The 57,671-nt window shown below is 53.1% G+C and carries 47 protein-coding genes (1 of these 47 running past the window's edge); 30 read left to right on the forward strand and 17 right to left on the reverse strand.

Annotated features, from left to right (window positions below):
* From ACXJJX_RS07435 to ACXJJX_RS07445, 3 genes are all read left to right on the forward strand, one after another.
* A partial coding sequence (locus ACXJJX_RS07435) for an NHL repeat-containing protein (RefSeq protein WP_456433713.1) occupies window positions 1–648 on the forward strand: 648 nt, incomplete at its 5' end.
* 5 nt (window positions 649–653) lie between these two features.
* Entirely contained in the window at window positions 654–1,604 is a 951-nt protein-coding gene (locus ACXJJX_RS07440) for a UbiA prenyltransferase family protein (protein ID WP_456433715.1), read from the forward strand.
* Between the two features lie 9 nt (window positions 1,605–1,613).
* The gene (locus tag ACXJJX_RS07445; RefSeq protein ID WP_456433717.1) at window positions 1,614–3,419 is read left to right on the forward strand and encodes an asparagine synthetase B family protein; all 1,806 of its coding nucleotides are present in this window, start codon (window positions 1,614–1,616) and stop codon (window positions 3,417–3,419) included.
* On the opposite strand, the gene ACXJJX_RS07450 is transcribed toward ACXJJX_RS07445, so the two are convergent.
* Window positions 3,416–5,965 (reverse strand): RIFT barrel domain-containing protein, encoded by a 2,550-nt coding sequence (locus ACXJJX_RS07450; protein ID WP_456433719.1) that lies wholly within the window; start codon window positions 5,963–5,965, stop codon window positions 3,416–3,418. The two genes, ACXJJX_RS07445 and ACXJJX_RS07450, sit on opposite strands and share 4 nt — an antisense overlap.
* Before the next feature lie 127 nt (window positions 5,966–6,092).
* Here ACXJJX_RS07450 and ACXJJX_RS07455 point away from each other — a divergent pair, with 127 nt between their 5' ends.
* The 4 genes from ACXJJX_RS07455 (at window position 6,093) to ACXJJX_RS07470 (ending at window position 10,744) form a co-directional block, all read left to right on the forward strand.
* Complete coding sequence (locus ACXJJX_RS07455; RefSeq protein ID WP_456433721.1) at window positions 6,093–6,659, forward strand: acyltransferase; 567 nt, start codon at window positions 6,093–6,095, stop codon at window positions 6,657–6,659.
* Window positions 6,660–6,776: 117 nt separating this feature from the next.
* Entirely contained in the window at window positions 6,777–7,553 is a 777-nt protein-coding gene (locus tag ACXJJX_RS07460) for a hypothetical protein (protein WP_456433723.1), read from the forward strand.
* Entirely contained in the window at window positions 7,554–9,569 is a 2,016-nt protein-coding gene (locus ACXJJX_RS07465; RefSeq protein WP_456433725.1) for a tetratricopeptide repeat protein, read from the forward strand.
* Window positions 9,570–9,823: 254 nt separating this feature from the next.
* Entirely contained in the window at window positions 9,824–10,744 is a 921-nt protein-coding gene (locus tag ACXJJX_RS07470) for a PEP-CTERM sorting domain-containing protein (RefSeq protein ID WP_456433727.1), read from the forward strand.
* 43 nt (window positions 10,745–10,787) lie between these two features.
* Here the strand turns inward: ACXJJX_RS07470 and ACXJJX_RS07475 are convergent, their stop codons facing one another.
* The 4 genes from ACXJJX_RS07475 to ACXJJX_RS07490 all read right to left on the reverse strand — a co-directional run bounded on the left by ACXJJX_RS07475 (window position 10,788) and on the right by ACXJJX_RS07490 (window position 16,428).
* On the reverse strand, window positions 10,788–13,082 hold the full coding sequence (locus ACXJJX_RS07475) for an efflux RND transporter permease subunit (protein WP_456433729.1): 2,295 nt from the start codon (window positions 13,080–13,082) through the stop codon (window positions 10,788–10,790).
* Entirely contained in the window at window positions 13,055–14,002 is a 948-nt protein-coding gene (locus tag ACXJJX_RS07480; protein ID WP_456433731.1) for a ThiF family adenylyltransferase, read from the reverse strand. Before ACXJJX_RS07480 ends, ACXJJX_RS07475 begins: the two co-directional genes overlap by 28 nt.
* 144 nt (window positions 14,003–14,146) lie before the next feature.
* Window positions 14,147–15,520, reverse strand: a complete 1,374-nt coding sequence (locus ACXJJX_RS07485) for a DUF1302 family protein (RefSeq protein WP_456433733.1) — start codon at window positions 15,518–15,520, stop codon at window positions 14,147–14,149.
* Window positions 15,521–15,585: 65 nt separating this feature from the next.
* Window positions 15,586–16,428 carry an outer membrane lipoprotein-sorting protein gene (locus tag ACXJJX_RS07490; RefSeq protein ID WP_456433735.1) on the reverse strand — a complete coding sequence of 281 codons (843 nt, stop codon included), beginning with the start codon at window positions 16,426–16,428 and terminating at the stop codon, window positions 15,586–15,588.
* Window positions 16,429–16,584: 156 nt separating this feature from the next.
* Between ACXJJX_RS07490 and ACXJJX_RS07495 the strand changes: the two genes are divergently transcribed.
* Together ACXJJX_RS07495 and ACXJJX_RS07500 are read left to right on the forward strand one after the other, a co-directional pair.
* A complete protein-coding gene (locus ACXJJX_RS07495) occupies window positions 16,585–17,511 on the forward strand; it encodes an N-acyl amino acid synthase FeeM domain-containing protein (protein ID WP_456433737.1) in 927 nt (308 codons plus the stop codon).
* Window positions 17,512–17,527: 16 nt separating this feature from the next.
* Window positions 17,528–17,788 (forward strand): hypothetical protein, encoded by a 261-nt coding sequence (locus ACXJJX_RS07500; RefSeq protein WP_456433739.1) that lies wholly within the window; start codon window positions 17,528–17,530, stop codon window positions 17,786–17,788.
* Here ACXJJX_RS07500 and thiL read toward each other — a convergent pair.
* From thiL to carA, 9 genes are all read right to left on the reverse strand, one after another.
* Window positions 17,785–18,777: a thiamine-phosphate kinase gene (gene thiL, locus ACXJJX_RS07505; protein ID WP_456433741.1), complete on the reverse strand. Its 993-nt coding sequence runs from the start codon at window positions 18,775–18,777 to the stop codon at window positions 17,785–17,787. The two genes, ACXJJX_RS07500 and thiL, sit on opposite strands and share 4 nt — an antisense overlap.
* Before the next feature lie 202 nt (window positions 18,778–18,979).
* Window positions 18,980–19,723: a YkgJ family cysteine cluster protein gene (locus ACXJJX_RS07510; protein ID WP_456433787.1), complete on the reverse strand. Its 744-nt coding sequence runs from the start codon at window positions 19,721–19,723 to the stop codon at window positions 18,980–18,982.
* An 8-nt stretch (window positions 19,724–19,731) separates the two neighbouring features.
* A complete protein-coding gene (locus ACXJJX_RS07515; protein WP_456433789.1) occupies window positions 19,732–22,962 on the reverse strand; it encodes an efflux RND transporter permease subunit in 3,231 nt (1,076 codons plus the stop codon).
* A 2-nt stretch (window positions 22,963–22,964) separates the two neighbouring features.
* Window positions 22,965–24,146 carry an efflux RND transporter periplasmic adaptor subunit gene (locus tag ACXJJX_RS07520; protein ID WP_456433791.1) on the reverse strand — a complete coding sequence of 394 codons (1,182 nt, stop codon included), beginning with the start codon at window positions 24,144–24,146 and terminating at the stop codon, window positions 22,965–22,967.
* A 32-nt stretch (window positions 24,147–24,178) separates the two neighbouring features.
* The gene (locus ACXJJX_RS07525; RefSeq protein ID WP_456433793.1) at window positions 24,179–25,507 is read right to left on the reverse strand and encodes a TolC family protein; all 1,329 of its coding nucleotides are present in this window, start codon (window positions 25,505–25,507) and stop codon (window positions 24,179–24,181) included.
* A gap of 197 nt (window positions 25,508–25,704) precedes the next feature.
* Window positions 25,705–26,688 carry a KpsF/GutQ family sugar-phosphate isomerase gene (locus ACXJJX_RS07530; RefSeq protein WP_456433795.1) on the reverse strand — a complete coding sequence of 328 codons (984 nt, stop codon included), beginning with the start codon at window positions 26,686–26,688 and terminating at the stop codon, window positions 25,705–25,707.
* Complete coding sequence (gene purF, locus ACXJJX_RS07535) at window positions 26,689–28,062, reverse strand: amidophosphoribosyltransferase (RefSeq protein ID WP_456433796.1); 1,374 nt, start codon at window positions 28,060–28,062, stop codon at window positions 26,689–26,691.
* Between the two features lie 51 nt (window positions 28,063–28,113).
* A complete protein-coding gene (gene carB, locus ACXJJX_RS07540; protein ID WP_456433797.1) occupies window positions 28,114–31,371 on the reverse strand; it encodes a carbamoyl-phosphate synthase large subunit in 3,258 nt (1,085 codons plus the stop codon).
* A 36-nt stretch (window positions 31,372–31,407) separates the two neighbouring features.
* Window positions 31,408–32,517: a glutamine-hydrolyzing carbamoyl-phosphate synthase small subunit gene (gene carA, locus ACXJJX_RS07545; protein WP_456433798.1), complete on the reverse strand. Its 1,110-nt coding sequence runs from the start codon at window positions 32,515–32,517 to the stop codon at window positions 31,408–31,410.
* Between the two features lie 286 nt (window positions 32,518–32,803).
* Between carA and ACXJJX_RS07550 the strand changes: the two genes are divergently transcribed.
* From ACXJJX_RS07550 to ACXJJX_RS07590, 9 genes are all read left to right on the forward strand, one after another.
* The gene (locus tag ACXJJX_RS07550; protein ID WP_456433799.1) at window positions 32,804–33,187 is read left to right on the forward strand and encodes a MamS/MamX family magnetosome protein; all 384 of its coding nucleotides are present in this window, start codon (window positions 32,804–32,806) and stop codon (window positions 33,185–33,187) included.
* 7 nt (window positions 33,188–33,194) lie between these two features.
* On the forward strand, window positions 33,195–34,520 hold the full coding sequence (locus tag ACXJJX_RS07555) for a two-component system sensor histidine kinase NtrB (RefSeq protein WP_456433800.1): 1,326 nt from the start codon (window positions 33,195–33,197) through the stop codon (window positions 34,518–34,520).
* Between the two features lie 6 nt (window positions 34,521–34,526).
* Window positions 34,527–35,861: a sigma-54-dependent transcriptional regulator gene (locus ACXJJX_RS07560; RefSeq protein ID WP_456433801.1), complete on the forward strand. Its 1,335-nt coding sequence runs from the start codon at window positions 34,527–34,529 to the stop codon at window positions 35,859–35,861.
* Between the two features lie 55 nt (window positions 35,862–35,916).
* Entirely contained in the window at window positions 35,917–36,525 is a 609-nt protein-coding gene (locus ACXJJX_RS07565; RefSeq protein ID WP_456433802.1) for a CBS and ACT domain-containing protein, read from the forward strand.
* 188 nt (window positions 36,526–36,713) lie between these two features.
* The gene (locus ACXJJX_RS07570) at window positions 36,714–37,934 is read left to right on the forward strand and encodes a homocysteine biosynthesis protein (RefSeq protein WP_456433803.1); all 1,221 of its coding nucleotides are present in this window, start codon (window positions 36,714–36,716) and stop codon (window positions 37,932–37,934) included.
* Window positions 37,903–38,730 carry an ATP-dependent sacrificial sulfur transferase LarE gene (larE, locus tag ACXJJX_RS07575; RefSeq protein ID WP_456433804.1) on the forward strand — a complete coding sequence of 276 codons (828 nt, stop codon included), beginning with the start codon at window positions 37,903–37,905 and terminating at the stop codon, window positions 38,728–38,730. The genes ACXJJX_RS07570 and larE overlap by 32 nt, the downstream gene beginning before the upstream one ends.
* A 5-nt stretch (window positions 38,731–38,735) precedes the next feature.
* Window positions 38,736–39,983 (forward strand): MgtC/SapB family protein, encoded by a 1,248-nt coding sequence (locus tag ACXJJX_RS07580; RefSeq protein WP_456433805.1) that lies wholly within the window; start codon window positions 38,736–38,738, stop codon window positions 39,981–39,983.
* 12 nt (window positions 39,984–39,995) lie between these two features.
* On the forward strand, window positions 39,996–40,337 hold the full coding sequence (locus ACXJJX_RS07585) for an Mth938-like domain-containing protein (protein ID WP_456433806.1): 342 nt from the start codon (window positions 39,996–39,998) through the stop codon (window positions 40,335–40,337).
* A gap of 23 nt (window positions 40,338–40,360) precedes the next feature.
* Window positions 40,361–40,993 (forward strand): precorrin-2 dehydrogenase/sirohydrochlorin ferrochelatase family protein, encoded by a 633-nt coding sequence (locus tag ACXJJX_RS07590; RefSeq protein WP_456433936.1) that lies wholly within the window; start codon window positions 40,361–40,363, stop codon window positions 40,991–40,993.
* Here ACXJJX_RS07590 and ACXJJX_RS07595 read toward each other — a convergent pair.
* Complete coding sequence (locus ACXJJX_RS07595; protein WP_456433807.1) at window positions 40,965–41,993, reverse strand: thioredoxin domain-containing protein; 1,029 nt, start codon at window positions 41,991–41,993, stop codon at window positions 40,965–40,967. The two genes, ACXJJX_RS07590 and ACXJJX_RS07595, sit on opposite strands and share 29 nt — an antisense overlap.
* A 184-nt stretch (window positions 41,994–42,177) precedes the next feature.
* On the opposite strand from ACXJJX_RS07595, the gene ACXJJX_RS07600 reads away from it, so the two are divergent.
* Both ACXJJX_RS07600 and ACXJJX_RS07605 read left to right on the forward strand, forming a co-directional pair.
* On the forward strand, window positions 42,178–43,548 hold the full coding sequence (locus ACXJJX_RS07600) for a sigma-54-dependent transcriptional regulator (RefSeq protein WP_456433808.1): 1,371 nt from the start codon (window positions 42,178–42,180) through the stop codon (window positions 43,546–43,548).
* Window positions 43,549–43,557: 9 nt separating this feature from the next.
* Complete coding sequence (locus tag ACXJJX_RS07605) at window positions 43,558–45,099, forward strand: two-component system sensor histidine kinase NtrB (RefSeq protein ID WP_456433809.1); 1,542 nt, start codon at window positions 43,558–43,560, stop codon at window positions 45,097–45,099.
* Here the strand turns inward: ACXJJX_RS07605 and dnaJ are convergent.
* Window positions 45,077–46,156 carry a molecular chaperone DnaJ gene (gene dnaJ / locus ACXJJX_RS07610; protein WP_456433810.1) on the reverse strand — a complete coding sequence of 360 codons (1,080 nt, stop codon included), beginning with the start codon at window positions 46,154–46,156 and terminating at the stop codon, window positions 45,077–45,079. The two genes, ACXJJX_RS07605 and dnaJ, sit on opposite strands and share 23 nt — an antisense overlap.
* A gap of 85 nt (window positions 46,157–46,241) precedes the next feature.
* Here dnaJ and xseA point away from each other — a divergent pair, with 85 nt between their 5' ends.
* The 10 genes from xseA (at window position 46,242) to ACXJJX_RS07660 (ending at window position 56,366) form a co-directional block, all read left to right on the forward strand.
* Window positions 46,242–47,510, forward strand: coding sequence for an exodeoxyribonuclease VII large subunit (xseA, locus tag ACXJJX_RS07615; RefSeq protein ID WP_456433811.1), 1,269 nt, complete (start codon window positions 46,242–46,244; stop codon window positions 47,508–47,510).
* Entirely contained in the window at window positions 47,483–48,355 is an 873-nt protein-coding gene (locus ACXJJX_RS07620; RefSeq protein ID WP_456433812.1) for a M23 family metallopeptidase, read from the forward strand. The genes xseA and ACXJJX_RS07620 overlap by 28 nt, the downstream gene beginning before the upstream one ends.
* Entirely contained in the window at window positions 48,336–48,569 is a 234-nt protein-coding gene (gene xseB / locus ACXJJX_RS07625) for an exodeoxyribonuclease VII small subunit (protein WP_456433813.1), read from the forward strand. Before ACXJJX_RS07620 ends, xseB begins: the two co-directional genes overlap by 20 nt.
* Window positions 48,562–49,461 (forward strand): polyprenyl synthetase family protein, encoded by a 900-nt coding sequence (locus ACXJJX_RS07630; protein ID WP_456433814.1) that lies wholly within the window; start codon window positions 48,562–48,564, stop codon window positions 49,459–49,461. The genes xseB and ACXJJX_RS07630 overlap by 8 nt, the downstream gene beginning before the upstream one ends.
* A gap of 12 nt (window positions 49,462–49,473) precedes the next feature.
* Window positions 49,474–51,381, forward strand: coding sequence for a 1-deoxy-D-xylulose-5-phosphate synthase (dxs, locus tag ACXJJX_RS07635; RefSeq protein WP_456433815.1), 1,908 nt, complete (start codon window positions 49,474–49,476; stop codon window positions 51,379–51,381).
* Window positions 51,341–52,093 (forward strand): TlyA family RNA methyltransferase, encoded by a 753-nt coding sequence (locus tag ACXJJX_RS07640; RefSeq protein ID WP_456433816.1) that lies wholly within the window; start codon window positions 51,341–51,343, stop codon window positions 52,091–52,093. Before dxs ends, ACXJJX_RS07640 begins: the two co-directional genes overlap by 41 nt.
* Before the next feature lie 128 nt (window positions 52,094–52,221).
* Entirely contained in the window at window positions 52,222–53,553 is a 1,332-nt protein-coding gene (locus tag ACXJJX_RS07645) for a sigma-70 family RNA polymerase sigma factor (RefSeq protein ID WP_456433817.1), read from the forward strand.
* A 203-nt stretch (window positions 53,554–53,756) separates the two neighbouring features.
* Complete coding sequence (locus ACXJJX_RS07650) at window positions 53,757–54,851, forward strand: cytochrome-c peroxidase (protein WP_456433818.1); 1,095 nt, start codon at window positions 53,757–53,759, stop codon at window positions 54,849–54,851.
* Between the two features lie 23 nt (window positions 54,852–54,874).
* Window positions 54,875–55,954 carry a metallophosphoesterase gene (locus ACXJJX_RS07655; RefSeq protein ID WP_456433819.1) on the forward strand — a complete coding sequence of 360 codons (1,080 nt, stop codon included), beginning with the start codon at window positions 54,875–54,877 and terminating at the stop codon, window positions 55,952–55,954.
* 16 nt (window positions 55,955–55,970) lie between these two features.
* Window positions 55,971–56,366: a c-type cytochrome gene (locus tag ACXJJX_RS07660; protein WP_456433820.1), complete on the forward strand. Its 396-nt coding sequence runs from the start codon at window positions 55,971–55,973 to the stop codon at window positions 56,364–56,366.
* Between the two features lie 62 nt (window positions 56,367–56,428).
* On the opposite strand, the gene secD is transcribed toward ACXJJX_RS07660, so the two are convergent.
* On the reverse strand, window positions 56,429–57,671 hold the final stretch of the coding sequence (gene secD, locus ACXJJX_RS07665; RefSeq protein ID WP_456433821.1) for a protein translocase subunit SecD. 1,337 nt of this gene lie beyond the right edge of the window; only the last 1,243 of its 2,580 coding nucleotides appear in the window; the start codon falls outside the window, past its right edge; the stop codon is at window positions 56,429–56,431.

Raw genomic sequence — 57,671 nt, forward strand, 5'->3', positions numbered from 1 at the left:
GTCATCGGCCCAGATGGCTTACTCTATGTGGCCGATACCGGTAACAACCGAATCCAGGTTCTGGATAAGACGGGTCGGGCCCTTAAGGTGATTAAAAGATGGGGCCTCTGGGGAGGCTTTAAGAATCCCAGAGATCTGGCCTTTGACCCTTGGGGGCGTCTCTGGGTGGTTGACTGGGGTAACCATTGCCTACGGATCTTTTCAAAGCAGGGGCAACACCTTTTTGACCTTGGAGGCCGGGGAGGGCGGCCAGGACGTTTTTTAAACCCCCTGGCCGTGGCCATAGGGCCCAACGGTTGGGTCTATGTCTCAGATTTTAAAAACCACCGGATCCAGGTCTTTGACCTAAGGGGCCATTTTCTTTTCTTCTTCGGAGGAAAAGAGGGAGAAGGGGGGCTTAAACATCCTTCTGGGCTGGCTATAGATCAGAAAGGGCGCCTCTGGGTGGCAGACTGGGGGAGGCATCAGGTCAAGGTTTTTGGGCCTAAGGGGGATTTTTTGTTGGCCTTTGGAGGTGAAGGTCAAACCCCAGGGGCCTTTTTGAGACCTACGGATTTAGCCTTCGGGCCTCGGGGGCGAATATACGTGGTAGATTCTGGAAACCATCGGATCCAGGTCTTTGAGGTATCTGAATTGTCTGAGGAGTAGTGCTCATGGATTTTAAGGCCTATGTAGCCATTGCCCGTCCGGATCACTGGTTCAAAAACGGATTTATGCTTCTCGGCGTCCTTTTGGCCTTTTTTATAGAGCCGGGTCTGGCCCATGGGGCTTGGTATCTCAAGCTTTTTTTAGCGGTAGTAGCCACCTGTCTGGTGGCCTCAAGCAACTACGTGATCAACGAAATCCTTGACGCCCCCAAAGATGCCCTTCACCCCACCAAAAAGTACCGCCCCATCCCTTCGGGGCGGGTCTTGTTGCCGGTGGCCTACATCGAGTGGCTTACTCTGGCCATCATTGGTTTGGGAATTGCCTATTTGATAAACGTGCCCTTTTTTCTCTCTGCCTTGGGGCTTTGGATTTCCGGGCTGGCCTACAATATTCCCCCTATTCGAACCAAAGATATCCCTTATGTGGATGTCCTTACTGAGTCCATTAATAATCCTTTGCGTCTTTTCCTGGGCTGGTTTGCCCTTATTCCCCATAAGGTGCCCCCTCTATCTCTGATCATCTCCTACTGGATGGCCGGGGCCTTCTTTATGGCCACCAAGCGTTTTGCTGAATACCGGATGATAGACGACAGGGAGGTCGCCGGTAACTATCGGGCCTCCTTTAGATACTACACCGAGGAGCGTCTCCTGCTGAGCATCTTCTACTATGCGGTGGCCTGTGCCTTTTTCTTTGGGATATTTATCATCCGCTACCATCTAGAACTCATCCTTGTGGCTCCTTTGTTTGCCGGTTTCTTCGCCTATTATCTCAAGATAGGCTTCCGGCCCAACAGCCCTGCCCAGCGACCGGAACACCTCTACAAAGAAGTCGGCCTTATGGTCTATCTGGCTGTCTGTCTGGTCTCTTTTGTCTTTCTCCTCTTTACCCGGATACCTGTTCTTTATAAGATCTTCCGGGTCATTCCCTATTCGGTCAACCCCCTCTGGGAATTTTAGGAGAGTTCTATGCCAGGGATAGCGGGATTTTTGCTCAAGGGAGCTCTGAACACCGTTGACTTGATCAAAAACATGGCTCAGGCCATGAGCCAGAGGCCGGATCATCACCTAAGCCTCCATGTCGTCCAGGATAAAGGCCTAGCCCTGGCTCGGGTGGGCCATCCCTTTGCCAACTTGGGGCCAGGGGTAGGACTGGTTGAGGATGAGGAGGCCATCCTTATCTTTGATGGTGAGCTCTATGGGGAGACCACGGAGGGTGATCCCCTCTTGATCTTCCAGGGCCTCAAAGAAGAGGGGGAGGCCTTTCTCGGCCGCCTAAAAGGCCTCTTTAACTTGGCTTTCTTTGATAAAAAGGACTCTTGTCTCCTTCTGGCCAACGATAAGTTCGGTCTCAAGCCCATTTATTATACTTGGTCTCCGGAGGGAGTCCTCTTCGCCTCGGAGGTCAAGGCCCTGTTGGCTTGGCCCCGACTCTCAAAGGAGGTTGATTTCCGGGCCCTGGCCGACTTTTTTTATTACGGTCATCTTCTGGGGGATAAGACCCTTTTCCGCCATGTCCGCCTGCTTTCTCCGGGGAGCATCTTGCTTTTTAAGCCCTCTGGGTCCTGTGAGCTTCGAGCCTACTGGCGTCTGCGGGAGCTTTTTTCTCCGGAGGGCTATCAAGATTTGCCTACCTCTGAGATCGTTTATGCCTTTGGCCAAGCCGTTAAGAGGCGCCTTAAGTTCAGAGAACACCTGGGGATCTCTCTCTCCGGGGGACTTGATTCTCGGGCTATCCTGGCGGCCATGGGGGCCGAGGCCCAAGGGATCCCTTCCTACACCCTGGGGCTTAAAGGGTGCCAGGATGAACGCTTTGCCGCCCTGATGGCCCAGATAGCCGGGACCAGACACACCTTTGTGGAGATCACAGAAGAGCACCTCAAAGATTTTCAGACCTTGGCGGAGACTTTGATCTGGCTCAGCGATGGCATGTACCACCCCCACGAGTCTACTGAGAAAGCGGCCCTGGAATACTTCCAAAGGGCCCCCTTTAAGATCCTCCTGCGAGGCCATGGAGGTGAGATTGCCAAGGCCTCGCTGGCCTATCCGGTTCAGCCGACCGAGGAAGTCTTTGGCCTTGAGGGGAAAGAAGTTATTGACTTTATCTTTTCCCGGGCGAATCTGGTCTTAAGAGATGCCAACCCGGAGGGGCTTTTTGTCTCTAAGGAGCTCAAAGAGGAGCTGGCCATAGCCAGGAGCTCCCTGGAGGAGGTCTTGGCCCCGGTCTCATCTTTGCTTTCTCCGGTTGATCTCACCCTTTATTACTTCATCAAGGAATATATTCGCCGGCAGGCGGTGGCCTCCTTGGCCATCTTCAGAAGCCAAGTGGAGATCAGACTTCCCTTTATGGATGAAGATTTTCTGGACCTTCTTTTAAGGCTTCATCCGAAGAGACGCTGGGCCGGTGAGATCCATGTGGCTGTGGTCCGGCAGTATCAGCCGGCTCTGATAAAGGTCCCCAATTCAAATACCGGGGCCCCCCTTGATGCCGGGCGCTTGCGTCTGCTCCTGACCGACAAGTTTAACTCCCTCTTGAAACGCTTAAGCCTTCCGGGCTTTAGGCACTATACGGAATTTTCCAGGTGGCAGCGGAAATATTTCCGGGAAAGCACTCGCCAACTCCTTTTTGACAAAAGGACCCTTGAGAGGGGAATCTACGATCCTCAAGGCCTTAAAGAAATCTTTGAGGCCCATGTCTCTGGCCAGAAGAACTATGCCCATCTTTTAGGCACCATGGTGGGGATTGAGCTCTGGTTCCGCGACTTCGTTGATTAAAAAGCCAACCAAACCCCCAGGGCCGTGGCCATAACCAAGAAGAGACCAGCCATGATCTTGAGTTTCTTTTTGGCCCGGATCTTCTGGGGGACGAATCTCTTCCTGGCGCCGGGGTCAAAATCCTGATCGAGGGGGATAAGGGGGGCCTTCTTAAGGCTATTCTTGAACCAGCTCCGGCTAAAGCCACTACCCAACACAATGGCCAAGGGGCGGGTGTAGTGCCAGGTCTTAAACGAGAGAAGACCTTCTATACTCCTTGAGAAGAAATATTCGGCCCTTTCTTCAAAAAGATTCCGTTGCTCTTGGTCTTTAGCAAAATAGGCGGCCAAGTTAAAAACCTCGGCCTTTCTTATCTCCTGGGCGGCCCAGGTCTCGGTGGGATATTCGAGAAGCTCGGGTCTGTCCAGATAATAGTATTCGTTTGCCGCCATCCAGCCGGCATAATGGAGAAGGGCGGCCCGGCCGTAGTGGAACATCTCGTCTAGTTGTTGCCATTCGGCCTTTAAGAAGAGATACTTGCCCAGGACCTGGAGAAAGACCAGATAAGACCATCGTTCCTCCGGCCTCTTAAGCCCCAAGGCCTCCGGGACGTCCTGGGGGTGGATACAACGCCGGATGAGTTCTTCGGCCTTCTTTAGATACCCAGGTCTTCCGGTAAGGAGAAAGCCGTCCAAAAGGCAGTTTATGGAGTTCCCGGCTCCTCGGCCTGGCCCGTGATACCAAGGATCTCGAGTCTGGCTGGCTAGCCCGCTGGGGCTGCGATCAAGCCAGGAAAGGACCCTGTAGGGTTTGTCCATATCGATGACGTGATCGGCAAAACTTATAACTGCTTCTTTTGAGCGAGGGTCTCCGGTTAAGAGATAATGTAACAAGAGACCTGAGGAGTAAAGATGTTCATTAGATGGCCCACCTCCAGTAATTCCAGCGTCTTTTGAGTAACAACGGTGGGTGGACCGATGGGCATCTACGTAGTGGAAGGTGTGCCAGAAGAGGCCGTGATTATAAGCCGGCTTGTCTTCATCGGTGTGATAGATGTCTATGTCATAGACGTGGCGGGCTAGCTCGTCGGCCAGCTTAAACCAGCGAACGTCCCCTGAACGCAGAAAATGGACAAGGCCACTGTAAATTACGTCGTATTGGTTGTTGTAGTGGGAGATGAGGGGAGAGCCTGTCTGGTTAAAGGCGTTTTCATGGTCGGCATAAAGATCGCCGAAGTTGCGCCAGCCGTACTCGTCGATGATCTCCCGCTTGGCAAAAAAGGATTGGTCGGCCTCGATGGCCGTCTTGACAATGGCCAGATAGTCCCTTGAGACCTCCTGAGAGGCAGGGGTGAAGAAAAGAACTGCCCCGCTATTAGCCACCCAGGAGGGGTCAACTACCGGTACCAAAGGGGCAGATACCCAACCCAGATCAGGAGCCGGTTGCCCCTGATGGCCAAAAGAAAGCCAGAACGTGTGGGTCTTTCTCTCTCCGGCCTGAAGCTCATGAATATCCCCGTACTGGTGGGGGAAAAGCTCAAGAGTCAGGTCCTCAGTCGTGCTCACTATGGCCTTGGGAAAGTTCTCCCAGAAGTGGGACAATCCCAGGGCCACTTGGGCTCTAGGGCTGAGGAGCCGGATGATCGGCGTGGCCCGTAATCCGGAAAACTCTTCCTTAAGGCCCCGGAGACGATAGCCCCGGAACCTTAAAGGAATTTTACCCAAGCGATTGATGTGATTGCGACTTTGCCAGTTGTCCCCTCCGCTTGAATCCTGGTAGAGCTCAAGTTCCGGGGGGAGGAAGCGGAACTCCTTTTCCGAGGGCTCAGGCTTGATCAGGGCCTCTCTGGCCCCTGGGAGTCTTACGACCAGGGAGAACTCCTTAAAGAACATGGATCCTGGATCACCTAAGTCCCAATAGCCCCCCTTGTGTTGGGCCCGACGGGAATTGTGGAGTTCGGCTTCCATCTTTATGAGGCTGAGGCCGGCGAAGAAGGAGATCCGCCAAGTAAAGCCGAGGTCAAGATCTTGCCTCTGACAGGACAGACGCCCCTTGATGGTGACCGTGGCCCTCAGGGGCCCGGAGGATTCGACGCTGAGCGATTCTTTTTTCCAGTTGGCCGGCTGGCCTTCAGTTCCGAGGAGCCTCCAGAAGGAACAAACCCCGTCAAGATCCCCTTGGGCCACACTTATTCCCCCAAGCCAAAGCCTTTCTGGGGAGAGGCTACAGCGGATGATTCCGGTATCAACGGAGAGCCCCTCTCTGGTCTTTTCTAAGATAAGAGGAGCAAATTTTGGGGGAGTCCCAGGGCCTAGATAGTAAGTGGTTTCTTCATAGGGGCCAATATCGACCAGGAAATCAACTATCACCCACTTGACACTCCCATCAGGCCAAAAGAGGGCCGGCTTCCACTGGGTGGGAATCGCTTGGCTCTGACTGTCCTTGATGGTCAGCTCCCCATCTTTAAAAAGGCCCTGGGGCAGGGGCACCCCCAGGGTAATCGGCTCATCCTTGCGGGGCAGCCCCAGTGGTTCCTTGAACCTTATAGGTAAATAGTCCTTTTCCATTGGTCTCTTTTATCTTCCTCTACTATGTTTGGGGGCGCAAGACCAAGGCCGCCTGGAGTAGATCTATAGCGCCTTAAATTAAGCCTTGCCTGTTTTCTATGGGCTTGGCTAATATTCGGCGGCAGAGATGTCTTTTGTTAAGAGTTTTCTCAATTGGTTTTCGGTAGTCCTGGTTTTTTTACCCTGGCTTAGTTGGCGCCTTGAGCGTCTTTTTTTCTCTCAAAATCGACTCTATCTTTTCTGGGCCCAGGCCTTGGCCTTGATCCCGGGTCTTCCTGGGGCCTTTTTGCGTCGGGCCTACTACTGGCTGGTCTTTCCGGAGTGTAGCTGGGAGTGGGAGATCGGTTTTGGGGCCTTTTTCAGTCAGCCCTGGGCCGTAGTTAAAAAAGGGGTCTATATAGGGCCCTATTCCATCCTGGGAAAAACCATCCTTGAGGAAGGAGTTCTCGTTGCCTCTAGGGTAAGTATCCCTAGTGGCCGCAGACAGCACCGTCGTCTGCCCGATGGAAGCCTCAGCCCGGCAGAAGAAGATGTCTTTGAGACCATCCGCATCGGGAAGTACGCCTGGATCGGGGAATCAGCCGTGGTTATGGCCGAGGTCGGCCGGAGGGCTACGGTGGCCGCCGGGGCAGTAGTCACCAGACCTGTCCCCGACGACACGGTTGTTGCCGGCAACCCGGCCAGACCTCTATAATCCTTTGGCCCTGGGAAGGGGATTTCTGTTTGCTCCCTTAGCCTGAGACTGTATGCTTTAGAAAAAAAACGGTTTTTTAAAAAATCCATGACTTGGTCCTTTTGGATAAGGCCTTTTGTGGTCTTGATATTTATTAATTTATTCTTCTCCGGCTCCCTTAAAGCCTATTGGCGACAGTCTCCGGCCTCTCCGGATCTGGCTCAAAGGCTTCTGGAAGAGGAACTCCGCCAGAAGAAGGGCCTTTCCTGGCATCTTATTTGTGAAGATCTCTCTCTGGGCCGCTGTGTGCTCGTTTCTGAGACCGGAGGCTTTACTCCCCTGGCCACAGTCAATCTGCGCTATCCGGCAGTCCGTGGTCTTCGGCAATCATATCTTGAGAGCAATATCCGCTATTTTCTGGCCGACAAGTTTCAGATCCTCCTTGAGCTCAGGAAAGATCAGCGAAAGCTGGAAGAGGCCAGGCGGCGAACCCAGAAGATTTTAAAGAGTCTGGGAAAGAAAGGAAAACTGCTGGCCGATCGCCTTCCAGGTTATATTTCAGAGGCCCCCATGGGGCTACTTGGCCAAGAGAGGGTGGCCCTTAAGAAGACAGAGAAGAAAAAAAACTCCCAGAACGAGGGTTATACGGTAGCTTTGAGGCGGCCAGAGTCGGTCGTCATCGGGCCGACTCTGGGCCTTAAAGAGTCAAGGAGGTTGGGGCAAGCTGGCAAGGTCATCAACAGGGCCTCTCCTAAGGCCCATGAGGATTATGGCCCAGAGGGGGATTATGGCCTTTTGGGTCGGATCTTTAATTTTCTGGTACTTATCTGGGGTTGGGTCATGGAGAATCTGCTTCTGGTCTCGGTGCTCTTCCTGTTATTTGCTCTTTTACTCTCTATGGCCAGGAGGGTCTAAGTGCTGAGGGGCCTAGTCTTGCTCTGGTTGTTTATCTGTTTTGCCTTTGGTTGTCAGCAGAAGCCAGCCCCTGAGGTCCTTCTCAGCCAGGCCAGAGAGCTTGTTGCCAGCGGTAACTACGAGAAGGCCTACCGGATGCTTCTTCCTTTAAAGGAGCTCATCCCGGATGATCCAGAGCTCTGGTATCAGCTTGGTTTGGTAGAGATCTATCGGGGGAGGCCCTATGAGGCTATCCGGAGTTTGGAGACGGCCCTGGATCTTGACAGAAAAAACCCCAGGATCCTGGTCAAATTAGGCTATCTTTATCTCATAACCGGCTACTATCAACGGGCAGAGTCCCTGGCTCAGGAGCTTCAGAGGATCGATCCGGACAACATTTACGCCCTTTTAATCCTGGGCAATCTTAAAGCCCTCTCCGGTCAACTTGACCAGGCGGAGGCCCTTTTTAAGGAGGCCATGGAAAAGCGGCCTTCTGATTTCCGCTGCTATCTGGAGTTGGGAGATTTTTATCTCCTTAAAGGTGAGCTCAGACGGGCAGAGGTCGCCTATCTTAAGGCCCGGGAGATGGCTCCTGATCGCCCCGAGGTTTACATGGCCCTGGGGAATCTTTACCGCCACGAGGCTCGCCCCCGGAGGGCAGAGGAGGCCTATCAAAAGATGGTTGATCTTGCCCCTTCAGAGAAGGCCCGCTGGAGATACCTCGCCTATCTGGCGGATTTTTATCTGGTCGAAGGCTCTGCCCAGAAGGCCCTTTCTATCTACCAAAAGATATACGCCCAGGTCGGAGTGAATGACTACGATCTGGCGGTCCGTTTGGCCGAGGTGGCCCTTTATGTGGGGGATCTGGAACTTGCTGAAGGGGTCATCAAGGCCCTTTCCCGGGCCTATCCACAGAATTTTGCCGCTCCTTACCTTGAGGGGCACCTCTGCTTGATGAAAGGCGATTACGGAGGGGCTGTTTTTTCCTTCAATCAGGTGGTGGTCATCAATGAGGATGAAAGGGGTCTTTATTATCTTGGGCTTTCCCAGTGGTTGGCAGGCTATCACAAGCAGGCCAAGGCTACGTTGGCCCGGGCCCTGGAGATCAATCCCCTTTCTTACCGTTCTCGGTTCCTTATGGTTCTTCTGGAGATAGCTGATGGCAAGACACCTCCGGCCTCAGGCCTCCTCCCCCTCTTTAAGATCCCCGACCTCCTGCAGGAGGCCCATTATCTTTTGGTCGTAGATCTTATCCGGAAGAAGGACTGTCCTTTAGTCGAGGCCGAGGTCGGAGTAATAGAGGCCCTTTATCCAGAGGCCCCGGCAACCAGGCTCCTTAAGCTGGCTTATATGGTTTCCTGCGGCCGAAAAGACAGGGCTCGACAGGAGCTCAGAGCCTTAAATGACCGGATTCCGGTTGAGGCTCTGGCCCTCTGGGGAGATTTCCCTGAGGAGATTCTTGGTTTGAGTGCTCTTAGGCCCTCTTCTCAGACCATTTTGGCCTCCCACCTTCTTCGGTCTGGGCGTCTGGATGAGGCCGAGTTTCTGCTTAAGGCCGCCCCTGAGCGGCCCTCCCTGCTCTATCTGAAGGCCCTTGTCTCCATAAAGAAAGAGGCCTATCAAGAGGCCGAGGGCCTGCTTAAACAGATCCTCCTTGAGGTCCCTGACTTTGCCCCGGCAGCGGCTACCTTAGGAGACCTCTGCTGGAAGAGGGGGCAGAGGACGGAAGCCCTTAATTATTACCGCCAAGCCGTCAAGTATGCCCCTGAAGAGCCCATCTTTCTCAATAATCTGGCTTGGGCCCTTCTTGAAGCTGGCCACCTTGAAGAGGCTCGCCTTTGGGCGGAGAAGGCAGTCTCTTTTGCTCCCCAGGAGCCGGCCATCCTTGATACTCTGGGTTGGGTTTACTTCCATCTGGACATGAAGGAGGCTGCCAGGGGATATCTGCGACAGGCCCACTCCCTGGCTCCGGAGGACAAGGCCATAAAAAATCATCTCTTGGCCCTGGAAGGAAAGGCTTCTTCTAAAGGGAAGTAAACTTCCTTTTGGAAAAAAACTTCATCACTAGAGAGAAAAAAAATTCCCACCCCTTTTTCGGCTTAGGACAAAAGGGAGACTCTAGGGGGAATTAGAGCCCAAACAACTCCTTTTTTCTTGGCATATCCATTGCTTAAATAAAAAGGCATTGAAGTTTGGGCTGAGGGAGGTGGTAGATGGGGTTATAAGGGGGAGGTCACAAAGATGTTCGTAGGCCAAGAAAATAATACAACATACTAAAAGGAGGTTATTTTATGAAAACAAGGGTTTTGATTTTACTTATGTGCGCTCTTCTGCTGAGCTGGGCCGGGAGCGCCAACGCTCTGTGGATCACCGATCTTTTTGTTGACGTTGGCACTGACTATGATGGCGATCTTAATTCAGAGACTGGTCGCTTTGATACCTTCATGTTCGAAGACAACGCCAAGTCAGAGTACCCTGTCGAGACCAGGGATCTTATCACCGAGGGGACCAGCTTTGTTGATTATGGCAATGTCATTATTAATCATCTGAGAAGTGGTGGTACTTATCTTGACACCGATGATGAAGACATGCGCCATGGAATTGGTGATACTGAGAGCAGCTGGGAGATGACCGTTACCTGGACTGGTCTTACCGGTGAGGTTAATGGTATCTATACCGACCCCAACGGAAACGTTATTGCTTCGGCCCGATATACGGAGGGCGTCTTTACTATGTATTTTGATACCACTCCAGATGCCAGTTTTGGCTCCGATATTGGTCCAGACGATGACTCAGGCTTTGGTGATGGTGACATCGTCATTCAGGGAGTGGTTATCCCTGGCCCTTTAAGCACTGGTACCGCCACCCTTTATCCAGCTCCTGGTTTTACCCTGAGCCGGAACGTCAGCCTCCTTCTTGAGATTACTTCTGTTGACGGAAGCCTGCCGGCTCCGGCTCTGAAGAGCGATACCCAGGATCTTGAATTTCTTGTCGGTCAGAGGTGGCTTCTTTCTCTGGCCACTGAGGCCGGTGCCTCTGGTAATCTTCTCTGGTCCGGCGAAGGCGACGGTGATAACCTCACCATTCTTCGGGGCTCTGGTACGGGTTCTTTCCAGCTCCACGCTATCCCCGAGCCGGCTACTCTGCTTCTTGTGGGAAGCGGTCTTCTCATGGGTGGCCTTGGGGCCAGAAGGAGGAGCAAAAAGGCCTAGCCCAGCCCGAGATTAATCTTAAGGAATTTAAAGAAAGGGGAGCCTAGGCTCCCCTTTCTTTTTGGTAAGAAAGGATGGCCGGCAGGAGAAAGATATCGGCCAGGAAGGCCACCAGCATGATTGTCGCCGAGAGGAAACCAAACTGAACCGTGGGGACAAACTTGGAAAGCACCAAGATCCCGAAGGCCACCACCAGAACCACGGAGGTAATAGTTACGGCTACTCCTTTGGTGGCAAAGGTTCCGGTCAGGGATTTGGTCACCGAAAGGCCAGTTCGTCTCAAAAGCTGGTATTGATTTAAAAAGTGGATGGTATCGTCAACAACGATACCAATGGCCACGGCCGAGATGGTTGCCGTAGAGGTATTGAGGGGGATTCCGGTCCAGCCCATAAGGCCGAAGTTGGTGATAAGGGGCAAAAAATTGGGGGCCAAGGCAATGATTCCCAGGGATAAAGATCGAAGGGCCAGGAAGATGAACCCGAAGACTATGGCCCCGGCGATAGTCAGGCTCTGGGTCTGGGAGGAAACGATGTCTTTGATCACCCGGGTGTTGAGATAGGTTTTGCCTGTGATCTCGATGGTAATCCCCTGGGCCTGGGGGGCGATTTTTTCTTTAACGAATTGCTTGATGGCCTCGATCTCTTTCTCAAGCTCTGAGGAGTTGTGGAGGATCGTCCGGGCCGATATCCGGGCCCAGCTATGGTCTTCATCTAGAAAATGATTAAGCTCTGTGCCGCTGTAGAGAAGGAGATACTGGGCGATGAGCTCCCTGGTTTCCGGTAGACGGTAGTACTGGGGGTGGTCGTCGTGGAAGGCCTGATTCATCTGCTTAAGAAAGTCATGGGCCCCGATGACCTTACTGAAGGCTTGGCGTCTGGCCAGGAAGGAGCTGATTCTTTCCAGAAGGACTAGGTTCTTCGGCTCTAAAAAGGCCTCTGGTTCTTCGGCTCTAAGGGAGATTTCAATGGTCTCAGAGCCTCCCAGGTGGGCATCTACGAACCGGGCGGCCTCTCTGATAGGGCTTTTTTCTTTGAAGAATTCAAGGAGATTGGTCTCAACCTTTATCTGGCTGGCCCCCCAAAGGGAAAAGACCACCACTCCGGTGGTCAGAAGGATGATAATCAGCCGACCCTTGAGGATGAGCTCGGAAAGTGAGGCGGCCTTCTGGAGAAGGCTATCGTTGTGGATGAAACTCCGCTGTTTTCCGGTCTCCCGGCCTATCCACGGCAGAAGCATGACCAGGACACTAAAGGTAAGGATGAATTCGATCATCATCCCGGCGGCGGCCGAGAGCCCAAAGTGCCTGATGGCTGGTATCCGGCTGGTGACCAAGGAAAGAAAGCCTGCGGCTGTGGTAAGACTGGTTAGAAGACACGGTTTCCAGGATTCTCGTACGGCCTCGACAATATGGGTTTGGGTGTCCCTTGGGCTCCGGGTGGTTTGGCTGAGGTAAAAGCGACTTGTGAGATGAACTCCGTCGGCCAGGGAAAGGGCCATTATCAGGGGGGAGAGAATGGCGGTCATCGGGCTCATGGCTCCGCCGACCAAGTTAAGGACGGCCATGGTCCAGATGAGAGAAAGGGTCATGACCAGGAGTATCCCGGACACGGCTCTCAGACGTCTTAAAAACAGATAAAGGAGAACGGCCATCAGGATGTAGGTCAAGGGAATGAAGATGGCCAGATCGTGGTTCATATAGGAGGCCATCTTGACGTCGATGACCGGCCAGCCGGCTAGATGAAGTTCAGGGGCCTCAGGGAAACGAGCCTTGAGCTCTTCGATGGTTTTCTCCACAGCCTTAAGTAACCTGGCTTCCAGGTCTTCGTCCTCACCGTGGAAGGCCGGTCGGATGACGATCATAGTGGCCCGGGCGTCGGCCGAGACGAGGTTTCCTCGGATAAGGGGATTCTTGAGGGCCCGCTCCTTGATCCACTCAAGCCTAGAGACTTCCTGAGGGATCTCCTCTCCAATCAAGGGTTCGACGACAAAGGTCCCCTCGGCGCCGCGGATATCCTCTACATTGGTCAGGCTGAGGACATCTTCCACCTCGGGGATCTCCTCAAGGGCCTTGGTGAGGGCCTCAATGAAACGAAGGGTCTCCGGGGTAAAGAGTTTTTCGCTATGAAAGGCGATCCCCAGAGCATCATCGGCCCCAAAGACCTGACGGAATTCCTCGTAAAAGAGTCTTTTTTCATCCTTGGGGACAATGGCCTCGGTGGAGGTGACCACCGGAAGGGTGAGATAGAAGTAAAGGGCCCCTAAGGTGATCAGGACCAAAATCAACAGAAGGGGCCGCCTTTCAGTGAGGACTAGCTTGAAATAGGAGCCGTACTGCATCTTGCTCCTCGAGTCTTTCGAAACCGTCTGATGAGGATCTTTATCATCAGACGCTGAATGGGATTGCGGTTGCCCAAGAAGAGATAGCCCCGGCGGATCTTCATCCGGTAAAGATCCAGCTGATGGAACCAGGGTACGGGTTTGAGCCCAGGACGTCCGAGAACGATGCGCACCGTTTCCATGGCCGCCATGGCACTACAGAGCATGCAGGCGATCACACTAGAAGGACCTCTCTGGGCCTTGATGTCCACGTAAGAGAGATCCATGTATCGCAGATGGGTGGGGCGGGGGGCCAGACCTACGGCAAAGGAGGCTAGCTTTTCCAGATCATCCATCCCCTCTCTCACTCCAAAATAGCGGTCGAAATCAAGACCGCGGTCTGGGGCAAAGACGAGAATGGCACAGCTGAAGCCCAAGGGAGCGGCAACCACCACTGGGATACTCCTCCTGCGGGCCTCAAGATAAAGGCGGCGGCGGAGATCGAAGTTGAAGAAGTCTATGCCGTCGATGACAACACTTACCCCGTCTAGAAACTGATCCAGGTTCTCAGGAGATATCCCTTGGGGGAAGCGTTCCACACTCAAATAAGGGTTTATGCTCAGGGCCTCTTCGATCATCACCTCCAGCTTGGGGCGTCCGGCACTAGCGGCCTTGGCTCCATATTGGCGATTTATATTGTGGGGCTCGAAGGTGTCGAGATCGGCCAACTTAAAACGGCCGACCCCACTTCTGACCAGAGCGATAAGGTGCCCACCTCCCACACCTCCAAGCCCGGGGATGGCCACGGTAGTCTCTTTAAGCCTGAAGAGTTCCTCGGAGCTGACCAGCCCCAAACAGCGAGAAAAGGCCTCCTCCCAAAAGGCCCTTCCGCTCTCTATCCCGAAACGTTTGAGGTTGCTGAAGAGAAACTCTCTGTCCATCTTTACCGGAACACCCCAAGAGGCTATGCCTAAAAGGACCCGGCCTTATCTCAAGCCCTCAAATGAGGGCTCTGGTCCTAGTAACTCATCGGCAAGCTGAAGATTTTTTTGATTCCTCTCTTCAGAAGTCTTGGGCCCTGTTCTTTATAAGATCACCTTCAGGCCTAGATAGATGTCATCGTTGTTGTCATAGAGGTCGAGAAAGGTATCCGGGGGACCGTCTATCAGGTGGAGACCGAAGAAGATATGCAGGTTATCGTTGATCTTGTAGATCACCTCTGGGTTGGCGTACCACATACGGTTGGTGAGATCGTAGCTTACATCCAGACGGATCTCCAGCCGGTCTTCAAACCATGGCCAGGAAAGACGACCGAAGAGAGAGCTGTCCAGTTTGGGTTCGAAAAGGATTCCCTCGGACCAGGCCAGTATCCTTTGCTGGAGGAACTGAAGGTTTAGATAGAGCCCGTTGGGCCAGGTGCGGTCGATTCCGAGGATATAAGCCCAGGATGGTTTGCGGATGCCGGTTAGATCCTCCTTGAGAAGGACGCGATCGGTCTGGTAGAGAAACTCTCCTCTAAGCCCAAAGTCTCCCCAAGTGGTTTCAAACTCGAACCCATAGAAGCGATTTCTCGGCTGGCCGATGATGATCTCATTGCCGGCAATGTTTAGGTGGCCTATCTGGGCCAGGAGATCGGCCAAAGGGTTGGTGGGTCGGGTGACCCGGAAGCCTTGAAGGGGGAACCTGCGGACAAAGGGATAGGGGGAACGGCTGTGGGCGTTGAGATAACTTATCCCCAAATCAATTTGGCTCCAGGTTCCTGTGATCCGGAAGCCCCATTCCGAACGCCTGAGGGACCAGCCGTGATCACCTACAGAGGCCGAAAGGCCGGCGGCCCAGCCCTTAAGCGCCGAAGGCACCTGGGGGCTGTGGGCAATGGCCTCCTTGAGATGGTCAAAGTTGGCCCAGTCTGAGCCGAATTGATCCCTTTCGTGGGCTTCATCTGTGGGGGAGAAAAGGATCTCAATGTTCAGCCCCACAAAATAATGGCGGTAGCGAATGAGGAAGTTGGGGCGTTTTCTTTCTTCTAGGCGTAGATACATGAGCTGACGGAGATCCTGGGGATTGACGTTATCTACCAGGCTTATCTCGTCGGCCTTGCCCCAGCGCACGAACTGTTTCCCTACCCGTAACTCCCAATCCTCTCCCTGTAGGCCAAGATAAGTCTCCCAAATCCAGTAATCTGTCTCCTCATGGCTCAAGTCATTGTGGAAGGCCAGACGGTCTATGCGCAGGGAGGCCTTTCCAAAAAGAGCCCCTGGCCCCAGCCAGGAGAGCTCTACAGTGCCTGTTTGCTGGTCAACGGCCCGGTCTTCGGGGCGGCGATCATGTTTTAAGTCTATAGCCCCTCTGGCCCAGAAGGTGGCTTTGATCTCCAGGGGGAGATCAAAGGAGACAGCCCTGCAGGGGCTTCCAAGCCCGAGGATGACCAAGACCAGCAAGGAGAAAAAGAACCTCAACCCCAACCTCCCTATGCTTTTGGCGCCTTGTAGCATTTTTGGGGCAGGTTGCAAAGGTCTTTGGCTTACTTAGGCCTTTTAAGGAGCTTAAGACTCTTTTCCAGGGAGCGGACGGTGAAAAGGTCTTTTCTTAGGCCCTGGTTGTAGGCAATCTCCTTGACCTCGATTGTCGTTTGGTGCCCTTTTTTAAGATCTTTCATCTCTCCGACCATTACCGTCCAGATGCCTTGGATCTTTTTAAAATGTTTGGCTTGGTAAACCTTACGCAGTCGGCCCTTTTTATCGTAGTATTCCGCCTTAACCGGTAAGAAGCCATCTTTGGTAATCCATTGGGTGAATCGGCTGTATTGGGAATCTTTGGCCTTTTTGGGGCGGCTCTCCAGGAGCCAGCATTCGGTCCCAAGGTAGTTTTCTTCTCCCAGGAGCTGGTGTTCGTACTTGTCTGGATGGTGACGTTCCATGTCCTCGTAGGTGAAATCTGAGCCCACGAACCGCTGGAATCTGAAAGAACCAGCAATTCTTCTTGAACGCCTTAAGGCCGGAAGATACAGAAACTGTTCTTCCCGGCCGTTGTCCTGGGAAATGGAGAGGAACGAAGTTCCGGCGATATCCTTGGGAGAGACAAAGACGATCAGGGTCTTTAGGCAATCTCCCTCATCCCTGGTGGCGATATACATCTCTCGGATTCTTTCTTTTCCTCTTCGGTCAATAAGCTTCATGATGGCTTGGGCCCGGGAATCCTTTCCTACGTCGCGCTCATAGACAAATTTTGCTAGTTCATAGCCATTTTTTGGCTCAAGAGACCAGCTAGGACCGGTGGGAATAATCCAGAGCAGGGCCGCCAGAAGAAAGAAACCCTTCCATAACCTCTGGATAGGGGCCGATTCTTGGAGATTTTTATTCTTCATGTTCTTGCCCCCTGTCATTTTTTTGTTGATTTTTGCCGCTATTGGTACTTTAAAGGCCATTTAAGTAGTTAATTATATGTATCCTAATTTGGCCTCGAGTTTGCAAGAGGACGGTAGCGAAGAAAGTGCCAAAAAACAATCGTGGAGGAAGAGGCAATGATTAAAGCTGCTACTATTCATAATACCGATCAATATATAAATAGAAAGAAAGAACCTTGGCCAGTGCGGCGGATGCGCAAATCTGGTATGGTAAACGGCCTTAGAGAACCCGTAAAGGTGGTTCTGGCTCAGGACATCAAATCCTTTCAGGATGGCTTCTCTCTGGTCCACAAGAGATATGTAGACGTAGGGATGATTGACCCCCAGCCCAACGGTCTCTGGATCACCCCTTATCATGCCCTTCCTACCACGAGAGTCTGTGTGGCTTACGACACCAGGGGAAATCCCTTGAGCACAGCTACCTTGATCATAGACTCTCCCCTAGGGCTTCCGAGCGACAAAATCGCAGATTACAAGACAAAGATAGACCAGTTGCGGGCCAGAGGGCGAAAAATCGCTGAATTTTCTTCCCTGGCGGCCATCCCCAACATAGAGGGGCGCAATGGTCTTCTGCATGTCTTAAGGCTTCTTACCAAGTATGCCTTCTTTGAAGAGGTGGACGATCTGGTGGTCTCCGTCCACTACAAGCACAGTCTCTTCTACGAAAGAATCCTTCTCTTTGAACGTCTGGGCGAACCAAGGCCCCATCCTGTCTTCAACGATGCGTTGGCCATTCTGGAACATCTGGATCTCAAAAAGGCCCCCGAAAAGTACAAAAAGGAATACTCAAAGGCCTCTCCTGACTGCGATCTCTATACCTTCTTTACCTCCTGTCGAGAGGGAGAAAAAGAGCTCATTGAGAGCTCAAGGGGCATGGATTGGGAGACCTTTCGCTATTTTTACCTTGAGATGACCGATTTTTACTGGCGCTTTGACGATGGTGTTCGGAAATACCTACAGAGGATTTTTCCCCGACTCAAGGAAGTAGTCCCACCCGATAAAAGGTACCAAGAAATACCAACTGTAGGTCCTTACCTACATTAAAGGAGGTGACGATGAGATGCTCGGTATCTCTGGAATCTTTACCTCCATAGATGATTTGCGGGGATTTATGCTTGGGGCGCTCTTGGTTATCCTGCTTATCTTGCTTCACATCCACTTTAGTCTTCGCTGTGAGGTCTTGCGGATCCGGGGTAAAAGGGACACGGCTCGCGTCTGCCGACTCATCTACACTATTGTTGAGGCCGGGATCATCTCTGTGATCCTCATGAACTGGTCGCTCTTCCAGGCCCTGGTAAGGGGCCGGATGGCCCTTCCCTAAACGGTTGACCTCCTCCTTTGCGCGACAGACTTTTTGTCTGCCGCGCCTCTTTTTTTAAAGTGGTCGTAACCGGCAAAGCTGATGTTTCTTCTTTTGCCCTGATTGTCGATCAGGATCGGATGATCACCAGGGACAATTCGGCCTATAGGATAGGCCCCTAAGGCCTGGACCCGATCGCTTTTTTCTTCCGGAACAGTAAAAAGTAGGCGGTAGTCTTCCCCACCTGCCAAGACATAGAATAATGGAGGGTGTTCCAGGGGAAGAAGATCAAGCTCCTCTGGATAGGGGATAAAGGAAGCGTGGATCTCGGCCCCTACTTGGCTGGCCCGGCAGAGACGGAAGAGATCAAGACCCAGACCATCCGAGATGTCGATCATGGCCGAAGCCAGGCCCTCTTCCGCCAGCCTTTGGGCTACATCCAGCTCGGCTAAAGGGTCCAGGTGGGCCCTGAGGATGTTCTCGGGGACGCGAAGGCCCTTTTTAAGGAGCTCAAGGGCGGCTCCAGAGGCCCCCAAGGGGCCGGAGACGTAAATTATCTCCCCTGGAGAAGCTCCTTGGCGATAAATAGGGGCTTGGCCCTGGGGCCTCCCGATCACCGTAAGCCCGAGACCAATCCTTTCGGCCTTGACAGTGTCTCCTCCGATCAGACAAGCTCCGGCCTCTTTGAGTCTCGAAAGAAGCCCCCTGGCCAAATCCTCGGCCTCTTTTAGGGAACGTCCCAGAGGCCACTCCAGATTCAGGGTGGCCCAAAGGGGGCTTCCGCCCATGGCCGCGATGTCACTCAGATTGACTGCAGCCAACTTCCGACCCAGATGGTAGAAATCAAAATAGGTCAGATCAAAGTGGACCCCTTCAAGCAAGGTATCCGTGCTGATTAACAGGGTGGCCTGATCGATCTTCACTACCGCGCAGTCGTCTCCAGGGCCTTTAATGACCTCCTCAGGAAAGGATCTTGGAGTAAACAGGTGTATCAGGTCAGCTTCGGTCATGGTTTGATTTTGAACTCGAGATGTCTGGTTTTTTATTATAGAAATCCTTGTTTGTTCAACTTCTTAGAAACTAAAGTCATACACTACTTATTTTGTCTTTGAGGGCCAGCCTCTTTAAGGGCTTGACTTAAAATGAATCCAGGGTCCTTGGGAGGCCTCGTTGAAAAGCCGGCCTGATAAGCTAGTGGAGGTGGGGAGATAGCTAGCCCTTTTCCAAGGCCTCTTTAAAAACCGTCTTTTTGAGCCAGTTGAAGCCGAGTTTAAGGAGCTCGGTTTCCTCCGAGAGGCCCTTTTCTATGGTTTCAGGGGCAAAGCCGTATCTTGAAGCAAAGTCCTGTTGGCGGACAATCTCCACAAAACGGTCCGGGAGATAGCAGGCAGTATAGATGGCGTCAAGATCATCGGCCGAAAGAGGGCTGTCGGCCATCTTCTGGCGCAGGAGGATGAGTTCGCCGAAAAGATCATTCATCTCGTGGTAGGGCAGAAGGCCTTGGTCTTTGATCCAGTCTCGCACCCTCCAGAGGCGGTCTTCAAAGTGGCCCTCACAGTGGCTTTCCCGAACAATTTTATATCTTTCGATGATCTCTCCGGTCTTTCGGTTCCTCATGGTGAAACGGGCTAGCGGATAGGCCCGGCAGGAAGAGGGTCGGTCCTGATAAACACTACAGCCCTCCGGGGTGACGAAAGGGCAGGTAAGATCGGCCTTCATCTTCAGCCGGACCACGGGAATCTGGGTCAGATCGCCAAGGTGCATATCTGTGTATTCTTCCAGGAAACGGGCCGGGGGCAGGCCAAGGGCCTTTCTCAGCCTCAGGGCGTCATAGGGGCTCAAGACGAGAGTGACATCGTGGCAGCAAACGTTAAAACACTTAATCCCTGGATAACAGGCAAACTTGAATTCATCATCTGGCCCGAGATCCTGTCGGCTTAAAATTGGCTTATGCATGATTTCTCCTAAAGCACTAGTCGCCTCTCAGCCTTAATACGATGATCTAGATAATACAAGATGGGAACGACCATTCGGGAAAAGAGGGTCGAGGCTACCTCACCGGCCATCAGGCTTATGGCCAAGCCTTGGAAGATAGGGTCAAAGAGGATGACAAATGACCCCACCACCACCGACATGGCTGTAAGGAGCATGGGACGGAAACGAATAGCTCCGGCGTCGATAACTGCTTCAGCCAGCGGCATCCCTTGGGAGAGCCGGAGTTCAATAAAATCGGCCAAGATGATCGAGTTACGAACGACAATACCGGCGCCAGCTATAAAACCGATCATGGAGGTGGCCGTGAAAAAGGCCCCCATGGCCGCATGGGCAGGAATAATCCCGATGAGAGAAAGTGGTATTGGGGCCATAATTACCAGCGGGGCAGAATATGACCTGAACCAACCCACCACCAGCATGTAAATGAGGATCATCACCGCTCCAAAGGCCAGTCCCAGGTCCCGGAAGACCTCATAGGTGATATGCCACTCCCCATCCCACTTGATAGCCCACTCCTTCTGAGAGAAGGGGAGGTGGGTCCAGTAGAGCTTGACCGGGTAACCATCTGGGGCTTTAAGCTCCTTGATGAGCTCATTCATCTTGAAGATGGCGTAGATAGGGCTCTCCGCCTTGCCAGCTACGTCTCCGGTAACATAGACCACCGGATGAAGATTCTTATGATATATGGGGTGGGGGACCACCGACTCCTCTATCCTGGCAATTTCAGAAAGAGAGACCAGCTTCCCGCTCTCTGAGCGTACCTTGAGGGAAGAGAGCTCAGGGAGGCCTGAGCGTTGTTCCCGGGGATAGCGGACAATTATGTAAACGTCTTCTTTGGCCTCTGGATCATGAAGCAGGCCAACCTTTTCTCCCCCTAGGGCTGCCCGGAGAACCTCGTTCACCCGGGCCGGGAGCACCCCCATGGCCACTGCCTTGTCCCTTTCGACTACAATACGGTATTCCTTCTGGGGATCGGTCATATACCAATCGACATCAACTACCCCAGGGGTCTTTTCAAATATTCGGAGGACCTTTCTGGCCAGTTCGATCTGCTTTTCATAATCAGGGCCATAGATCTCGGCTACCAGGGTCTGAAGCACTGGCGGACCAGGGGGAACCTCAGCTACCTTGATCCGGGCTCCGTATTTTTGGGCAATTTCTGTCAGCCCGGGGCGGACCCTTTTGGCGATGTCGTGGCTCTGGAGTTCCCGTTCCCCTTTGGGCACCAGATTTACCTGGATATCAGCCACATTGGGGCCAGTTCGCAGATAATAGTGCCGGATGAGGCCGTTGAAATTAAAGGGGGCCGAGGTGCCGGCATAAATTTGGTAATCAGTAACCTCTGGCTGGCTCAGGAGATAGTTGCCAAGCTCTGTAGCCACCCGGGTAGTTTCCTCAAGGGTTGTGCCTTCGGGCATATCAACGATGACCTGGAACTCACTCTTGTTATCGAAGGGAAGCATCTTTACATAGACAACCTTAAAGTAGATCAGAGAGCAGGCCCCCAGGAAAAGGGTCCCCACCAGGAGGAGGAAACCCCAACGCCAGCGCCAATCCCGGATGAGGTGGCCCATCATCCACCGGTAGTAACGAGTGAAAATGTCCTCTTTTTCCTTCTCGAAGATCTTTCCCTTGCGGCCCAGGAAGTGGTAGGCCGTCCAGGGAGTGATGACAAAGGCCACCACCATGGAGAGCAACATGGCTACCGAGGCCCCGATGGGCATAGGACGCATATAAGGCCCCATGAGCCCCCGGACAAAGGCCATCGGCAAAATGGCCGCGATAACAGTAAAGGTGGCCAAGATAAGTGGACTGCGGACCTCATTGACCGCTCCCACAATGATGTCCTTAAGAGGACGGCCACGATTCTCCGGGAGCCTCAGGTGGCGGACAATGTTTTCAACGTCGACAATGGGGTCATCAACTAGGATTCCAATACAAAAAATGAGGGCAAAAAGGGTTACTCGGTTGAGGGTGTAGCCGTGGAAATAATAGATAAAGAGGGTGATGGCCAAGGTGACCGGTACAGCCACCAAGACTACCAGCGAGGCCCTTACCCCCAAGAAGAGGGCAATCAGGACCGCCACCGAGACGGTGGCGATCAGGAGATGTTCGATGAGCTCGTTTGATTTCTCTCGGGCAGTCTCGCCATAGTTACGGGTCACCGTTATCTGAACGTCATCAGGGATAAGATGACCCCTTAACTCCTCGATCTTCTTTAAGATCTTCTCGGCCAGCCAGGTAGCATTTTCCCCCTTTCTTTTGGAAACAGCCAGCGAGACTGCCGGATAAAGCCTCCCGGGTTCAGCCGAGATTCCCTTGGCCTCCGCCGCCGGGCCAGCGGCAAAGAGTACGTAATCGGCCGGCTCTTGAGGCCCATCAATAATATGGGCAATATCCTTGAGAAAAACCGGATGCCCCTTGATTACCTTGACCACAGTTTCCTCAAGGTCCTTCTTGGTGGCCAGGAAGTTGTCCAGACGGACGGAAAAAGAATAGTTCTGGCGAGAGAACTCACCCGCCAAACGGGCTTGATTCTGAAGGCGGATGGTCTGAACAACATCGGCCAGATCAAGCCCTAAGGAGTAGATCTTCTCAGGCTCAAGAAGGACCCTCACCTGACGCCTGAGGCCCCCCTTGATAAAGGTCTCCGATATCCCCGGGATATTGCGAATCTCGTCGTCAACCTGGGCCACAAGACCTCTTAAGGTGTAGCCGTCATAACCGGGCCCCCAAAAGGTGAGGACAACGATGGGGACATCGTCTATGGAGCGGGGTTTAAGCAAGGGGGTAGAACACCCCGGGGGTATCCAATCAAGATGCTGATAGAGTTTGTCGTAGGTCTTGACTAGGCTCTCCTCAGTATCTTCCCCTACATAGAACCGGACAACCGTAAGCGCCCGACCATTTTCAGCCGTAGAGTAGATATACTCTACCCCGGGAATCTCCCAGAGGAGTTTTTCCATAGGGGAGATGACCCGGGTCTCTATCTCCTTGGCCGTGGCTCCAGGCATCTCCACGAAGACATCGATCATAGGGACAACGATTTGAGGCTCTTCTTCGCTGGGGGTGTTGAGGATGGCAAAGAGCCCCAGGAGAAGGGTCATGAGGATGATAATCGGAACCAGTTTGGAATCGACAAAAGCCGCCGTGATCTGGGCAACTAAGCCGTGATCTCTCGATTTGTGGTGGTGATCCATGGTTATCTACCCGCTAAGATATCGCCTTCTTGGATGTGATCGAGATCGCCCTGAAGAATGACCTCGCCAGGGTTGAGGCCAGAGAGGACCTCCACGAAGAGCCCTTCCCTCATATGGCTAGCCTCAGCAGGGACAGGGGAGGGCAAAAAGCCCCCTTCGGTCTGGATATAAGTGTGGCCAGTCTTTATGAGACGAAGTCTAATTATTTGGTCATTGCCGACTACGTAGACGGCAGTAAGAGCCCCCCGTCTGACCACTGCCTTCCAGGGGATGAGAAGGGACTCCCTGGTTTCAAGAGGGATGAAGACCCGGCCGAAGAGCCCAGCCTTAAGCCCCAGGGAAGGAAGAGTCACCTTGAGGCGAAAGGTGCGGGTCTGGGGCGAGACGTGATCAACTACGACCTCCACCGGGGCCTGAAAGGTTTTGCCCAAATGGGGGATAGAAACGGTGATATCCTGGCCTTCGGAGACCTTAGAAAGGAGCGACTCGTCGACCTCGGCCACCAGCCAGAAGCCGGCCTTAAGATCATCAAGGTAAAGAAGAGGTTGGCCCATATTGACGAAACTGCCTTCATCTACTAGGCGTCGGGCCACGATGCCTTCTGTCGGAGCAGTGATCCTGGTGTAGGGCAGAAGGGCCTCGATGGCCTTGATTTGGGAGAGGGTCTCTCTTTCGCGTCTTTTAAGAGCCTCGACCTGACTTCTGAGGGAGAGATATTCGGCCTGGGCCCTTTCAAATTCTTCCTTGGTTGCGGCTTCCTCTCTGAAGAGGCGCTGGAAACGCTCAAAATTACTCTGGGCATAGGCTAGTCTGGCCGAAAGGGCCTCCTTTTCCTTGATGAGGGCCTGCCGGGCCTGCTTGAGGGCCAGGATGCGTTCCCGAATTTCTCGGTCATCTATCCGGAGGAGGAGGTCTCCTTTGGCTACCTGATCTCCCTCTTGAACGGCCATCTTGGTCACATAGCCTGAGACCTTTGAGGAAAGAATGATCTCGTTTCTGGCCTCCACCGTGCCCGGAAAGCTTCGAAAATCCTGGACTTGATATTTACCGACACTTACGGTCTCTGCGGTAACGGCCTTGCCCTTGAGGGAGGCGGTCTTTTCTTCCTTAGAGCCACCGCAGGCCGAAATGATCAGCAAAGTCAATAAAGTGATCCCACTCCAGAGAACAAATTTAGCTTTCATACCCCTGATCCCTTTTTCTTTTATTAAAGAGGTTATTGATGTTTTCCCTCTCCAGGCATTCTTTGGGAAAGGGCCCCTGCTGAAAGGAGGCCAGCAGTGTAGCGGAGTCTAGACCAGGCCAAGCGCCAGGAATATAGGGCCTCTAGGTGCTCAAGACGGGCCTTTTTCAAGGCTGTCTGGGCATCGAGAAGTTCGGTGATAATCGTCAGGCCTTGACTATAACGTTTCTCGACGATTCCAAGCCCTTCTTGGGCCTGGGAGACAGCCTTTCTGGTCACTTCCACCTGGGCCCTGGCGGTCTCCAGATTAAGAAAGGCCTCTCTTACCTGATGCTTTATTCTCTGAAGGATGTCTCTTTGTCTGGATTCGGCCTTGAGGAGCTCGGCCCGGGCCTTCCTCAAGGCCGAGACATCTCCCAGACCTTTAAAGAGATTAAAGTCCGCCCGGGCGATGACCGTCCATGCATCCCCCGAGGGATCTCCAAAACCGGCGGTATTGTATTCATAGATACCCTGAAGATTTAGGGCCGGCAGGAATTCCATCTTGGCCCTCTTGACTCGCCACTTAGCGGCCTCGGTCAGAAGGCCAAAGAAGCGGGCCTCAGGACGCCTCTCAAGGGCTACCTCTGTCCACTTGGTGAGGTTAAAGCCCTGGGGGTTGATCTGGGATTGAGGACGTTTGGGCTCCCAGAACTTCTCCGGAGGGGTACCCATGGCTAGATTGAGGGCCGAAAGGGCCACTTGGATCCGGTTCCGGGCGGCAAGTTCCTCCTTTTCTAAGGAGGCCAGGTAGACCTCGGCCTGGAGAAGGTCACTCTTGAGGGCCGAGCCTGCCTGATAACGGGCCGAGACGGTCTTCAGATTGGCCCTGGCCGTCTCCAGGGCCATCTTGACCACCTCATGGGCGTCTATCGAAAGGAGCCAATTCAAAAAGGCCTCTTCAACCTGGAGCAGGACCTGCTGCCTAGTCTGCTCCAAGGCCACCAAGGCCATCTCCTTCCTGATACGGGCCAATCTATAGTTGGTGATCTCTTCCCCTCGGTTGAATATGGGCTGGGTGATAATGAGTTCGGTGCGTAGGTTGGTAAGGGGGGATGGATGATTGAGACGTTCAAGGGCAAAGTCGGCCTGGTGAAAGTCTTCCTGGGAAAGCTTGGCAGAGAAGACCTGGGGAGGACTGTTTGAACGGATATAACTCTGAGAGAGATCCAACCGGGGCCAAAAGCGGCTTTTGGCCAGGGAGACGCCGGCCTGGGCTGCCTTGGATTCGGCCTCAGCCGCCTTAATAAGGGGATTGCCCTTTAGGGCCAGCTCCTTGGCCTCTTCAAGACCAAGCTTCTGCCCTAGGGCCGGAGATACCATCAGAAGCACCAAGAACAGGGGAAAGAATCGGGAAAGACGCATGGCCCATTCATTCCAGATCCTATCCGAAGTGTCAATGCAACTTATGGGGAGAATAAGATAACAGGAGAAAAAAACAGTTAATGAAAGAGATTAAGGTCTTCAGGGGCCAGTTTTTTCTAAGCCTTTATTCGCTCTCAAGGCCCTAGGGCTGGGCCCTAAAGGACAAACTTGAACTCTCCCTTACCTAAAATGTCGTGGAGATGGAGGATCCCTACCAAGTGGCCCTGATCATCAACCACCGGCAAGACAGTAATCAGATGGCGTTCCATAGTCTCCAGGGCCTCGGCTCCGGAGCAATAAAAATAGACTGTTTTGGGGCGAAGAGTCATGATCTCGGTGACCTTCCGAGAGAGAATTTCGCCATAGCGGGAAATAGCCCGGCGGAGATCCCCGTCAGTGATGATTCCTTCAAGACGACCATCTTCAGTGAGTACCAGCACACAGCCTAGGCCTTTTTTGTTCATCTCCTCGATGGCTTGGGGCATGGTGGCCGAGATACTCACCCTGGGCACGGCCTTCCCAGTGAGCATTATCTCGGCCACTCTGACTTTGAGACGTTCCCCTAAGGTCCCTCCGGGATGGTTGCGCCGAAAATCCTGCTCGGAGAAATCTTTAAGGGCCAGAAGGGCCACAGCCAGGGCGTCTCCCACGGCCAAGGTGGCAGTGGTAGAGGCCGTAGGGGCTAGCCCTAGGGGGCAGGCCTCCCTAGGGACTCCACAGTCAATAACTATGTCAGCCGCCCGGGCCAAGGGTGAATCAGGTCTTCCGGTAAGGGCAATGATCCTGGCCCCCCGCCCCTTGATAATTGGCAGGAGAACGTTGATCTCTTCGGTCTTGCCGCTGTTGGAGATGGCCAGGATAATGTCCCCGGGGACCACCATGCCCAGATCCCCATGAAGGGCCTCGGCTGGATGGAGAAAAAGGGCCGGTGTTCCCAGGGAGGCCAAGGTGGCCACAATCTTGCGGCCAATAAGGCCGCTTTTCCCGATTCCAGTGACCACTACTCGCCCTCTGGTCCGGGAGAGCATCTCTACCGCTCGGACAAATTCCTCTCCAAGCTTTTCCCGGACCGTGGCCAGCCCCTCTATCTCTATGGCCAAGACCTCTCTGGCCTTCTTTAGGATCTCTTCCGGGCTCACTTAAAGACGCTCCAGAATATCCTTGGACAGACCTCCCCGAATGTCTATGGGGTATTCTCCTGTAAAACAGGCGGTACAAAAACTGCCATCTTCAGCCCGACAGGCAGCAAGCATCCCTTCAAGGGAGAGATAGTGGAGGCCGTCGAGGTCAAGATATCGTCTGATCTCCTCTACCGAATGCCTGGCAGCAATCAGTTCCCCGCGGCTTGGAAAATCTATACCAAAATAACAGGGATAGCGGATAGGAGGGCAGGAGATAACCATATAGACATTACTGGCTCCGGCCTCCCTTATGGCCCGCACTCGGGTTCGGCTGGTTGTCCCCCGGACGATGGAATCATCGACCACCAGGACTCGCCGGCCCCGGATGATCTCCTTGACTGGGTTGAGCTTCACCCTGACCGAAAAATCCCTCATGGACTGGCTCGGCTGGATAAAAGTCCGGCCTACATAATGATTCCTGATGACTCCCATCTCAAAGGCCAGACCGCTGGCCCGGGCATATCCCACAGCGGCATAGTTTCCTGAGTCCGGAAAGGGCATAACAAAGTCGGCCTCAAACTGGGCCTCAACGGCCAGTCTTTCTCCCAGGCAGCGGCGGATAACATAGACATTTTCCCCAAAGATGTTGCTGTCCGGCCGGGCGAAGTAGATAAACTCAAAGATACAACGGGCTCTTTGGCCAGCAGGTACTGCCTGAATGGAACGCAGTCCCTCACTGTCAATAATGACTATTTCTCCGGGGTTGATATCCCTTAAGTACTGGGCCTGGATGAGATCCAGGGCACAGGTCTCGGAGGCCACTACGTAGCCTCCATTTAACATTCCCAAACAAAGGGGTCGGAAACCGTAAGGATCCCTGAAGGCAATCAGTTTGTCCTCAGTGAGCAGAAGACAAGAATAGGCCCCCTCGATGGTTTCCATTACCAGGCCGAGTCCTTCCTCAAGGCCCCTTGAGGCTGCCTTGGCCAGAAGATGAAGGATTATCTCGCTGTCAATGGTGGTTTGGAAGATGGATCCCTGGGCCTCAAGACGCTCTCTCAGCTCCCGAGAGTTGGTAAGGTTGCCGTTGTGAGCAATCCCGTAGGTATGACCAGAGTGATTAACACAGAAGGGCTGGGCGTTTTTAAGGGCCGAAGCCCCGGTAGTTGAATAGCGGACATGGCCGACGGCAATGTGGCCCTTGAGGCCAGAGAGGACTGATTCGTTGAAGACTTCGGCTACCAAGCCCATGCCCTTGTGTTCCCTGATCTCTTTGCCATCGGAGACAGCGATCCCGGCTGACTCTTGACCTCGGTGCTGGAGGGCATAAAGGCCAAAATAGGCCAACTTGGCCGCCTCTTTGTGGCCAAAGACACCGAATATTCCGCACATTTTACCCGGCCCTCCCGAAAAGATTGGGCTTCAAGTATACCTCTTTAGCCCCTAGCTGATAAGCCCGTGGCGGATATAATAGCACTCTGGCACCTTTCGATAATAATCCTGCAGAGCCACTACTCTGAAATCGCTTTCTTTGAGGGCCTTGACAGCCAAGGCCATAGCCCTGGCTCCGGCGATGGTGGTGGCATAAGGAATATCGTAATCAAGGGTCACCCGCCGGATAATATAGGCATCCTCCTTGGTGCGTTTACCCAAGGCTGTATTTATGACCAACTGGATCTCGCCGTTTTTGATGAGGTCCACCGCGTTGGGACGGCCCTCAGAGACCTTAAGGACCCGTTCATTGGCCACCCCCTGTCGGGCTAAAAAGGCGCTGGTCCCCTCAGTGGCCACGATCCTGAAGCCAAGTTCTTTAAGGAGCCTGGCTGTCTCGACAATGGCCTCTTTGTCTTCGTCCTTAACGGTAATGAAGACGGTGCCTTCGGTGGGGAGCTTTTGGCCGGCGGCCAGCTGGGCCTTGGCAAAGGCTAGGCCAAAGGACTGGTCAATCCCCATAACTTCTCCAGTGGACTTCATCTCTGGTCCCAGGAGGACATCGACTCCGGGGAAACGCCGGAAGGGGAAAACACTTTCTTTGACGGCCACGTGGGGGATGGAGATCTCTTTGGTAAAACCCAGGTCTTTCAGGCTTCGTCCAAGCATGATTTTGGTGGCCAGGCGGGCGAGAGGAACCCCTGTAGCCTTGGAGACAAAGGGGATGGTTCGACTGGCTCGGGGGTTGACTTCAAGGACGTAGAGTTCTCCGGCCTTGATAGCATACTGGACGTTCATCAGCCCCACTACTCCTAGCTCCCTGGCTAGGGCCCTAGTGGCTTCGGCAATCTCCTCCAGAATAGATCTCTTTAGGGTGTGAGGCGGGAGCACACAGGCCGAGTCCCCAGAATGGATTCCGGCCTCCTCGATGTGTTCCATTATTCCGCCGATCACTGTATGCTGGCCGTCGCTTAAAGCATCAACATCCACCTCGATGGCGTCCTGAAGGAATTTGTCGATAAGAACCGGGTACTCCGGAGAGACCTTGGCCGCCTCGATCATAAAACGGGAAAGCCCCTCTTCATCATAGACGATCTGCATGGCCCGTCCTCCCAGGACGTAAGAAGGCCGAACCAGGACAGGGTAGCCGATCCGGGCTGCCACCTCCTTGGCCTCTTCCAGGGTGAAGGCCGTGCCGTTGGGGGGCTGGACTAGGCCGAGTTTTTCCAACAGGGCCTTGAAACGCTCCCGGTCTTCGGCCCGGTCGATGGCATCTGGGCTGGTCCCCAGGATGGGGACTCCGGCTCGGGCCAAGGGAACCGCCAGGTTAAGGGGGGTCTGCCCGCCAAACTGGACGATAACCCCTTGAGGACGGTGAGTCTCATATATGTGCATTACATCTTCGAAGGTAAGGGGTTCAAAATAGAGCTTGTCTGAGGTGTCGTAGTCGGTGGAGACGGTTTCCGGATTGGAGTTGACCATTATGGATTCTATCCCCTCGTCTTTAAGGGCGAAAGAGGCGTGGACACAGCAGTAGTCAAATTCTATTCCCTGGCCAATGCGGTTGGGTCCTCCACCCAAGATCATCACGCAGGGCTTTCCCGAGACCCGGGCCTCGTTTTCAACCTCATAGGTGGAGTAATAATAGGGAGTATAGGCCTCGAATTCAGCGGCACAGGTATCTACCAACTTGTAAACCGGACGGATATCCGAGCCCTTGCGCAGGCGTTCCACCTCGGCCTCGGTCTTTCCTGTGAGGAAGGCTATCTGCCGGTCGGAGAACCCCAGTCTTTTGGCCCGATAGATGGCTTCAGGAGTGGCCCCCTGGTCTCTGAGGGACCCTTCGGCCTCGACGATCTGCCGGATCTGCTCAATAAACCAGGGATCTATATAAGAGAGGCGATGGATTTCCTCGTTGGAGAATCCAGCCAAAATGGCCTCACGGAGGTAAAAGAGCCTTTGGCTGTTTGGGGTCCGCAGTTTGGCCTCGATCTCTTCCCGTTCGAGCCTCTTCCCCCGATCTGAAGGGCTTTTCCCATCGGCCCCCAGTCCAGCCCGGCCGATCTCAAGCCCCCTTAAGCCCTTCTGGAGGGCCTCCTTGAAGGTCCGGCCAATGGCCATGGTCTCCCCGACACTTCTCATGGAAGTGGTCAGCTCATCTTTGGCCTCGGGAAACTTCTCAAAGGTAAATCGGGGGATCTTGATGACTACATAGTCTATGGTGGGCTCAAAAGAGGCCATAGTCTCCCGGGTGATATCATTGGGGATCTCATCTAGGGTGTAGCCTACGGCCAGTTTGGCAGCGATCTTGGCAATGGGAAATCCTGTGGCCTTGCTGGCCAGGGCTGAAGAACGGGAGACGCGGGGATTCATCTCGATGACAACCATCTCCCCTGTCTGAGGGTGGACAGCGAACTGGATATTTGAGCCGCCGGTATCCACTCCGATCTCCCGCATGATGGCCAAGGCGGCGTCTCGCATCATCTGGTATTCACGGTCAGAGAGTGTTTGGGCTGGGGCTACAGTGATGGAGTCTCCAGTATGGACCCCCATGGGATCAAGGTTTTCTATAGAGCAGATGATGACCACGTTGTCCTTGGCATCTCGCATTACCTCGAGCTCGTACTCTTTCCAGCCGATGACCGATTCCTCAAGCATGATCTCGTGGATAAGGGAGAGCTCAAGGCCTGCGGCGGCAATCTCCTCAAGGTCCTCTCGGTTGTAAACCACCCCTCCTCCAGTGCCCCCCAAGGTGAAGCTGGGGCGAACAATAAGGGGGTAGCCGAGCTGGCGGGCAATAGCCCGGGCTTCGTCCATATTACGGGCAATGCCTGAGCGGGGAATGCGGAGCCCGATTCTTTCCATAGCGGCTCGGAATTCCTCCCGATCCTCGGCCTTTTTGATCACCTCTGCCGAGGCCCCGATCATTTCCACTCCGTATCTTTCGAGGATCCCCCGTCGGGCCACTTCAAAGGCAACGTTCAGTCCGGTTTGTCCTCCAAGGGTGGGTAACAGGGCATCGGGGCGCTCGGTGGCAATAATCTTCTCCACTACCTCGGCGGTGATGGGTTCAATGTAGGTCCGATGGGCCATTTCCGGGTCGGTCATGATGGTGGCTGGATTGGAGTTTACCAGGACCACCTCGTAGCCCTCTTCCTTCAGGGCCTTACAGGCCTGGGTGCCGGAGTAGTCGAATTCGCAGGCCTGACCAATAACGATCGGGCCTGAACCGATGATAAGGATCTTTTTAATGTCCATCCGTTTGGGCATGCCTTTTTACTCCTGAGGTTTTTGAGGAAATCTTGTTTAGCTGGCCTGGCGCATAAGATCCACAAAGCGGTCAAAAAGATAGACGGCATCGTGGGGGCCGGGGGCATTTTCCGGATGATACTGAACACAGAAGGCCGGAAGTTCCCGGTGCCGGACTCCCTCGACCGTTCCGTCATTTAAATTTATGTGGGTCACCTCTACCTCTGCCGGCAGAGTCTTTTCGTCCACACAGAAGCCGTGGTTCTGAGAGGTTATCTCTATTCGACCAGTGGCTAGGTCCTTAACTGGCTGGTTGGCCCCGCGATGGCCAAATTTGAGTTTATAGGTCCGGGCTCCAAAGGCCTGGGAGAGGATCTGATGCCCCAGACAGATTCCGAAGATTGGCCGTTTACCCAGGAGGTCTTTGGCCGTCTGGATAAGGTAAGGAAGGGCAGCCGGATCCCCGGGGCCGTTAGAGAAGAAAATGCCATCGGGCGCATAGGCCAGGATCTTTTCGGCCCGGGTGTTGGCCGGGACTACCAAAGTCTGACAACCCCTTTCGTTTAAGAGTCGAAGCTGGTTGAACTTAAGCCCGCAATCAATGACGACCACTCTAAAGCGATTGTCCTCCCGAAAACCATCAGCAGGCACCAAACAGCCATTTTCCCAAAGATAGGGACTTTCACAGGTCACATCCCGGACAAGATCCCGGCCCACCAAGCCAGGGTGGCTCCGAGCCCTTTCCACTAGAGACTGGGGGTCTAGGTCTTCGGTAGAGATGACTGCCCTCATGGCCCCATGGATCCGGATGCGGCGGGTAAGGGCCCGGGTGTCCACTCCCTCTATGCCTAGGATTCCCTCTTGGCTAAGCCAGTTTCCAAGGGATCTCTGGGCTCGCCAGTTGGAATAAAAAGGCTGATACTCCCGGACGACGAAGGCCTCAACCTGAATGCGACGGCTTTCGTTGTCCTCACCGTTGATACCGTAGTTGCCGATAAGGGGATAGGTCATGGTGACGATCTGGCCCCGATAGGAGGGATCGGTGAGGATCTCTTGGTAGCCGGTCATGGAGGTATTGAAGACGATCTCGCCGGCTGCCTCCCCCGGGCCAGTAAAGGATCTTCCCTCAAACACGGTGCCGTCTTCAAGGGCAATGAGCGCCTTCATGGGCCCTCCTTTCTCAGAGGTCGGGGCAATATAATCCTAAAGGGATCAAGGCGTCAACGAAGACCAGTCCAAAAAACGTCCGTGCAAAATATGCATGGCCTAAAACGGCCTCCGGGAAGGGACCCCCTGGCCTAAGGGTTAGAAAGCTGCCCGGACAAGGCCTTAACTCTATGGCATGGATTGTGAATATTTCTCCGATAGGGCCTTGGGGAGTAGAAAAACGGGCCCTGATCACGTAATATCACCTGGAGATGGATCTCTTTGTCCAAGGGGAGCCCTAACAGTAATGAAGATTCGGTGGCTATGGTTGCTTCTAATGGCCCTGTGTTTGACTGCCTGGGAAGCCTCGGCTCATGCTCAGCCGTTTAAGGGTTACGACGTCAATACAGAGATCTCTCTTGAGGGTACGGTCACCAAAATCATCCGGAAGAAGAACATCCTTGTCCTCAGGGTAAGGGACAAAGACTATCGCCTCCTTTTGGGGCCGCGCTGGTTTACCAAAAAACTAGGTCTTTCCCCCCGGCCAGGCGACAGGATCGAGGTTACAGGGTCAAAGCTCTTTGGGCGTGATGGCCGGATCTACATCCTCTGCCGGATAGTTCGCTGGAAAAAGGAGAATTTTTTCCTGCGGGACGAAGACGGCCATCCGCTGTGGTCTAAATCCAGGTAGAGCCAAGATGCCTTCCCAACCCTCTTTAAAGCGGGTGCCTTTTTTTCTTCTGGTCCTTCTTTTGGTCTTTACCGTAGCTATGGTCTTGGCCATCTATGGCTCTTATCGTCTTTCTGTCCGGGCCTCGCAGGATCTTTTGGCCACCAGGGCCTTGGACATTGCCATTGGGGTAGAGTTTCTCCTCCATCGCGACGGGATAGACAATGTCCTCCTTTTTGAGGATATTCTTAAAAGCGGACGTTGGGACGATTTGGCTTTTTTGGCCCTCTATGACGCTGATGGTGAGATCCTCCTGCATTCCAATCCTAATCTTATTGAGGAAGAATATCGTGATCCGGCCATATCCAAGGTCTTTGAAAAAAGACGCCCTTTGAGCCACTTTATTCGTCTACGCACCGGGGAAGAGGTCTTTGTCTTTGACCTCCCTGTTCATCTTAGGACTGGGACCAGGGGGCCTTATTATGTCCTTCGGGTGGCTCTTCATACTTATCCAGCCCGCTGGATTGTTCGTCAGGCCAGGATCCAAGGACTCCTCATGGGGGCCTCCCTTTTTATAATCTGGGGCTTGGGGGTTCTCGGGTATCGTTCTTGGCGCCGGAGCGAGGAGCTGGCCGAAGAGGTCCGCCAGGCCGAACATTTGGCCGCCCTGGGGCAGTTGGCGGCGGTCTTGGCCCATGAGATCAGAAATCCCCTGGGGAGCATCAAGGGGTTTGCCCAACTTATGCGTGAGCGCATTGGCCGGGCCATCTTTGGCTCCAAACCACTGACTCCGGAGACTCTGGTAGAGATCCAGGCCGATCTGGCCACCATAGTTTCTGAGGCCACCCGCCTTGAAAAGCTCACCCGGGATCTCCTCAGCTATGCTCGGCCCAGTCCGGCCAACAAAACCGAGATAGACCTGGGGATCCTGGCCGCCGAGACGGTTCGCAGCCTTCGTCAGAATGAGACCTTGGAGTCAAAGAGGATAAAGCTCAGGGAGCACCTTTCAGAGGTACGCCTTTTCAGCGACCCGGAGAAGATCAAGCAGATCCTCATCAACCTCCTTACCAACGCCCTTGAAGCCGCTCCAGAGGGAGGAGAGATCCTTGTCCAGGTGGGGCGAGAGGGAGATAAGGCCTTGCTTGCCGTCGGGGACAACGGCCCAGGTATAGCCCCTGAAGATCAGGAGCGGATCTTTGAACCCTTCTTCACCACCAAGGCCAAAGGCAGTGGTCTGGGGCTGGCTATTGTCAAGCGGCTGGCCAGTGTTCTCGGGGGGCAAATTACTGTATATAGGAAAAATGGCTTTACCTTTTTTGAACTTCGTCTTCCTTTAGAATCGGAGGCTCAATAGACAGAGGTGAAGAAAGGCTACCGTATTCTGGTTGTAGATGACGAGGTTTCTTTCCTGGCCCTGTTAGAGAACATTCTTCGGGAAGAGGGCTACAGTGTGGAGAAGGCCGCCGATCCCAAGGAGGCTCTTAAGGTGGCCGAGGCCTTTTTGCCCCATCTGGTAATCACCGATCTCAAAATGCCCGAGATGGACGGCCACGAGCTCATGAAGGCCCTCCGACAGCGACATCCAGAGACAGATTTTATCGTCATTACGGCCTTTGGTTCCATAGAGTCAGCTGTTCGGGCCATGAAGGAAGGGGCCTTTGACTATCTGAGCAAACCGCTTTCGAGCCCGGATGAGCTTCGGGCGGTGGTGGCCAAGGCCTATGAGCGTTATCGCTTGGTTCGGGAAAACTTGGCCCTTAAGGCCGGGAGCCGCGGTTTGCCGCCTCTAGAGATAATCTTTGCCGGGATGGAGTCCCTGCTTGAAGACATCAAGGCCGTGGCTCCAACCAAGGCTACCGTCCTTCTCCTGGGGGAATCAGGTACGGGAAAGACTCTGGTGGCCCGGGTCATCCACGAACTGTCTGGCAGGGAGGGGCCTTTTGTGGAGATAAACTGTGCTGCCCTTCCGGAGAATCTCATCGAGGCTGAGCTCTTTGGCTATGAGAAGGGGGCCTTTACCGGGGCCGTTAAGGGTAAAAAGGGACGTTTTGAGCTGGCCGATGAGGGGACGGTCTTCCTCGATGAAGTTGCCGAGCTTCCCCAAGGGGCTCAGGCCAAGCTCCTCCGGGTCCTCCAGGATGGCACCTTTGAGCGCCTGGGCGGCCTCACTACCATTAAGACTGATGTTCGCCTTATTGCCGCTACCAATCGCGACTTGGCCAAGATGGTGACCAATGGCCGTTTTCGGGAAGATCTCTTCTTTCGTCTTAATGTCTTTCCACTGGAGATTCCCCCGTTGAGACAGAGGTCCCAGGCCTTACCTGAGCTTATTGACTATCTTTTGTGGTCAATAACGGCCGAGCTGGGGAAGGAGATTCGAGAGATAGATCCTGAGGGGCTTGAGGCCCTTAAGAGATATCATTTTCCAGGAAACATTCGGGAGCTCCGCAACATTCTGGAACGAGCAGTTATTCTTAGCCGGGATGGAGTTTTGAGGATCTCGCTCGGGCAGACTATTCCCCGCAGGCAGGATTCGACAGAGATTCCGGCAGCCAATCTCAAGGAGATAGAACGCCGGGCCATTGAGGCGGCTCTCAAGAAAACAGGGGGCCATCGGAGAAAGGCAGCGGAGCTCCTGGGAATATCTTTGCGGACCTTGCACTACAAGATAAAGGCCTATGATATAAAGTTGTAAAAGACCCTTAGGGAAAGATCGAATTTAAAATTTTTGGCTAAAGGGATAGGAAACAGTGAAAGTCAAAAACTGGATGGTCAGAAACCTAGTTACCATCTCCCCTGAGGCCTCCATTAAAGAGGCCATTCAGCTAATGAGACTCCACGGTATAAGACATCTCCCGGTAGTCCAAAAGACCGGTGAGATGGTTGGTTTTGTTACCGAAAGCGACATTCGGCAGTACCTCTTTCCGGCCCTTATCTCGGAGATGTCCATTAAAGACGTAATGATCCGGGAGCCGATAGTTGTCTCCCCTGAGGACTCTGTCGAGGAGGCGGCCAGAATTATCTATCGCCATAAGATAGGCGGTCTGCCGGTAATTGACGAAAAAGGTAACTTGGTGGGCATCATTACGGTGACTGATCTCTTGGCATCTTTTGTCGAACTAATGGGTCTTTTGAGACAGAGCTCTCGGATTGATGTTATTCCGGCGGCCAGAGAGGGTTCCTTTGAAGAGATTGTTCAGATAATCCGTTCCTTCGGGGTAGAGATCATCTCCATCGGCATGGATACCCAGCCTCCTTTTGAAAAGATTCATTATATTCGTCTGGAGCCATGTGACCTTAAACCCATAGTCTCTGCCCTCCAGCAAGCCGGCCACCAGGTGATCTCCATCATGGAGTAGCCAGAAAAAAGTAGGGTTCTATTGGGCTGATTATCCCCCCTCTAACAGGACTTTGTTCTCTAGCCAATTTAATAAAAGGGTCAAGGGTCGCCCTGAAGTCTGTTTCTCTTCAGTGGTTAGGGTTTAGGTATTGAAAAACGGCTACACTGGCCTATGATAGGCACAATCCAGCCCTGGAGGAGTTTTTTATGGCCTACAAAGTAGAGAAGACTATCGCTGAAATCAACCGTAGGATCAAGGAAGGTCGGGCCGTGGTCGTTACGGCCGAAGAGATGATTGATATAGTTAAGGCTGAAGGCCCGGTTAAGGCTGCCCAAGAGGTCGATGTGGTCACCACTGGGACCTTTTCTCCCATGTGTTCTTCCGGAGCCTTTATTAATTTTGGCCATACTGTGCCTACCATAAAGGCCCACCGAGTTTGGATAAACGGGGTTCCAGCCTATGCCGGTCTGGCGGCCGTAGATATCTACATTGGGGCCACCGAGCCTGCCGAGGATGATCCCCTGAATAAGGTCTATCCCGGGGAGTTTCGTTACGGTGGGGGACATGTGATCGAGGACCTGGTGGCCGGGAAAAAACTTCTCCTGCGGGCCAAGGCCTATGGAACCCATTGCTATCCTCGAAAGTACCTGGAAAAAGAGATCAGCTTGGCTGATCTTCCCTATGCAGTGCTTTGTAACCCCCGCAACGCCTACCAAAATTACAACTGTGCCATAAACCTCTCCGAGCGGACCATCTATACCTACATGGGGGTATTAAGACCCCGGGCGGGAAACGCCAACTATGCCACCGCCGGCCAGCTTTCTCCCCTGATGAACGATCCCTACTATAAGACCATGGGGTTGGGGACAAGGATCTTCCTCGGTGGGGCTCAGGGCTACATCGTCTGGTACGGCACTCAACACAACCCTGATGTTCCCCGAACAAACAAAGGGATCCCCACCCGACCAGCGGGGACCATTATGGTCATGGGCAACTTGAAGGAGATGAGCCCCCGCTGGATTATGGGAGTGAGCATGCTTGGTTACGGGTGTTCGCTCAGTGTGGGTATCGGTGTCCCTATTCCCGTCCTCAACGAGGAGATTGCTGCCTATACTGGGGTCTCTGATGAGGAAATCTTTACCCAGATAGTCGACTACGGATATGATTATCCTAATGGAATAAAACGAAACTACGGTGAGGTCTCTTATGCGGAGCTTCGTAGTGGAAGTATTCGGGTCTTGGGCAAGGATGTTCCCACGGTACCAGTATCAAGCTATGTTCGTGCCAAGGAAATAGCCGAGATCCTCAAGGACTGGATAAAAGAGGGCAAGTTTCTTCTCTCCGAGCCCCAAGAGCCCCTTCCGGCTCCCTTAAAGAGTGCCCTCATCAATAACAATGATAAGCCCCAGGGATCTGAAGAAACTTAGCCAGGGAGCACTCTCTTTAAAGCTTGCCGACCTGAGGGAAAGACTCCTGTCTTGGGCCCCTCTGGCAATTGCCTTCTCTGGGGGGCTTGATAGTTCTTTTCTCGTCGCCTTTGCGGCCATGGTCCTTGAGGACGCTCTGGTGGCCCTGACGATCTCATCTCCTGTCTGTCGGCCCGGGAGTCTTGAGGCCGTCAGAGCCTGGGCTGCTAAGTGGGGCGTAAAGCATGTAGTCTTCAGGCTTGATCATCTCCACTGGCCTGATTTTGTCCGCAATGATCCCCGGCGTTGTTACTACTGTAAGCGAAACATGTACAGCCATCTCCTCTCTTGGGCCCGTCAAGCAGGCTACAGGGAGCTGGCTGATGGGACCCAGGTGGATGATCTGGGCGAGGATCGTCCGGGCCTTAAGGCCATCGAAGAGTTAGCCGTCAAAACCCCGTTGCTTGTTGCGGGATTTACGAAGTCTGAAATAACAGAGGCCTCTGAAGTCTTAGGGGTGGGGCTCAACACCTCCTTTTCCGGACCCTGTCTGGCCACCAGAATTCCTACTGGAACTCCCATAAGTCGTCAGGCTCTGAGAATGGTCGCTGAGGCCGAGAGGCGTCTTTCATCTTTGGGTTTTAAAACCCTTAGGGTCCGATACCACGGAGAACTTGCCCGGATAGAAGTCTTGAGGGAGGATTTCCCCCTTCTCCTTGGCCAAGCCGATCAGATAGTCTATGAGCTCAAACAGATTGGATTTCGCTACGTAAGCCTCGATCTTGAGGGCTGGAGACGCAAGCTTAAGGGTGGATAGGAACCGTGGATCTTTCCTTTTTTTGGCGTGACTTTCTCTTGGTCCTGGCCCTTTCTTTCATCATTGGGCTGGAAAGGGAAGAAGACCATCTCCGCAAGGTAGCCAAAGAGGAAGAGGATGTTCCCTATTTTGGAGGCATCCGCACCTTTCCGCTCATTGGTATCTTGGGCCTCATTCTTTATATACTTGATCCTGTCCATCTAGTGGCCTATGTGGTCGGCCTGGTGGCCCTGGCTACCCTTCTTCTTGTGAGCTATTGGCGCAAAATGAGCGCCGACCGCCCGGGAATTACCAGTGAGACGGCGGCTTTTATCACTTACACCCTGGGACCTATGGTGGTTGGCAAACCCATTTGGTGGCCAGTAGGCATTACTGTGGCCACTGTAATCCTGCTTCATTCCAAACCAGCCCTTCACTATCTGACCAGGAGCTTTCCGGAGGAAGAGGTCCTGACTCTCTCTAAGTTCCTTCTGGTAATTGGGGTCATCCTCCCTCTTCTTCCTCGGGAGAAACTGCCTTTTGTAGAGATAAGCCCCTATCAGATCTGGCTGTCGGTGGTGGCCGTCTCTTCTATCTCTTATGCCAGCTATCTTATCCAGGCTTACGTCCTTCCTGTAAGAGGGCTTTTGCTGTCCGGATTTCTGGGAGGCATTTATTCCTCTACGGCTACAACCGTGGTCATTGCCCGCCGGCTCAAGAGTATTCAGGCCGTGGGTCCCATTGTTCTGGCCACTGGGGCCATGTATCTACGTCTGGCCGTCTTGGTTGCCCTATTTGACCTTAACCTGGGCCTCTCTCTGGCTCCTTATTTTCTGGCCACAGCGGCTCTTGCCGGTCTTACGGGGGTGATCCTCGACAAATTCTGTCATTGTCCGGCCAGAAGTTCGGCCTCCGAAAGGCCGGAAAACCCCCTTGAGCTGACGGCAGCCCTTCTTTTTGCTATTTTGTTCGTGGCTACAGTGGCTGTAACCCGGTGGACCCTTTCCCGTTTTGGCGAATATGGGCTTCATTATCTGGCGAGTATCATTGGCTTTGTTGATATAGATCCCTTTATTCTGGGGATTATTCAGGGCAAATATCAGGCCGTGGGTCAGGGGGAGATCCAGATGGCCATTGTCATTGCCTCTATAAGTAACAATTTGGCCAAAGGGACCTATTCCCTGATCTTTGGAGGCTTGAGAGTTGGGGGGCCGGTTTTGGGGGCCTTGGGCCTGATCTCCGGGGCCCTCTGGCTGTTGGTGGCCTGGTTTTGAAGGAGGGCAGAGATGATAGAAGGATACAGTTTTGGCCAGATGAAGATAAAAGGGGTCACTTATACCAGTGATCTCAAGATCATCGACACCAAGATCTACCCCAACTGGTGGCGCAAAGAAGGCCACCGTCTCTATCCTGAAGACATTGCCGATATCCTTGAGGCCCGACCAGAGATCCTCATCGTGGGTACAGGGGCCTATGGGGCTATGATTCTGAGTTCGGAGGTCACCAAGGCTCTGGATGAACATTCGATCAGGTTTGAGGCCCTTCCTACGGCCAAGGCGGCAGAGAGATTTAATCAACTGATGGCCGAAAAAAAACGAGTCGCCGGGGCCTTTCACCTGACCTGTTAGAACGAGATCAAAGGAGGCTAAAAATTAGATATTATCCCCTTTATCTTAAACTTACGGGTAAGAGGTGTTTGGTAATCGGCGGAGGCAGAGTGGCGGCCCGTAAGGTGGCTGCCCTCCTTGAGGCCGGGGCCAAAGTGCAGGTGGTGGCCCCTGAGGCCGTAGAGGAGATTCAACAGGCTGCCAGGGAAGGTCTCCTTGAGCTTGAACTGAGGCCCTATCGAACGGGCGATCTTAAAGGGGCCTGGCTGGTAATTGCAGCTACTGATGATCCGGCCATTCAGGAGGCCGTCTTCTCTGAGGCTGAATCATTAGGGATCCCTTGTAATGTAGTCGATAAGCCGGAGTACTGCAGTTTTATCGTTCCTTCTGTGGTCAAAAGGGGGGATCTGACCTTGGCCATCTCCACGGCAGGGGCCAGTCCGGCCTTGGCCCGGAGGCTTAGAGAGGAACTAGAGGAAATGTTCGGGCCGGAGTGGGGGCGTTTTTTGGAGCTTATGAGGCGGTGGCGCAAAGAGATTCTCTCCCGTGGCCTTCCTCCTGAAGAGCGGGAGAGAATCTTTAAAAAGCTTGCTTATTCTCCTATCCCCCGATGGCTGGCTGAAGGCCGCGAGGATAAAGTAGCTGAATTTATCTCTCCGATGGGGCTTGGACTCTAGATTCTTCTTCAAAAGACAGGCCCCGGAGGTATTCGAGGATGGCCCCTTCACCACTTAGGATAAGGCGCCTTTCAGGGGATTCCTCAACCAGAAGGACCGGAATTCCGTAAAGGCCCAGGTTGAATAAGAATCGACGGGTCCGCTGGGCAGCCTTAAGGAGACCTGAAGGTGGGGGAAGGGTCTCATCGGTGCCGGCCGCTTTAAGGGCTATGAGTAAAGAGAGCGGATTGGGGCTTCGGGAGGCCTCTCGAAGGAAGATCCCCAGTCTCTTAAGGGCCGCTTCGTCGGTGTCAACGCTGGCCAGCTCGATGTTTAATCTTTGGGGACCCATTTGAGAAAGTCTCTCTAGAACCTTAAGACAATGGGGGCAATGAAGGCTGAAAATAAGGGTAAGTTTGGGAAATTCTGGGCCTTGAGGGGCTTTAAGACGGTAGAAGGCAAACTCCTTTGCCTCATTGGTTGATAGAGAGGGTTCCTTGATGATGGCCGCCCCCAAGAAGCCGCTTGCCCATACGGCCAGACCGGCCAAAGCGGCCATAAAGGCTCTGATACCCAAGGAGTAGGCCAAGTGGATGAGAACAAGAAAGCCGGCTGTGGCCAGACAGATCACACAGAGCCTTTGGATCTTAAAGACCTGATAGCCCATGAGGAGGCCGTCAAAGGAGAGGGCCCCCAGCAGAGCCAAAAGGGGAAGGGCCCTTAACCAAGGACGAGGATAACGTCGGCTGAAAAAAATCAGGCCGAAAAGGATCCAGAAGAAACAAGCCCCCAGGCTCACAAGCCCCCGCTCTCCAATCCAGACATATTGACCCGCCAAGGCGCAGGCCTCGTTGGGGCAGAGGCTCTCCCCCTGGTAGATCTCTAAAAAGACCTCGGCCGTAAGGCCAAGGGCCGCAAGCAGGCAGAGAACCATGGCCAGGATCCCTCCACCCCTGGCCCGATTGCCTGGAAGTTCGAAGAGAGGTTCTAATCTGGTTGGTCTTTTCTCTCGAGACTCCATCGCTCTGGGGCTCTCCTACTCTAGGATCGGCCAGATAGGCCATAACAATCAAAAAACTTCAGCTACCGTCCAATTAACAAAAAACGTCAGTCACTGACAAATTGTTTAATGAAAAAAAACTTTTTGACGAAAAGGATTCCAGGGAGTCCAGTCTTAAACTTTGAGAGAACTCGGGGGTCCTACCATGGCTCATCTTTTAATTGTAGATGATGATAAAAGCCTTCGCCAATTTTTAGATATCCTCTTTACCAAAGAGGGCTATCAGGTTTCCACCGCTGGTACGGGGAAAGAGGCCCTCGATCTCATGGAGAAAAACACTGTCGATGTTGTCCTGGCTGACATACGCATGCCGGAGATGGATGGGCTTTCTCTCCTTAAGGAGATTAAGGGTCGCTGGCCGGAGATGCCGGTGATTATGATCACAGCCTTTGCCTCGATGGATACAGCTGTCTCGGCCATGAGGGAAGGGGCCTTTGACTATGTGACCAAACCTTTCAATCTGAAAGAGTTGAGGGCCACGGTCAAAAGAGCTCTGGAGAAGGCCCAAAAGGAGGCCCAAGAGACAGAATCACCCCAGGATCAGGTGGTCCAGTTTCAGGGGATGGTGGCCCGGAGTGCGGCCATGCGAAAGATTTTTAATCTTTTGCCCAAAATCGCCCAGGCCCCTTCAAACGTCCTTATAACTGGAGAGTCAGGAACAGGAAAAGAGCTTATTGCCCGGGCCATTCACAACCTGAGCCCCCGGAAGGATAAGCCCTTTGTGGTTGTCAACTGTGGGGGGATACCGGCTAATCTCCTGGAATCTGAGCTTTTCGGCTACAGCCGGGGGGCCTTTACCGGGGCCTCTCGGGAGAAGAAGGGCCTTTTTGCTGTCGCCCATGGAGGGACCATTTTCCTTGATGAGATCGGTGAGTTGCCCCCCGAGCTTCAGGTCAAACTTCTGAGGGTAGTCCAGCAAAAAAGCTTCATCCCTCTGGGGGAGACCCACGAGATTGAGGTGGATGTCCGGATCATCTCGGCCACTAACCGGAATCTTGAAAGGGAAGTCTTGGCTGGTAATTTCCGGGAGGATCTCTACTACCGGCTCAACGTCATCAGCATCCATGTTCCTCCCTTGAGACAAAGGCGGGAGGACATTCCGGTACTTGTTCAGTATTTTCTGGATAAATACTCCCGGCAGATGGGCAAAAAGGTCGAGGGTATTTCAGCCTATGCCCTTAAAGCCCTGGAAGAGTATGATTTTCCGGGAAACATCCGCGAGCTTGAAAACATTATTGAAAGGTCTGTGGCTCTAGAGACCGGAAGCCTTATTCTCCCTGAGAGTCTGGTACTCTCCCGGACAAAGCGTCAGGACGGAGACGGCCAAAAGGAGCATGATTTTCGCATCACCCTTCCTGAAAAAGGCATAGATCTTGAGGAACTACTGGCCAAGATCGAGATGGACCTCCTCAAACAGGCTCTGGAACGTACCGGAGGGGTGAAGACCGAGGCTGCCAAACTCTTGGGTTTAAACTTTCGTTCTTTCAGATACCGTCTGGCCAAATATGGTCTTTAAAGGGCCATTATGTTGCGCTTTTCGGTCATCAATGCCCTAAAACTGATCATCCTCCTGATTGTTTTGGGGGTAGGCCTTTTCTGGAAGGATCTGGCTCAGGGGCCTTTTTTCTGGATCGTGGCTGCTTCCTTTTCCCTGAGTCTGGCCATCCTTCTGGCCTCGAAAATGGGGGCTCCCACCCAACGTCTGGCCTGGGCCTTGGTCCTGGGGGATTCTCTGTTGATTAGCCTTTTAGTGGGAATTACCGGGGGACCACAGAGCCCTTTTATCGTGCTCTATTCCTTGGTGGTCATCGTGGCCGCCGTTCTCTTGGGCCGCCAGGGGCTCAACTGGACCATCCTGGTGGTGACCATTGGGCTTACAGTTATTTATTGGTATCCCCTGTGGGTTGAGGGAGAAGGGTTTGTACCTGAAGAGGCCTTTTTCTTCTTCCTTGATCTAGGAGCCTTTTGCCTCGTCGGCCTTATGGCTCTTAGGCTGGTCCGTGATGTCACCGTGGCCCAGGATATGGCCCGCCGGAGCCGCGAAGACGTTCATCGTCTTAAAAAAATCCAGGACCATGTTTTCCATAGCCTACGTTCAGGTCTCATTATCACCGATGCCAAGGGACAGATCCAGCTGGTCAATAGACGGGCCGAAGAGATCCTCGGCCGGGATCTTTCCTCTGTTTTGGGGGTCCATCTTAAAGAGGCCTTTCCCGAGCTGGCTGACCTTGATTGCCACCAAAGACAGGACCTTGAATTAAGACTTCCCGATGGTCGGGAACTCGTCCTAGGTCTTTCCTGTTTTGAGATCACTGATGACAAGGGCACCCCTTTAGGGATGGGGATTATCTTTCAAGATATCACTGAGATTAAAAGACGAGAGCGACAGATGCGCCGGATTGAAAGGCTGGCTGCCTTGGGGCATATGGCCGATGGTCTGGTCCATGAGATCAGGAATCCCCTTACCAGTATCAGTGGGGCCGCCCAGCTCTTAAGAGAGCAGGGACTGGTGGCCACTGAAGGAGAACCACTACTAGAGATCATACTCAGAGAGGCCAAACGTCTGGAGTCACTCTCTGATGATTTCTTTCTCTTTGCGCGTCCAGAGAAGGGCAAAAAGGTTGTCTTTTCCCCGGCCCAGGTGGCTGAAGAGGTCATCTCTTTGGTGGGGCGCCATGGTCGTTTTAAACAGATTTCTATAGAGAATAACCTTGCCGAGGACCTCAAAGTGGTTCTTGATCCCGGCCAGTTTCGGCAGGTCCTCCTCAATCTGGTCATGAACGCCGCTGAGGCCTGCAATGGCCACCAGCCCGGCCGGGTGGTTATCTCGGCCAGGAAGGAAGGAAAAGGCTTGTGGCTGGAAGTAAAGGACACAGGACGTGGCATTCCTTCTGAAGTACTTGAACATATATTTGATCCATTTTATACCACCCGCCCGGAGGGCACCGGTCTCGGTCTTTCTATTGTTCATCGTCTGGTTGAGGCCTGGGGCGGGGAGATCCGGGTAGAGAGTCAACCCGGGAAAGGAACAAGCTTTCAGGTCTTTATCCCCCAGGAGAAGTACTGACCTTTTTTCTCAATTCCTCAAAGAGTCTTCGGGCTTCGGGGCTGAGTTTAGTGGGGACCCGAATCATAATCTCGACATATTCGTCGCCCTTTCCCCCTCGGGCCCGAGGGAGACCCTTGCCCTTGAGACGAAACTTCTGGCCACATTGGGTCCCTGGGGGGATCTTCATCTTGACCTGACCGTCAAGGGTGGGAACAACCACTTCTCCGCCAAGGACAGCAGTGAATATGTCCACCGGCACCCGGACATAGAGATCATCGCCGCGCCTTTCAAATAAGGGATCAGGCCTGACGACAAACTGAACGTAGAGATCCCCTGGGGGGCCTCCAAAAAGCCCGGGGCCTCCTTTTCCCGGAATCCTGATGGTTGTTCCCTCCTTGACCCCTGGAGGGATTTTGATCTTTACCCGTTGTCGATGTCCAGAGACGCCAGCTCCGTGGCAGGTCGGGCAGGGACGGGTGCGGGTGCGACCGCTTCCATTACATCGGCTACAGATCTGGATGAGCCGTAGATCCTTTTGGCGGATTTCCTTTTTGCCCTTTCCGCCACAGGCCAGGCAGTTCGTTCCAGGATCATTGGGATCAAGGCCAAGGCCGCCGCAAGTGGGGCAGGGGCCCCTCTGGGGGACTTCGGCCTCAATTTCCCGTCCGGAGATAAGATCCCGGAGATCGATCTCCACCCGGGTCAAAAGGTCCTCTCCCCGACGTGGTTCCTCGTCTCTCAGGCCAAAACCAAATAAATCCTCAAAAAGATCGGCAAATCCCCCAAAGCCTTCGTCAAAAAGGCCAGAGAAGTCATAGGCAGTCTCGCCTCCTGGGGTGGTAAAGGTGTGGGCTGAGGCCGCCTGCCGCAGTTGATCGTACTCGGCCCGTTTTTGGGGATCAGAGAGGATCTGATAGGCCTCATTTATTTCCTTGAAGCGTCTTTCGGCCTCTTTGTCTCCGGGGTTAAGATCCGGGTGGTATTTTCGGGCCAGTCGGCGATAGGCCTTTTTGATCTCCTCTTCGCTGGCCGTAGGAGAGACTCCCAAGATTTCGTAAAGGTCTTTTTTGATCATCGTTCTGTCCGCTTCGGGTTTACTATCGTTTTGCTTTGGGCTAACTTTCGGCAAAAGACTATAAGGTCTGCGGGCCAGAAAAACAATGCCAGATTCCTCTAAAGAGAGCTTCTTAAACGCCTTCCCCTCAAGGGTTGAAGATGTTGGGGCCCTGGAAGACCTTGGGACCAGGGTCTTTACTGTCTCGCAGCTGACCGGTCTCCTTAAGGATCTGTTGGAGACGGCATTTCCCTTTGTCTGGGTCGAAGGGGAGATCTCTAATCTTCGTATACCGTCATCAGGCCATGTGTACTTCTCCCTTAAGGACGAGGCTGCCCAGATCAAGGTTGTCCTCTTTCGGAGAGAGGCCTCTCGGCTTCATTTCTCCCTTCGAGATGGTCTCAAGGTTGTTTGCCTGGGAAGGCTGACTCTTTATGAGCCCCGGGGTGAGTATCAGATTGTGGCCAATATTATAGAGCCTCGGGGCACTGGGGCTCTGATGGTAGCCTTTGAGGAACTGAAAGAGCGCCTGCGCCGGGAGGGGCTCTTCGATCGTTCCCGGAAGCGTCCTCTTCCGCTGGTTCCAGGTCGGGTGGGGCTTATCACTTCCCCCTCAGGGGCAGCGGTCCATGATTTCCTAAGAACCTCTAAGGGGCGTTTCCTCGGGGCCTGGATCACTATCTATCCAGTCAAAGTCCAGGGGGAGGAAGCTCCGGCGGAAATATGTCAAGCTCTGGCCTTCTTTAATCTGGAATGTCCGGTAGACGTAATTGTCATTTGTCGGGGAGGAGGATCCATTGAAGATCTCTGGGCCTTCAATGAGGAGGTGGTTGCCAGAGCCGTGGCCGCTAGCCGGATTCCTGTGGTTTCAGCTGTAGGACACGAGGTGGACTTTACCATCTGCGACTTTGTGGCTGATCATCGGGCCCCTACTCCTACGGCAGCAGCTCAACTAGTTTTTCCAGATATGAACGAGCTTAGGGACCGTCTGTTGAATCTTGAATACCGGCTTAAAGCCCTCTTTGACAGACGCCTTGAGGCGGCCACCAGGGCCTTAGAATTGCTTTCTCTAAGGCTGAAAGATCCCCGCCGTCGCCTAATTGAAAAAAGGCTTCGTCTTGAGGCCTTGACTAGGGATCTTGAACGTCTCGTTTTTAAGGGGCTGGCCGAAAAAAAATCTCAACTGGCCAGAGTAGATCGGCATCTTGAGGCCCTGAGCCCTTATAAGGTTCTGGCTCGAGGCTATAGTCTGGTGGAGATTCTGCCCTCTGGGCGTCTTCTTACCGAGGCCATCCAGGTCTGTCCTGGCGATAGATTAAGGATCCGGCTTAAGCGAGGGAAGGTCATATGTCACGTCTTGGAATCATCTCCTTGATTCTGGGAGGTCTTTTTCTCTGGAAGAGCTCTCTTCTGGCCCTTGATCTCCCCAAGGAGGTTGGACCTGGAGATGTTTTTTTATTGAGTGTTGCCGGTCAGGCTGAGAAGGCCTGTCTTCTGGGGTACTGTTTTCCCCTGGCCCGGCTTTCGGATCGAAGTGTCGGTTTTATAGGGATTCCTTACGGGGCCTCGGAGGGAGAAACCAGTCTGGAAATCTGTTTTACTTCTGGGAGTAAGAAGAGGGTTAGTCTTAAAATCAGGGCCCGTTTATTTCCAGAAGAACATCTCAAATTACCCCAAAAGATGGTCACCTTCGATCTTGAGACCTTGGACCGGATCAAGAAAGAAAGGGTCCTTTTGCGGCAGGTCCTTGAGCCGGTAAGTAGGGATTATTTTTACCTGGGGCCCTTTGTCCCTCCGGTGGATGGACGGATATCAAGTCCCTTTGGCCTCAAACGGATCCTCAACGGACAGCCCAGAAGCCCTCATATGGGAGTCGATTTTGCTGCTCGCCAGGGGAGCCCAGTGGTTGCCTTTGGAACCGGGAAGGTGGTCCTGGTGAGGGACTTTTATCTCTCTGGGCTCACCGTAGTTATTGATCACGGTCTGGGACTCTACAGTATCTATTGCCATCTGGATAAAGCCCTGGTTACAGCGGGAGAAACGGTTACTGTCGGTCAGAGAATCGGGTTGGTGGGCAAAAGCGGGCGGGCCACTGGCCCCCATCTTCATTTTGGGGTCTCCCTGGTTGGGATCAGGGTCGATCCTTTAAGGCTACTTGAGCTTGGGGCTCCCGGGCTAAAACAAACCAAGGAGAGATCGCATGCAGCTAAAGGACTTTGAGGCTGGACTTAAGACCCTGGAGAAGATTGTTGCTGAATTGGAATCAGAGGGCCTAGGTCTTGAGGAATCATTGAAGAAGTTTGAAGAGGGAATTAAACTTTCTCGGGCCTTGAATCAGATGCTTGATGAGGCCGAGCGGCGGGTGGAACAGCTCATCCGTCAGCCTGACGGAAAGTTCGATTACATTCCCTTCCCTGAGGACCTAGGTGAATAAGTCTGGCCTTGTTCAGTATCTTTCCTCAACCAGGGCCTTGGTTGATGAGGCCCTCGATCGTTATCTTCCTCAACCCTCTGGGGGGGCAGCCAAGGTGGTTGAGGCCATGCGTTACAGTGTCTTTGCTGGTGGCAAGCGCTTAAGGCCTATCCTCCTTTTGGCAGCAGCGGCTACCCAAGACGATGATCAACGTCCCTATCTACCAGCAGCCTGTGCTTTGGAGTGCATCCATACCTACTCTCTTATCCACGATGATCTTCCGGCCATGGATGATGATGATCTCCGTCGGGGCAGGCCAACCTGCCATAAGGTCTTCGGGGAGGCTCTAGCTATTTTGGCCGGTGATGGTCTTCTGACTTTGGCCTTTGAGCTCTTGAGCTCCCCAGATCTCATCCAAAGGGCCGGGGCCGAAAGGGTCCTTGAAACCATCTCCCTGATTGCCCAGGCAGCCGGGGTCTCTGGTATGGTCGGTGGCCAGACGGCTGATATCCTGGCCGAAGGCAGAGAGATATCAGCCAAGGATCTGGAATTTATTCATCTTCACAAGACAGCAGCCCTCATTAAGGCCTCAGTAGTCTCAGGTGGGCTTCTGGCCGGGGCCGACAGTGACGGACTAAGGGCTCTTGAAATCTATGGGGAGAAGATCGGTCTGGCCTTTCAGATCGTCGATGATGTTCTCGATATCGTTGGGGATGAAAAGCTGTTGGGCAAACCAATAGGCTCTGATCTGCGTCGCCAGAAAAACACCTATCCACAGCTCTTTGGTCTAGAGGCGGCCAAGGCCAAAGCAAGAGAATTGATCTCTGAGGCCGAGGAGGCCCTTTTGTCCTTTGGCCCGCGGGGAGATGTCCTCCGGGCCATTGCCCGGTATATTGTAGAAAGAAATATGTGAGGTGGTCTGTCTATGGCCCGGATCCTTGACCGTATCGATACCCCTAAAGATCTCAAACAACTCCGTCTGCCCGAACTTCGGGAACTGGCCCGGGAGATAAGAGAAACGATTATCAACACCGTTGCCGAGACCGGAGGGCATCTGGCCCCTAATTTAGGCACGGTAGAGCTCACCCTGGCCATTCATTATGTCTTTGAGGCCCCGAAGGATCGCATCGTCTGGGATGTTGGTCACCAGGCTTATGCCCACAAGCTCCTGACTGGTCGGCGAGAATCCTTTCATACCTTGAGGACTTACGGTGGGATATCTGGTTTTCCAAAACGCTCCGAAAGCCCTTATGATGCCTTAGATACCGGGCATTCTTCAACCTCTATATCTGCTGGTCTGGGTATGGCGGTAGGGATGGAGCTTAAGGGTGAACCTGGTCGGGTGGTGGTCGTCATTGGCGATGGTTCTATGACGGCCGGTCTGGCCTTCGAGGGGTTAAATAATACCGGTCACCTTCGGAAGAATCTCATTGTCATCCTCAACGACAATGAGATGTCCATCTCCCCCAATGTAGGGGCCCTTTCGTCCTTTCTGTCTCGGAAGTTAACCGGCCGAGTGGCCACCCGAGTCAAAAAAGAGCTAGAGGGCTTTTTCCGCAACCTGCCCGGTGGAGATCAGATAGTTCATATCCTCAAAAAGAGCGAGGATTCTCTCAAAGGGTTCCTGACCCCGGGGATGCTCTTTGAGGCCCTTAACTTTGAGTATGTCGGCCCCCTTCCTGGCCACCGCCTCGATGTCCTTATCCCCACCTTGAAAAACGTCAAAGAGCTTGAAGGGCCAGTGCTGGTTCATGTCCTTACCAAGAAGGGCAAGGGGTATCCACCGGCAGAAGAGGAGCCGGAGCGGTTTCACGGGGTGGGCCCTTTTGATGTCAATACGGGGAGACCTCGACGCCATGGCCCTCGCCCCCCAGACTATACCCAGGTCTTTGGCCAGACCATGATCAGACTGGCTGAGGAAGAACCTCGTCTGGTAGCTATTACCGCGGCCATGCCCTCGGGGACAGGGCTTAAGGACTTTGGCCAGCGATTCCCGGAGCGTTTTTTTGATGTCGGCATCTGCGAGCAACACGCTGTCACCTTTGCCGCTGGTCTGGCCATTGAGGGCCTGATTCCGGTCTGTGCCATCTATTCCACCTTTCTCCAGCGTTCCTTTGATCAGATTATCCACGACGTCTGTCTCACCAGGCAACACGTGGTCTTTGCCCTGGATAGAGGGGGTATTGTCGGGGAGGATGGGCCTACCCACCAGGGCCAGTTTGATCTTTCCTATCTTCGGCTAATTCCCAATATGGTGGTCATGGCCCCCAAAGACGAAAACGAACTCCAACACATGCTCTATACAGCTATAAAATACGATGGTCCCATTGCTCTTCGTTATCCACGGGGCTCTGGGGTGGGGGTGAGTCTTGACTGGGAGCTGAATGTCCTGCCCATAGGTCGGGCCGAGGTCCTTAAAGAAGGTCAAGACCTTCTCCTTCTGGCCATTGGGGCCACTGTCTGGCCGGCCCTTAAAGCGGCTGAGGCCCTGGAAGCTGCAGGGGTCTCGGCCACGGTGGTCAATGCCCGGTTTGTCAAACCCCTTGATGAAGAGCTGATTTTAGATCTGGTTGTCACTCATAAGCGTCTTCTTACCGTTGAGGAAAACAGTCTTCTTGGTGGTTTCGGCTCGGCAGTAGCCGAGCTTCTGGTGGACAGAGGTCTTTTGATTCCCATGAGGCGTCTGGGGATTCCGGATATTTTCGTCGAGCACGGAGCTCCCTCCATTCTTCGTCAAAAACTAGGTCTTACGGCCTCTAAAATCCAAGAGGCGGCCCTAAAATTCTTGAGCAGTGAAGGCCCAAGGCTCATCTCCACGCCTGCGTCTCGATAAACTTCTGGTTGACCGCGGTCTTTTTGAAAGCCGTCAGAAGGCCCAGGCCGCCATTATGGCCGGGCAGATCTTGGTTGATGGCCAGATAATCGACAAACCTGGCACCAAGATCCCCTTGACCGCCGATATAAAGATACGCGGTCCGGCCTGCCCTTATGTTAGCCGGGGGGGACTCAAACTTGAGGCCGCCCTTAAAGCTTTTGGGATCCCCGTTTCCGGAAAGACGGCTCTTGATGTGGGAGCTTCTACCGGAGGCTTTACTGACTGCCTTTTGGATTATGGGGCGGCCAGGGTCTATGCTGTCGATGTCGGCTATGGTCAGCTTCACTGGCGTCTGAGGCAGGATCCACGGGTGGTGGTTCTGGAGAAGACCAATGCCCGTTACCTAACCATAGATGATCTAGGGGAAATGGTTGATCTGGCGGTCATTGATGTCTCGTTTATCTCCCTTACCAAAATTATCCCCGCCGTAAAGAATTTGGTTCGGTCAGGCGGTGACATTGTTGCCCTTATTAAACCCCAGTTTGAGGTGGGTAGGGGGGAGGTTGGCAAGAGAGGGGTGGTTCGCGATCCTGCCAAACATGAAAAGGTCATTGCCCGGCTTAGGGAATTCTTTGTCTCCTTGGCCCTTGAGGAAAAAGGACTTATTGATTCTCCCCTTAAGGGCCCTAAAGGAAATAAGGAGTTTTTGATTTGGCTCAAGGTTCCTTAAAGCTTAAAAAGTTAACAATAACTAGACAAAGAGATCCTAGAAACTTAACTTGATAGTTGCCGGGAACGATAAGAAATGTTATAAAACTCTTTCTGTCTAAAAATTAAAGACGGGTGGTGATTACCAGGATGGCTAAAAAGGACTCTACTAGGGCCAACAAAAAGGTCAAGGAAAGACTTTTAGAGGCCTCTCGGGGGGGGGCTCTTACCTATGAGGCCCTAAATGAGCTTTTGCCGGATGACATTAAGGATCCTCAGGAGATTGAAGAGATTTTCGATTTTCTCTTCCGGAATAACATCCAGGTTGTGGATGCTCCAGATGGCGAGGGTAGCAACGGTGCCTGGCTTCAGAAGGTGGAGCAGACCCAGCCAGCCCCAGTTGAGGAAGAGGCTCCCGAGGAAGAGGTCCATGAGACCGAGGAGATCACCAGTGCTTATCTTCGGGAGATGGGGCGCTATCCCCTGTTGACCCCTGAAAGGGAGGAGGAGCTTTCTCGGGTAATCCGTGGGGGATTTCAGTTTATCGTTAAATCTATAGAGGAACATCCTTCTAAGCTTCTGGAGCTTGAGGCCCTAAGGAAGCAGATTGCCCTCTGGCGCCACCGTGACCCAGGCCTCAAACCTAAAAAGAGCCATCTCAACTTTATGCTTCGGGGCCTGCGAGAGATTGCCAGGAAATACCCTCAAGACCGGGAAATGGCCGAGCTTTTGAGGGCGGTTGAGGCCCGGGCTCAGGATATAGAACGGGCTAAAGACGAGATGATCAAGGCCAATCTACGCTTGGTAGTCTCTATTGCTAAACGGTACATGAATCAGGGTCTTTCCCTGGCGGATCTTATCCAGGAGGGTAACCTGGGTCTGATGAGGGCTGTTTTTCGGTTTGACTACAGCAAGGGCAACAAGTTCTCTACCTATGCCAGCTGGTGGATCCGTCAGGCTATCACCAGGGCTATCCTCGACAAAACTCGGACTATCCGCCTTCCGGTCCACTTTTTGGAACTTCGAAGCCAGTTTTTCAAGGCATGGTACGAATTGGTCAAGGAGCTGGGGCGGGAACCCACCCCTGTTGAGATTGCCGAGCGTACCGGTCTTCCTCAGGAGAAGATCCTGGCCATCTTGGAGGCCAGCCGGGAACCAGTCTCTCTTGAGACTCCAGTCGGTGATGAGGACTCTACCTTGGGGGATTTTATCGAAAACCAGACCTCTCCCTCCCCTTACGAGAAAGTGCGGGACAAAGAGCTTACGGAAAAGATACGAAGCATTCTCTCTACGCTTTCACCTCGAGAGGAAAAGATCATCCGACTCCGCTTTGGTATCGGTGAGGATGGGGAATATACCCTAGAGGAGATTGGCAAGCGTTTTGGGGTCTCTCGGGAAAGGATCCGTCAGATAGAAAAGAAGGCCCTAAACCGCCTGCGCCACAATACCCGCCGCGATCACCTCAAACACTTCTTTGAATAGAATCAAAGGGGCTGGGGTACCCGGCCCCTTTTTCGTGTGAACTCGCATTTTGTTCCTTTCTAAAAATCCTCTTAAAAAACACTTGACCACGTTATTTGTTTTTGTTACTTAAAAATCAATTTAAATTAATAATTAAATTAAATAAATTATTGCCAGGTATTTTTTAAGAAAAAAACACAAAATTCCATGATATGGAGGGGTAGATGTTTATTACTTTGCTGATGGCCTTGTTTCTTTTTCTTTCGTCGATTACAGCCCTCTGGGCCCAACCGCCTTTAGGTCTGCCACCTGTGCCTGTGCCTGAAGACAATCCTATGTCTCCGGCCAAGGTGGCCTTAGGTAAGGCCCTTTTTGAGGATGTCCGTTTTAGTGCTGATAAAAGTATCAGTTGTGCTACCTGCCATAAGCCAGAGAGGGTCTTTGTCGATGGTCTTCCGGTGGCCAAGGGAATAAAAGGACTTCTGGGCACCCGGAACACTCCCACGGTGGTAAATGCCGTCTATTATGATACCCAGTTCTGGGATGGTCGTCGTAAGACCCTGGAAGAGCAGGCCAAGGATCCGCTTATTAATCCAGTAGAACACGGTTTAACTAGCCATCTTCAGGTAGTTGAGGTTGTCCGCCAAGATCCGGACTACCTCCGCCAGTTCAAAGAGGTCTTCGGGGTAGAGCCTCAGGAGATCACCATTGATCATGTCGCTAAGGCCATTGCCGCCTTTGAGCGGACAGTGATCTCGGGCAACTCGCCTTTTGACCGTTATCTTTACGGTGGGGACGAAACGGCTCTTTCGGCGGCCGCCAAAAGGGGTTTTGAGATCTTTAAGGGCAAAGGGCGTTGTCAGAGCTGTCATACTATTGGTGAGGAATATGCCATCTTTACGGACAACAAATTTCACAATCTTGGAGTTGGTTTTCAGAAGATTGCCCCGCGCCTGAGGGAAATCGTCAACGAATACCGGCGTCTGAAGCTCTCGGGGGCCTCTTTGGACGAGGTTGTTCTTGACAAGGTCGAGATTTCAGAACTGGGGCGCTTTGCTGTCACCCTGAATCTTTCGGACCTTGGAGCCTTCAAGACACCGACCTTGAGGAATGTGGCTGTCACCGGCTCCTATATGCATGATGGAAGTCTCGAGACCCTAGAGGAGGTCATTGAGCTCTACAATCAGGGCGGAGAGAAGAATCCTTTTCTGGCCAGCGGCATCCGGCCTCTTAATCTTACAGAACAAGAGAAGGCTGATCTGGTGGAATTTTTAAAGAGTCTTACTAGCCCAGAGTATGAACATCTTCTCAAGGACTAAATATCCAAGAAAGGAGTTTTTCTATGAAGAAGAAAAAAGGCTTTAGCCGGCGGGCGTTTTTGAAGAAGGCCGGTCTGCTTACCGCAGCCGGTGCCCTGCCCCTTAATCTGGTAGAGGTAGTCTGGGGACAGGGAAAGGGAGAAAAGTTCACTTTTGCCTGCATCTCTGATGCCCATCTTACCCACATCAAGGGGACTAAGTTCGTCAGAAATTTTGACGAAGGCCTGAAAAAGGCTGTGGCCGAGGTCAACTTCATGTGGCCCCGACCTGATTTTGTGGTCTTTGGGGGAGATCTAGCCCAGCTTGGCAAACGTGAAGAGATAGATCATGGTCTGGAAATCCTCTCCCAGATAGATGTGCCTATCAAATTCGTCATCGGGGAGCATGATTACTATCTTGATCTTGGTCAGTACTGGGAGCAGAAGGTCAGCAAACTCTACTATAGCTTTGACCATAAAGGGGTCCATTTTGTGGTCTTAAATAGCATTCTCACCTATGAAGACTGGATGAAAAGATGGTCCTCTCCTGAGGAGAGGATGAACCAGATGGCTCGTCTGGATAATCCCCATGGATCTCCTTTTATGGTTGGTGAGTCCCAGCGGGAATGGCTTAGAAGAGATCTGGCCAAGGTCAGCCCAGAGACCCCGGTGGTTGTCCTCTCTCACTCACCCCTTTATAAAATCTTCAAACCCTGGAATTTCTGGACTGATGACGCCGAGGCTGTTCAAGAGATCCTCAAGCCTTTTAAAAAGGTCACGGTTCTTCATGGTCACGTCCATCAGATACTCTACAACCAGATTGGCAATGTCAGTTTTTATGCCTTTATGTCTACGGCTTGGCCCTGGCCCTATCCAGTCTCTTATACCCAGAGACCTAATGCCGTGCCCAAGATGACGGTCTTCATGAACCGGGCTGATCCCTTCCATGAGCGGGATGGCACCGGCTGGTCTTATGTAGATCTGGAAAGCGGTCGGGCTATTCATCACTATCAGCTCTGGGAAAATACCCCCAGAAAGGTCTATTTTGATGAAAAGGCTGGTCATCCGGTGGACTCCCAGTATCAGGATCCTCAAAAGAGGATTCCGCCACAGGAACACTACTAAACAAGGGGGTTAGATTATGCTTAAAAAGCTGGGATTTATTCTTTTAGCCTTGGTGGCCTTGGTCTCATATGGGAAAGCAGACGAATTTACCAAAGAAGATCTTAAGACCTGGCAGGAGGCCTTCATGAAAGTGGTCAATGAGGGAGAGCGTCTTTTCCATCGCCCCTTGGGTACCAATAAGGTCTCCTGTGATATGTGTCATCCTAACGGGAGCAATATCCATCCAGAGACCTACCCCAAGTTTCAGAAACAGCTGGGCAAGGTGGCCACCTTACGGGAGATGATCAACTGGTGTATAGAGAATCCCTTAGAGGGTAAGGGATTAGCCCTTGATGATCCCCGGATGATTGCCCTTGAGGCCTACATAACCTGGGAGAGGCGAGGAGTTCCTCTGGCCCCTGGGAAACACTAAGTTTTTTAGCCCAAAGGATCAGGCAAAAAGAGGAAGGCCCCCTGGCCTTCCTCTTTTTATTTTTAGCCCAACCTTGGGGTTTCGCCTCGGCGCCAAAGATAGACAATGGGGCTGGCTACAAAGACCGAGGAATAGGTTCCGACCATCACGCCTAAGATAAGGGAAAGGGCAAAGTCTTTTAAGACAATCCCACCGAAGAAAAAGAGGGATAAGAGGACTAAAAGGGTGGTCAGAGAGGTTATGATGGTCCGGGCCAACATCTCATTGATACTCTTGTTTATGATCTGGGCAAAGGAGAGTCGTCCTCGATGCTGACGGATGTTTTCCCGGATTCGATCAAAGACAACCACGGTGTCTGTCAGGGAGTAGCCAGCCAGGGTTAGCAGGGCGGTGACGATAAGCAAAGAGATTTCCCGGTCAAGGAGATATAGAAGCCCCAGGACTACCAGGACATCGTGAAAGGTGGCCGCTGCTGCCGCTACCCCAAAGCTCACGTCAAAGCGGAAGGCCAAATAGAGAATGATGCCGGCCAGCGAGATGGAAATGGCGATGATGGCCTTTCTTTTGAGTTCCTGGCTGATGGCCGACCCAATCTCACTTTTGCTCTCCAGCCGGAAGTGGTGCTCCGGAAAGTTTTCTTCAAGGCTCTGGCGAAGCTTGGCCTCCAGATCACCTACAGTTTCATCCTGATGTTTGACCTTGACGATGAGGAGATTCTCCCCTTTTACCTCTTGGAGCTGGTAGCCAGTGATGCCGGCCTTATCTAAAACCTTACGGATAGCCTCAAGATCAAAGGCCTTCTCCGCCCGGTAGTAGGCCATGGTCCCGCCGGCAAAATCCACCCCCAAGTTGGCTCGCCCCAGGCTTATCTGGACAAAGGCCAGAAGTCCAAGGGCTACTAGAATCCCCGAGATTCCAAAGGCCACCTTACGGAAGCCCATAAAATCAATCTGGGGATTCTTGACGATCTGGAGGAAGTTGATCTTTGGAGTCCGGCCTCGGCTAATGAGCCAGTCATAGACCAGTCTGGTGGCAAAAATGGCGGTGAAGAGATTAATAACAATACCTGCCGAAAGGGTGACGGCAAAACCTTTGATTGGTCCTGTCCCGAAGAGAAAAAGGGCCAAAGCGGTGATAAGGGTAGTCACGTGGGCATCGACAATGGTCCAGAAGGCCTTATCATAGCCGCCACAGATGGCCGCCCGAGGGGGTTTGCCTAAGGCCATTTCCTCCCGCATCCGTTCGAAGATGAGGACGTTTGAGTCTACCCCCATGCCCATGGTCAAGATGATACCGGCGATTCCA

It is taken from the genome of Thermosulfuriphilus sp., from assembly GCF_054026695.1.

Coding starts and splice junctions, on each gene's coding strand:
- ACXJJX_RS07440 (WP_456433715.1), top strand. CDS start 654: ATGGATTTTAAGGCCTATGTAGCCATTGCCCGTCCGGATCACTGGTTC.
- ACXJJX_RS07445 (WP_456433717.1), top strand. CDS start 1,614: ATGCCAGGGATAGCGGGATTTTTGCTCAAGGGAGCTCTGAACACCGTT.
- ACXJJX_RS07450 (WP_456433719.1), bottom strand. CDS start 5,965: ATGGAAAAGGACTATTTACCTATAAGGTTCAAGGAACCACTGGGGCTG.
- ACXJJX_RS07455 (WP_456433721.1), top strand. CDS start 6,093: ATGTCTTTTGTTAAGAGTTTTCTCAATTGGTTTTCGGTAGTCCTGGTT.
- ACXJJX_RS07470 (WP_456433727.1), top strand. CDS start 9,824: ATGAAAACAAGGGTTTTGATTTTACTTATGTGCGCTCTTCTGCTGAGC.
- ACXJJX_RS07475 (WP_456433729.1), bottom strand. CDS start 13,082: ATGCAGTACGGCTCCTATTTCAAGCTAGTCCTCACTGAAAGGCGGCCC.
- ACXJJX_RS07480 (WP_456433731.1), bottom strand. CDS start 14,002: ATGGACAGAGAGTTTCTCTTCAGCAACCTCAAACGTTTCGGGATAGAG.
- ACXJJX_RS07490 (WP_456433735.1), bottom strand. CDS start 16,428: ATGAAGAATAAAAATCTCCAAGAATCGGCCCCTATCCAGAGGTTATGG.
- ACXJJX_RS07495 (WP_456433737.1), top strand. CDS start 16,585: ATGATTAAAGCTGCTACTATTCATAATACCGATCAATATATAAATAGA.
- ACXJJX_RS07500 (WP_456433739.1), top strand. CDS start 17,528: ATGCTCGGTATCTCTGGAATCTTTACCTCCATAGATGATTTGCGGGGA.
- thiL (WP_456433741.1), bottom strand. CDS start 18,777: ATGACCGAAGCTGACCTGATACACCTGTTTACTCCAAGATCCTTTCCT.
- ACXJJX_RS07510 (WP_456433787.1), bottom strand. CDS start 19,723: ATGCATAAGCCAATTTTAAGCCGACAGGATCTCGGGCCAGATGATGAA.
- ACXJJX_RS07515 (WP_456433789.1), bottom strand. CDS start 22,962: ATGGATCACCACCACAAATCGAGAGATCACGGCTTAGTTGCCCAGATC.
- ACXJJX_RS07520 (WP_456433791.1), bottom strand. CDS start 24,146: ATGAAAGCTAAATTTGTTCTCTGGAGTGGGATCACTTTATTGACTTTG.
- ACXJJX_RS07525 (WP_456433793.1), bottom strand. CDS start 25,507: ATGGTATCTCCGGCCCTAGGGCAGAAGCTTGGTCTTGAAGAGGCCAAG.
- purF (WP_456433796.1), bottom strand. CDS start 28,062: ATGTGCGGAATATTCGGTGTCTTTGGCCACAAAGAGGCGGCCAAGTTG.
- carB (WP_456433797.1), bottom strand. CDS start 31,371: ATGCCCAAACGGATGGACATTAAAAAGATCCTTATCATCGGTTCAGGC.
- carA (WP_456433798.1), bottom strand. CDS start 32,517: ATGAAGGCGCTCATTGCCCTTGAAGACGGCACCGTGTTTGAGGGAAGA.
- ACXJJX_RS07550 (WP_456433799.1), top strand. CDS start 32,804: ATGAAGATTCGGTGGCTATGGTTGCTTCTAATGGCCCTGTGTTTGACT.
- ACXJJX_RS07555 (WP_456433800.1), top strand. CDS start 33,195: ATGCCTTCCCAACCCTCTTTAAAGCGGGTGCCTTTTTTTCTTCTGGTC.
- ACXJJX_RS07570 (WP_456433803.1), top strand. CDS start 36,714: ATGGCCTACAAAGTAGAGAAGACTATCGCTGAAATCAACCGTAGGATC.
- larE (WP_456433804.1), top strand. CDS start 37,903: ATGATAAGCCCCAGGGATCTGAAGAAACTTAGCCAGGGAGCACTCTCT.
- ACXJJX_RS07585 (WP_456433806.1), top strand. CDS start 39,996: ATGATAGAAGGATACAGTTTTGGCCAGATGAAGATAAAAGGGGTCACT.
- ACXJJX_RS07595 (WP_456433807.1), bottom strand. CDS start 41,993: ATGGAGTCTCGAGAGAAAAGACCAACCAGATTAGAACCTCTCTTCGAA.
- ACXJJX_RS07600 (WP_456433808.1), top strand. CDS start 42,178: ATGGCTCATCTTTTAATTGTAGATGATGATAAAAGCCTTCGCCAATTT.
- ACXJJX_RS07605 (WP_456433809.1), top strand. CDS start 43,558: ATGTTGCGCTTTTCGGTCATCAATGCCCTAAAACTGATCATCCTCCTG.
- dnaJ (WP_456433810.1), bottom strand. CDS start 46,156: ATGATCAAAAAAGACCTTTACGAAATCTTGGGAGTCTCTCCTACGGCC.
- xseA (WP_456433811.1), top strand. CDS start 46,242: ATGCCAGATTCCTCTAAAGAGAGCTTCTTAAACGCCTTCCCCTCAAGG.
- ACXJJX_RS07620 (WP_456433812.1), top strand. CDS start 47,483: ATGTCACGTCTTGGAATCATCTCCTTGATTCTGGGAGGTCTTTTTCTC.
- xseB (WP_456433813.1), top strand. CDS start 48,336: ATGCAGCTAAAGGACTTTGAGGCTGGACTTAAGACCCTGGAGAAGATT.
- dxs (WP_456433815.1), top strand. CDS start 49,474: ATGGCCCGGATCCTTGACCGTATCGATACCCCTAAAGATCTCAAACAA.
- ACXJJX_RS07645 (WP_456433817.1), top strand. CDS start 52,222: ATGGCTAAAAAGGACTCTACTAGGGCCAACAAAAAGGTCAAGGAAAGA.
- ACXJJX_RS07650 (WP_456433818.1), top strand. CDS start 53,757: ATGTTTATTACTTTGCTGATGGCCTTGTTTCTTTTTCTTTCGTCGATT.
- ACXJJX_RS07655 (WP_456433819.1), top strand. CDS start 54,875: ATGAAGAAGAAAAAAGGCTTTAGCCGGCGGGCGTTTTTGAAGAAGGCC.
- ACXJJX_RS07660 (WP_456433820.1), top strand. CDS start 55,971: ATGCTTAAAAAGCTGGGATTTATTCTTTTAGCCTTGGTGGCCTTGGTC.